Origin of the sequence: Teichococcus vastitatis (genome assembly GCF_003604215.1) — a bacterium.
Classification (GTDB): Bacteria; Pseudomonadota; Alphaproteobacteria; order Acetobacterales; family Acetobacteraceae; genus Pseudoroseomonas; species Pseudoroseomonas vastitatis.
The window spans coordinates 1-56,755 of the sequence record NZ_QXGS01000005.1 but is presented as its reverse complement, the minus strand read 5'-3'; the positions used below and the strand labels follow the sequence as shown (position 1 = coordinate 56,755).

The following is a 56,755-nucleotide window of genomic DNA, read 5'->3' as shown; positions in this document are numbered from 1 at the left end:
TGGAGCAGATCAGCTGGATGCCGGAGTTCGGCCTCGGCTACCACATGGGCGTGGATGGCATCTCGGTGCTGTTCGTGCTGCTCTCGACCCTGCTGACACCGATCTGCATCCTGTCGTCCTGGGAAGCGGTGCAGAGTCGCGTGCGCGAATACATGATCTCCTTCCTCGTCCTGGAGACGATGATGGTGGGCATGTTCGCCTCGCTCGACGTGGTGATGTTCTACATCTTCTTCGAAGGCGTGCTGATCCCGATGTTCCTGATCATCGGGATCTGGGGCGGCACACGGCGCGTCTACGCCGCTTACAAGCTGTTCCTCTATACCCTGCTCGGCTCGCTGCTGATGCTGCTGGCCATGCTGCTGCTGTGGTTCGAGGCCGGCACCACCTCCGTTCCGGCGATCCTGAACCTGCAGATCGCGCCCTCGGTCCAGGTCTGGCTGTTCCTGGCCTTCTTCGCTTCCTTCGCCGTGAAGGTGCCGATGTGGCCGGTGCACACTTGGCTGCCGGACGCCCATGTCGAGGCGCCGACGGCAGGCTCGGTGATCCTGGCCGGCGTGCTGCTGAAGATGGGCGCCTACGGCTTTCTGCGCTTCTCCATCCCGCTGCTGCCGCAGGCCACAGAATGGTTCGCGCCGCTGATCTTCGCGCTGTCCGTTATCGCGGTGGTCTACACCTCCCTGGTGGCCCTGGCGCAGGAGGACATGAAGAAGCTGATTGCTTATTCCTCGGTGGCGCATATGGGCATCGTGACCATGGGCATCTTCACCCTGAACCATCAGGGCCTATCAGGCGCCATCTTCCAGATGCTGAGCCACGGCGTGGTGTCCGGCGCGCTGTTTCTCTGCGTCGGCGTGTTGTACGACCGGGTGCACAGCCGCGAGATCGCGCGCTACGGCGGTGTGGCCAAGATCATGCCGTCCTACGCCATGGTGTTCATGCTGTTCACCATGGGCTCTGTCGCGCTGCCCGGCACCGCGGGCTTCCCGGGCGAGTTCCTGGTGATCGTCGGCGCATGGCAGGCAAATCCCTGGGTCGCCTTCGGCGGGGCGCTGGGCATGATCCTGGGTGCGGGCTACATGCTGTACCTGTACCGGCGGGTGGTCTTCAGCCGCATCAGCCGCGAGGACCTGAAGGCCCTGCTGGATCTCAGCCCGCGCGAATACGTCACCTTCGCGCCGCTGATCCTGCTGACCTTGTGGATGGGCATCTACCCATCGTCTTTCCTTTCCTTCTTTGAGGTCAGCGTGGCGGCGCTCGTCACCCGGCATGAGGCCGCGATGGCCCTGCCGCGCCTGGCCGGGATGTGAGTGGCATGAACTGGACCCTCATCCTTCCCGAGCTGGTTCTGGCGATGGCCGGGCTGGTGATCCTGGCGGTGGGCGTGCTGCCGAAGCGCGACACCGATTTCGCCACCGGCATGGCCGTGCTGGGTGCGCTGCTGCTGGCCGGGGTGCTGGTGGTGGCGCAACCCGAGGGCGAGGCCTTCCTCGGCCAATACGTGTCCAACGCCTTCACCAAGTTCATGAAGATCCTGGTGCTGGCAGGCGGCGCGCTGGGCCTCGTGCTGGCCATGGACTGGAACCGCAAGGAAGGGCTGGCGCGCTTCGAATTCGCCATCCTGATACTGTTCAGCACGGTCGGCATGATGATCATGGTCTCTGCCAACGACCTGATCGCGCTCTATCTGGGGCTCGAACTGCTGTCGCTGTCGCTCTATGTCATCGCCGCCTTCAATCGTGACAGCGCGCGCTCCGCGGAAGCCGGGTTGAAGTACTTCGTGCTGGGCGCGCTCGCTTCCGGCCTGCTGCTCTACGGTTCGTCGCTGGTGTATGGCTTCTCCGGCTCCACCAACTTCGACGGCATTGCGGACGCCATTGCCGGCAGCGAGGGGGCGCCCTTCGGCTTGGTGATCGGCCTGGTCTTCGTGCTGGCGGCGCTTGCCTTCAAGATCTCGGCCGTGCCGTTCCACATGTGGACGCCGGACGTGTATGAAGGCGCGCCAACCCCGGTGACGGCCTTCTTCGCCACCGCGCCGAAGGTGGCCGCCATCGCCCTGCTGACCCGCGTCGTCGCCGGCCCGTTCGCCGAGCTGGCGGTGGAATGGCAGCAGGTGCTGCTGATCGCCTCCCTCTGTTCCATGGTGCTGGGCTCCCTGGCCGCCATCGGACAGCGCAACATCAAGCGGCTGATGGCCTATTCCTCGATCGGCCATGTCGGCTATGCGCTGATCGGCCTCGCCGTCGGCAGCGAGATGGGCATCCGCGGCCTGCTCCTCTACATGGCGATCTACCTGTTCACTAATGTCGGCGCCTTCGCCGTGCTGGTGGCGATGCGTCGTGATGGCCGGGCCCTGGAAGGCGTGGATGACCTTGCGGGGCTCGGCAGGACGGACCCGGCCATGGCCCTGGCCATGACGGTGTTCATGCTGTCGATGGCCGGCATCCCGCCGCTGGCCGGATTCTTCGGCAAGCTCTACGTGTTCCTGGCGGCGGTGCAGGGGGGCTACTGGACCCTGGCCGTGGTCGGCGTGCTGTCCTCGGCCGTGTCGGCCTATTACTACCTGCGCGTCATCAAGGTGATGTATTTCGACAGCGGCGAGGCGCTGGACCCCCGTCCACCCAGCTTGTCCGTGGTGCTGGCGGGAACCGGGCTGTTCACCGTGTTCTTCTTCCTGTTCCCGACGCCCTTCCTGGCCGCCGCCCAGGCCGCCGTCGCTGCGCTGGTGGGGTGAGCGGCGCCGGCGCCCCCTGGCGCCTCAGCGTCCATGATGAGCTGGCCAGCACCCAGGACCTGGTGCTGGCCGCTGCCGCAGCCGGCGAGCCGGAAGGGCTGGCCGTTCTGGCCCGCCGGCAGGTTGCCGGACGTGGCACGCAGGACCGCCTCTGGCGCTCGGGAGCCGGCAATCTGGCCCTTTCTCTGCTCTGGCGTCCCGGCGGTTCGGCGCAGGCTCTGCCGCGATGGTCCCTGCTAGCGGCCGTCGCATTGGCCGATGCCGTTGCGGCCGAGTTGCCGCCCGGGACCCCGCTGACCCTGAAGTGGCCAAACGATCTTCTGCTGGATGGCGCCAAATGCGCCGGCATCCTGACCGATGCGGCGAGCGACGGCGACGGCACCCTGGAGTGGCTCGTCCTCGGAATCGGCGTCAACCTGGCTCATGCGCCGGAACTGCCGGACCGCCGGACCGCCAGCCTGGCCGCTTTCATCGCGCACCCCCCCGAAGCGGCCTTGTTCGCCCAGGCATTGCTGCGACGGCTCTCTGCGTGGCGCGGGCGCCTGGAACGGGAGGGCTTTGCCTGCGTCCATGAAGCTTGGCTGGCGCGCGGCCCAAAGGTTGGAACGGAGTTGAGCCTGTTCCAGGGCGGCACCCCGTGGCACGGCATCTTCATGGGCTTGGCCGAGGATGGCCGCCTGTTGCTGCGGATCGGTGACCGGGATCGTGCTTTCATGTCCGGTGAAGTCGCCGGCTGACACCTGCCCGAAGCGCAGGATTGCAAACAGCGCCTGCCGCCCCTGTTGGCGCAGCCGCTTCACCATCCTATTTGTTATCGTGACAGTTTGCCTGACGCGCCGGCGCCTCCGATGGGCACGAGGCACGAGGGCCGCAGAGTTTCGCCCCGAGGGGCCTCATCCGTTCCACATACGCTGCAACAAAAACAACATCCGTGAGACAGAATGAACTTGATCCAGAATGACAACGATCTCGCCTTTATTCCATTGGGCGGGACGGGCGAGATCGGCCTGAACCTGAACGTCTACCGTTGCGACGGCCAACTCCTGGCCGTGGATTGCGGCCTGGGCTTCGGCGGCGCCGACAATCCCGAAGCCGAGGTGATGGTGCCTGATCCGGGCTGGCTGGCCGATCGTCGGGACCGACTGGTCGGGCTGGTGATCACCCATGCCCACGAGGATCATATCGGGGCCGTGGCGCCGCTCTGGCCGCAGCTGCGTTGCCCGATCTACGCCAGCCCGTTCACCATGGCGGTGCTGAAGCGCAAGCTGGGCGAAGCCGGGCTGATGGGCCAGGTCAAGCTCGTGACGGTTCCGCTGGGCGGTTCGCTGGAACTCGGTCCGTTCGGCATCCGCTTCATCCGCGTTACCCATTCGGTGCCCGAGCCGCAATCCATCGCCATCACCACGCGCTACGGAACGGTGCTGCACACCGGTGACTGGAAGCTGGACCCGGATCCGTTGATCGGCCAGCCGGCAGATGAGGCGGCGTTCGAGCAACTCGGGCGGGACGGGGTGCTGGCCATGGTGTGCGACAGCACCAATGCGCTGGTGGAAGGCCATTCCGGCTCGGAATCCGATGTCCGGCAGTCGATGAAGGCCTTGATCCGCCAACTCAAGGGCCGGGTCGCGATCACCTGCTTCGCCACCAATGTGGCACGGGTGGAAACCATCGCCCTGGCCGCTCAGGCCGCGGGGCGGCGGGTGGCATTGTTCGGCCGTTCGTTGCGCAACGCCGAGGCCGCGGCGCGCGAATGCGGCTACCTGCAGAACGTGCCGCCATTCCTGTCGGAAGATGAGGCGGATGACGTTCCCGATGACCAGCTGCTGATCATCTGCACCGGCAGCCAAGGCGAGGAACGCTCGGCCATGGCGAAGATCGCCGCCGACACCCACCCGCGCATCTCGCTCGGGGAAGGTGATACGGTGATCTTCTCCTCGCGCATGATCCCCGGCAACGAGAAGGCGATCCTGCGCATGCAGGACGAACTGGCCCGCGGCGGTTGCCGAGTGATGACGGCCGACGACCACATGGTGCACGTGTCCGGCCATCCGGCGCGCGACGAGCTGAAGCGGCTGTATTCCCTGGTGAAGCCGCGCTACGCCGTGCCGGTGCATGGCGAATGGCGCCACCTGCAGGAACACGCGGCGCTGGCCAAGGAGATGGGGTCCACCCCGGTTCTGGTCGAGGATGGCGACGTGCTGCGGCTGGCGCCCTTGTCAGGCAATGCCGCGCCGGATGTAGTGGAAGGCGTGCCGACCGGCCAGTTGGTGGTGGATGGCGACCGACTTCTGCCGCTGGAAGGGGCGGTGCTCGGGGCCCGGCGGAAGATGCTGTTCAACGGCGTGGTGGTGGCATCGCTGGCCGTCGACCAGGACGGCCGGGTGCTGGGTACGCCGCAGGTCTCAGCGCCGGGCTTGTTCGAGATGGGCGATGTGGAGCCTGGACAGCTGGCCGACGAGCTGGCGCGCGTGGTCACTGACTTGCCGCGGCCATTGAAGGAAACCGACGACCTGTTGCGGGATGCGGCCCGGACGGCGCTGCGCAAGGCCGTCGGGCGCCGTTTGCGCAAGCGTCCCAGCGTCGAGGTCCACATCCTGCGGGTCTGAGTTCCGCCATCCGGAGCCGGGACACGATGCCCCGGTGTCGTCCGGCCCGGGCAGGCGGATCAGCCGGCTGATCCGCCTGTTGCTTCATCGCTTCGCTCGACCGGACCGGGCGCCGCACCCTGGTCATGCGCCGGGACGGCAGGGTGCCGGGAAGCAGGGAGCCGACCTTGCTGGATCGGCAGGTCGGGCCCGGTGCAGTCCAGCTCGTATAACCCGGCCGGCCGCCGCGGGTCATGGCACGATGCGGCTCGCAGCCATCCGGGTGGTGCGCGATATCTGGTCGGCATCGCCCGTGCCATGGCTGAGCCGGATGAACGACCACCGAGCGACCCAGGCCAATGGCCCAGGGGATGTACGGATCTTTGTTAGGCCGCAGAGGAAGGGGGATGAGGTGAACTGGTTCACCGGTGTGATGGTGTACGTAATGGTCTGGTGGGTGGTGCTGTTCGCCGTGCTGCCGATTGGTGTGCGCCCTGACCATGATGGCGACGCCGCGGCGGGTGGTTGGCGCGGCGCCCCGGAGGCCCCCCAGATCGGCCGGAAATTGCTGTGGACGACATTGGCGGCCAGCCTGATCTTCGCTGGCCTCTTCGCGGTGATCCAGAGCGATTGGCTTAGCTTCCGTCCAGGCGGCAGTTTGTCACTAACATTGGATGAGAAGAAATAGGGCAGATCTTGCGGCATCTGCCAATTTTTTGATCTTCTGAAGAACGAAGGCCCAAATTAGCGGCGATTTTGGCTGGTTTTTGCATTGCGGCAGAAAACGTCTGACGACAGGATCAAGGACAGGAAGAGAGCTGGTTCTCTTCCTGCCGTGTGACTGGCGTTTCCTCCCTAAACTCGGGCCGCACCTCAGGGTGTGGCCCTTTTTTTGCTCAACATGCCGGGCGGTAACACCCCTGGCGCATTGTCAGCGACGCCCTTACCCTCCGCGCGCCTGTTACACCGGAGCCCGAGCCTTGCGCCTCTCCCGCGCCTTCCTGCCTACCCTGAAAGAAGTCCCTGCCGAGGCAGCCATCGCCTCGCACAAGCTGATGCTGCGCGCGGGCATGATCCGGCAGACCTCGGCCGGCATCTATGCCTGGCTGCCGTTGGGCCTGCGCGTGCTGCAGAAGGTCAGCCAGATCGTGCGGGAGGAGCAGGACGCCGCCGGCGCGCAGGAGATCCTGATGCCGACGATCCAGAGCGCCGAACTGTGGCGCCAGTCCGGCCGCTACGATGATTACGGCAAGGAGATGCTGCGCATCACCGACCGGCATGAGCGCGAGATGCTCTTCGGCCCGACCAACGAGGAGATGGTGACGGACATCTTCAAGTCCTATGCCAAATCCTATCGCGACCTGCCGCGCAACCTGTACCACATCCAGTGGAAGTTCCGGGACGAGATCCGCCCACGCTTCGGGGTCATGCGTGGCCGCGAGTTCCTGATGAAGGACGCCTATTCCTTCGACCTGGACGCGGACGCTGCTCGACTGTCCTACAAGAAGATGTTCGTGGCCTATCTGCGCACCTTCGCGCGGATGGGGCTGAAGGCCATCCCGATGCGGGCCGACACCGGGCCGATCGGCGGCGACCTCAGCCATGAGTTCATCATCCTGGCCGAGACAGGCGAGAGCCAGGTCTACCTGCACAAGGACCTGCTGGAATTCGACGTGCTGGCGCAGAAGCCGGACTACGAAGGCGACCTCGATCCCACCGTGAATTTCTGGACCAGCCGCTACGCCGCCACCGACGAGATGCATGACGAGGCGGCCTGGAATGCTCTCGGCGCCGAGAACCAGGTCTCGGCCCGCGGCATCGAGGTCGGCCACATCTTCTTCTTCGGCGACAAGTATTCCAAGGCGATGGGCCTTAGCGTGGCCGGAACGGACGGCAATCCGCTGGTGCCGCAGATGGGCTCCTACGGCATCGGCGTGTCCCGCCTGCTCGGCGCCATCATCGAAGCCAATCACGACGAGGCCGGCATCAAATGGCCGGAGGCCGTGGCGCCGTTTCGCTGCGCCATCCTCAACCTGAAGCCGGGCGACCTCGGCTGCGACATGCTGTGCGAGAAGCTCTACGCCTCGCTGCCGGGGGAGGCGGTGCTGGACGACCGCGGTGAGCGGGCTGGCGTCAAGTTCAACGACGCCGACCTCGCAGGCTACCCGTGGCAGGCGATCATCGGGCCGCGCGGCGCGGCCAACGAGAAGATCGAGCTGAAGCGGCGCGCCACCGGCGAGCGCGAGGAAGTGTCCCTGGAAGAAGCGCTGCGGCGAATGCATCCGGTCCCGTCGGGCCACTGAGCATGTTCGGAGCCTTCGAGCGAAAAGTCGCATTCCGCTACCTGCGGGCGCGCAAGGGCGAGCGCTTCGTTTCGGTGATCGCCACCTTTTCGCTGGTGGGCATCGCGCTGGGCGTCGCCACGCTGATCATCGTGATGAGCGTGATGAACGGGTTCCGGCAGGAATTGCTGGGCCGCATTCTTGGGCTGAACGGCCATCTCGGGATCTATGCCGCCGACTCCAATGGTTTGCGCAATTACGACGACATTGCCGAGCGGGTGCGCAAGCTGGCCGGGGTGTTGTCCGCGACGCCGATCGTGGAAGGGCAGGTGTTGCTGACCAGCGAGGCCGGCGGCGCCACGGGCGGGTTGGCGCGCGGCATCAAGCCAGAAGATCTGCGGGAGCGGCCATTGCTGGCGGGGAACATCCGTGCCGGTAGCCTCGACGAGTTTCAGGGCGAGGATGCCATCCTGATCGGCACCCGGCTGGCACAGAAACTCGGCGTGCACATCGGCGACAAGGTGACGCTCGTATCGCCGCAGGGCCGCGCCACGGTGATCGGCACCGTGCCGCGGCTGCGCGCCTACACGGTGGTGGCGATGTTCGAGGCGGGGATGAACGAGTATGATTCGTCCTACGTCTTCCTGCCCCTCCCGGCGGCTCAGATCTATTTCCAGCTGCGCAACGCCGCCTCCCAGATCGAGGTGTTCGTCGACAACCCCGATCAAGTGCGCCCGGTGACGCAGGAGATCGTGCGCGCGCTGCAGCCGATGCCGTTCCGGGTGCTGGACTGGCAGGCCAGCAACTCCTCCTTCTTCGCCGCGGTCCAGGTGGAGCGGAACGTGATGTTCCTGATCCTGACGCTGATCATCATCGTCGCCGCCTTCAACATCGTGTCGTCGCTGATCATGCTGGTGAAGGACAAGGGGCGCGACATCGCCATCCTGCGCACCATGGGCGCGACCTCCGGCGCGATCATGCGCATCTTCCTGTTGTGCGGCACCTCGATCGGCGTGCTGGGCACGCTGATCGGCTTCATCCTCGGCCTGGTGTTCTGCCTCAACATCGAGAGCATCCGGCAGTTTCTGCAATCCCTCACCGGCACCCAGCTGTTCAGCCCGGAGGTTTACTTCCTGACCCGCCTCCCGGCAGTGGTAAACCCGGACGAGGTGGTCCAGGTCGTGCTGATGGGCCTTGGCCTGTCCCTGCTCGCGACGCTGTATCCCTCCTGGCGTGCCGCCAGGACCGATCCGGTGGAGGCGCTGCGCAATGAGTGAGCCACGCCTGCGCCTCGACAAGGTGGAGCGCCTGTTCCGCACGGAGGCGGGCGAGCTTCCGGTGCTGCGCGGGGCCGAGCTGGCACTGCATCCAGGCGAGATCGTTGCCCTGGTGGCGCCGTCCGGCACCGGCAAATCCACCCTGCTGCACCTCGCGGGACTGCTGGAGCGACCAGATGCGGGGGAGGTGTTCATCGACGGCCGGCCCGCCGGCACGCTGGGCGACGAGGCGCGCAGTGCGTTGCGGGGCCGGTCGATCGGCTTCGTCTACCAGTTCCACCACCTGCTGCCGGAATTCACGGCGCTGGAGAACGTGGTGCTGCCGCAGATGGCGAACGGCGCCGCAGAGAAGCCGGCGACCGCCCGCGCGCGCGACCTGCTGGGCAGCTTCGGCCTGCAGGGTCGTGAAGATCACCGCCCCGGCCGGCTGTCGGGCGGCGAGCAGCAGCGCGTCGCGATCGCCCGCGCCCTGGCGAATCGGCCGGGACTGCTGCTGGCGGATGAGCCGACCGGCAACCTCGACGTGGCGACCTCCGACCGGGTGTTCGCGCAGCTGCTGGAAGCGGTGCGTGGCGCCGGCGTGGCGGCGTTGATCGCCACCCATAACCCGGAGTTGGCGGCCCGGATGGACCGGGTGGTGACCTTGCGCGAGGGGCGCATCGTTCCAGCCTGAGAGGGCCTCCTCAGGGCGGCGGAGCAGTGCCGCCGCTCGGATCGCGGCAGCGGCGGGCCGGGATCCGGGCCCGCAAGCGATGCACGCGGTGTCGCGGAACGGCTGCGGCGCGGCCGATGGCATGCTAGAAGCCGGACCATGACCGGCAGCTTCGTCCATCTCCATGTTCATTCCGCCTATTCCCTGGCCGAAGGGGCGATCAAGGCGGAGAAACTGGCCGATCTGGCCAGGGCCGAGGGCATGCCGGCCCTGGCATTGACCGATACGGCCAACATGTTCGGCGCGCTGGAATTCGCCAAGGCGTGCTCCGGCAAGGGCGTGCAGCCGATCATGGGCTGCCAGCTCTGGCTCAGCCGGGCCGCCACCGATCCGCGGCCGGAGGTGGCGCGACTCGCCCCCGATGCCGTGGTCGCACTGGCCACCAATGCTCAGGGGCTGGAGAACGTGCAGCGCCTGTCCTCGCACGGCTTCCTGCGCGACGATCCCAGCGGCAAGCCCACCGTGACGCTGGAGCTGCTGCAGCAGCATGCCGAGGGGGTGTTCCTGCTCACCGGCGGCGGTTGCGGCCCGTTGGCACGGCTGTTGGTGGAAGGGCGGCGCGACGCGGCCATGCAACTGCTCGACGCGCTCAAGGAAAGCTTCGGCGACCGGCTGGCGGTGGAACTGACGCGGCACGGCGCCGAGATCGAGCGCAGCCTCGACCCCGCCCTGGTGGCCCTGGCGGACAAGGCCGGGCTGCCCCTGGTCGCCACCAACGACATCTATTTCGCCAAGGCCGCGATGTACGAGGCGCATGACGCGCTGCTCTGCATCGCCGAAGGGCGCACCCTGGCCGAGCCGGACCGCCGTCGCCTGACGCCGGAGCATTATTTCAAGTCGGCGCAGGCCATGCGCGCGCTGTTCGCGGACCTGCCGGAAGCCTGCGACAACACCCTGGCGATCGCCCGCCGCTGCGCCGTTATGGCGGAAACCCGCAAGCCCGAGCTGCCGATCTGCCCCAAGGTGCAGCCCGGCATGACCGAGGCCGAGACGGTGCGCGACATGGCGGCGCGCGGCTTGGAGGCACGGCTCGATGCGCAGGGCACGCCCAATTCGCCCGAGGCGCGTGCCGTGTACCGCGAGCGGCTGGCCTTCGAACTCGATGTTATCGAGAAGATGGGCTTCTCGGGCTATTTCCTGATCGTCGCCGACTTCATCCAATGGGCCAAACAGCAGGGCATCCCGGTGGGGCCGGGCCGTGGATCGGGCGCCGGCTCGGTGGCCGCCTGGGCGCTGCTGATCACCGATCTCGACCCGCTGCGCTTCGGCCTGCTGTTCGAACGCTTCCTCAACCCCGAGCGCGTCTCGATGCCGGATTTCGACATCGATTTCTGCCAGGACCGGCGGGACGAGGTGATCCAGTATGTGCGGCGCGAATATGGCGAGGATCGCGTCGCGCAGATCATCACCTTCGGCCGGTTGCAGGCCAAGGCCGTGGTACGCGACGTCGGCCGGGTCATGGGCATGCCCTACGGCCAGGTCAACAAGATCGCCGAGTTGATCCCGTTCAACCCGGCCAAGCCGGTGACGCTGCAACAGGCGATCGACGGCGAGCCGCGGCTGCAGGAGATGCGCGACGCCGACGAAACGGTGCACCGGCTGATGGAAACCGCGCTGGTGCTGGAAGGGTTGTACCGCAACGCCTCCACCCATGCGGCCGGCGTGGTGATCGGCCGCAAGCCGCTGATCGACACCGTGGCGCTGTACCGCGATCCGCGTTCCGAGATGCTGGTGACGCAATACTCGATGAAATATGTCGAGAACGCCTCGCTGGTGAAGTTCGACTTCCTGGGCCTGAAGACGCTGACGGTGCTGGAGCGCGCCGTGGAGATCCTGCGCGGGCAGGGGGTGGAGATCGACCTCGCCTGCATTCCGCTGGATGATGCCAGAAGCTACGAGATGCTGGCGCGCGGCGACTCCGCCGGGGTGTTCCAGTTCGAAGGGCAGGGCATGCGCGAATGCCTGCGCATGATGCGCCCTGACCGCTTCGAGGACCTGATCGCCGCTGTTTCGCTCTACCGTCCCGGCCCGATGGCCAATATTCCCGCTTATTGCGCCCGCAAACATGGCGAGCCGTGGGAGCCGGTGCATCCCTCGATGCGCCACCTGGTCGAGGAAACCTACGGCATCCTGGTCTACCAGGAGCAGGTGATGCAGATCAGCCAGGACGTGGCGGGCTATTCGCTCGGCGGCGCCGACCTGCTGCGCCGTGCCATGGGCAAGAAGATCCGCTCCGAGATGGAAGCGCAGCGCAAGATCTTCGTCGATGGCGCGGTGAAGAACGGCGTGCCGGAAGGCAAGGCCGGCGAGATCTTCGACCTGATGGAGAAGTTCGCCGAATACGGCTTCAACAAATCGCACGCCGCCGCCTACGCGCTGGTCGCCTATCAGACCGCCTACCTGAAGGCCAATCACCCCGTGGCCTTCCTGGCGGCGTCCATGACGCTGGACATGGACAAGACGGAAAAGCTGGCCAACCACATGCAGGAGGCGTCGCGCCTCGGCATCGCGGTGCTGCCGCCGGACGTGAACCGCTCGGCGGCGGATTTCCGGGTGGAAGCGGCGCCGGACGGCAAGCAGGCCATCCGCTTCGCGCTGGCCGCGGTGAAGCGCGTCGGGCAGCAGGCGATGAAGGATCTGGTGGCGGCGCGGGACATCAGGGGACCGTTCGAATCCGTTGCCGATTTCGCCGGGCGGGTCGATCCGAAGCTGCTGAACAAGATGCAGCTGGAGAACCTGGCGCGCGCCGGTGCCTTCGACAGCCTGGAAAAGAACCGCGCCCGCATGACCATGGCGGCCGAGGTGATCCTGCGCCGCGCCCAGGCCAGTGCCGAGGAACGCACCTCCAGCCAGATCGGCCTGTTCGGCGGCGGCGATTCGCGTCCCGAGCCGCTGCGCATGCCGAACACGCCGGACTGGCCGGAGCTGGAGCGGCTGAGCCAGGAAGCCGAGGCCATCGGCTTCCACCTCTCGGCCCACCCGCTCGACACCTACAGGGACGTACTGGCCAAGCTGCGGGTGACGCCGATCGCCCAGCTGCAGGTCCGGGCCGAGGCGGGTGTCGGCGTGCTGAAGATCGCCGGCACCGTGGTGAACAGCAAGGAGCGCACCACCCGCACCGGCAGCCGCATGGCCTGGGTGCGGCTGTCCGACGCCAGCGGCAGCACCGAGGTGACGCTGTTCTCCGAGGTGCTGCTGAAGAACCGTCCGCTGCTGGTGGAGGGCAGCGCCATCCTGATCACCGCCGAGGCCAAAATGGAGGGCGAAACCCTGCGGCTGACCGCGCAGGGGCTGGAGCCGCTCGACAAGGCGGCCGCCGGGGTCGGCCAGACGCTGCGCCTGTTCATCGAGGATGAGGGCGCCATCGGCCCGATCCGCGACCTGCTGCGGCGCGAGGCGGGGGGCGGCGGTCCGGCCCGCGGCCGCGTGTCGCTGATCCCGCGCCTGGGATCGGGGCAGGAGCTGGAGATGCTGTTGCCCGGCGCCTACAACGTATCGCCGCGGCTGGCGCAGGTGATGAAGGTGCTGCCGGGCGTCGCCCATGTGGAGGCCGGCTGAGGTCGGCTTTCCCGCCGCTCATCCCGTTCCGACGCGCCGCCGGGATGCCGGCAGGCCTTGCTTCGTCCCCGTGCGCTGTGGCATAGCACCGCCGCCCGTCGCGGGGTGGTCCCGCGCCGAGGCAAATCCGCACGCGGTGCGCCCTTCCACCCTCATGGTGCCAGGGTCCGGTCCCGGGGGTCTTCCCGGGTACAGCGCCGCGGAGGCTCAACCGGGCTACCATCGAAGGAAGGACCGCCACCATGGCGATGCCAGAGGTTTCCCTGCGCCAGCTGCTTGAGGCCGGTGTCCATTTCGGCCACCACACTCGCCGCTGGAACCCGCGCATGGCGCCGTACATCTTCGGCGTGCGCAACCAGGTCCACATCCTCGACCTGCAGCAGACCGTGCCGATGCTGGACCGCGCGCTGCGCACCATCCGCGACGTGGTCGCCGGTGGCGGACGCGTGCTGTTCGTGGGCACCAAGAAGTCGGCCGCCGAGTATGTCGCCGACGCCGCGACCCGTTGCGGCCAGTATTACGTGAACCACCGTTGGCTCGGCGGCATGCTGACCAACTGGAAGACTATCACGGGCTCCATCAAGCGCCTGAAGCAGATGGACGAGCAGCTCGGCGGCAATACCCAGGGCCTCACCAAGAAGGAAGTCCTGATGCTGACGCGCGAGCGCGAGAAGCTCGACCGCGCGCTGGGCGGCATCCGTGAGATGGGCGGCCTGCCGGACATCATCTTCGTCATCGACGTAGTGAAGGAGAAGCTGGCGATCGAGGAAGCCAACAAGCTGGGCATCCCGGTGGTGGCCGTGGTTGACTCCAACGCCGATCCCGAGGGCGTGGCCTTCCCGATCCCGGGCAATGACGACGCCATCCGCGCCATCAACCTGTATTGCGACATGGTCGCCGCCGCCGTGTTCGACGGCATCTCCGCCGAGCTGCAGGCCTCCGGCGTCGATGTCGGCGCGGGCGAGGAGCTGCCGGCCGAGGATCTGCCTGTCGAGGTCGCCGAGGGCGTCGAGGGCGGAGCCTTGGCCGAGGCCGATGCGCTGCTGGGCGAGAACACCTCCGTCACTGCCAGCCAGTCCTGAACCAGACCGTCAGACAGGAGAAGCTCATGGTTGACGTGACCGCCGCGATGGTGCGTGACCTGCGCGAGAAGACCGGCGCGGGCATGATGGATTGCAAGAAGGCGCTGGTGGAAAACAACGGCGACGCCGAAGCCGCCATCGACTGGCTGCGCAAGAAGGGCCTGGCCGCCGCGGCCAAGAAGTCCGGCCGCGTGGCCGCCGAGGGGCTGATCGGCACCGCCACTGGCCCGCAGGTGGCGGCCATGGTCGAGGTGAATGCCGAGACCGACTTCGTGGCGCGCAACGAGCTGTTCCAGAACTTCGTGGCCGAGGTGGCGGGGCTGGCCCTGTCCGTCGGCGACGATGTGGAGCAGCTGAAGGCCGCCACCTTCCCCGGGACCACCCATTCGGTGCAGGACGAGCTGACCCGGCTGATCGCCACGATTGGCGAGAACATGACGATCCGCCGCGCCAAGCGGCTGACCGTGCCGTCCGGCAGCGTCGCCACCTATGTCCACTCGGCGGTGAAGCCGGGCCTGGGCAAGATCGGCGTGGTGGTGGCCCTGGAGGCCGCTTCCGAGCTGGAGGCGCTGGAATCGCTGGGTCGCCAGATCGGCATGCACGTCGCCGCCACCCGCCCCGAGGCGCTGGAGGTCGGCGCCGTCGATCCTTCCGCGCTGGAGCGGGAGAAGGCCGTGCTGACCGAGCAGGCACGTGCTTCCGGCAAGCCCGATAACATCATCGAGAAGATGGTGGAGGGCCGCGTTCGCAAGTACTACGAGGAAGTGGTGCTGCTGGAGCAGGTCTGGGTGCATGACGGCGAGAGCCGCGTGCGCTCGATCGTCCAGAAGGCCGGCGCCAAGCTGACGGGCTTCGCCCGCTTCCAGCTCGGCGAGGGCATCGAGAAGGAGACGAGCGACTTCGCCGCCGAGGTCGCCGCCGCCGCCGGCACTCCCTGATAACTGGCCGGCCCGCTTCCTGGGCCGGAAAATCGGAGCCGGCGCTGCGTTGAACCGCAGCGCCGGCTCTGCTGTTGACCAGGACGTGTGCTTGCCGGGGCGGGGTGCCGTCCCTATCGTGCGGCACGTTCCACCGACGCCCCTAGCTGCCGGAATCCGCTCATGACCGCCCCGATCTACAAGCGTGCCCTGCTGAAGCTATCCGGCGAGGCCCTGATGGGAGGACGGGATTACGGTCTGGACACCGCCACCGTTCGTGCCATCGCCGAGGACATCAAGGGCGTCGTGAACCTCGGCGTCGAAGTCTGCGTGGTGGTGGGCGGCGGCAACATCTTCCGCGGCGTCGCCGGCGCCTCGTCCGGCATGGACCGTGCCCAGGCCGACAGCATGGGCATGCTGGCCACCGTGATGAACGCCCTGGCAATGCAGAACGCGCTGGAGAAGGCGGGCGTGGACACCCGCGTGCAGTCCGCCATCCCGATGAGCAGCGTATGCGAGCCGTTCATCCGCCGCCGCGCCCAGCGCCATATGGAAAAGGGCCGCTGCGTCGTGTTCGCCGCCGGCTCCGGCAATCCGTTCTTCACCACCGACACCGCCGCCGCACTGCGCGCCGCCGAGATGAATTGCGACGTGCTGCTGAAGGGCACGCAGGTGGATGGCGTGTATTCCGCCGATCCGCGCAAGAACCCGAACGCCGAGCGCTACACCACGCTCACCTATCTCGACATGCTGGCGCGCGACCTGGCGGTGATGGACGCCGCCGCCATCTCCCTGGCACGCGAGAACAAGCTGCCGATCATTGTGTTCAATATCCACGAGCCGGGCGCCTTCACCGCCGTCATGCAGGGCGAGGGCCGCTTCACCACGGTCGTGGATCAATAAGAAGGAAGCCAGGCTCATGGCAGCCCCCGCGGATCTCAGCACGCTGAAGCAGGATCTGTCGCGCCGCATGGATGGCGCGATGGATTCGCTGAAGAAGGAATTCTCCGGCCTGCGCACCGGCCGCGCCTCCCCGGCGCTGCTGGAGCCGATCCGGGTCGAGGTGTATGGCGCCAATCAGCCGCTGTCGCAGGTGGCCAACGTGTCGGTGTCCGGCCCGTCGATGCTGTCGGTGCAGGTCTGGGACCGGCAGGCGGCGAAGGCCGTGGAGGTGGCGATCCGTGATTCCGGCCTTGGCCTGAATCCGCAATCCGAAGGGCAGGTCATCCGCGTGCCGCTGCCGCCGCTGACGCAGGAGCGCCGCAACGAGCTGGCCAAGCAGGCCGCGAAGTATGCCGAGGCCGCCAAGGTGGCCGCCCGCGGGGTGCGCCGCGACGGCATGGAGCAGATCAAGGGTTGGGAAAAGAAATCCGAGATCGGCAAGGACGATGCGAAGAGCTGGTCGGACGAGGTGCAGAAGCTGACCGACGCCACGATCAAGAAGATCGATGAGCTGCTGGCGGAGAAGGAAAAGGACATCAAGGCCGTCTGAGCGTCCGCGCCCGTACATTCCGATGACTGCAGCACCCCTGAACCAGCCGCTCGCGGCGTTGCCGGATGCGGCCGGGCCGCAGGGCGGCCCCCTGCATGTCGGCCTGATCATGGACGGCAATCGCCGCTGGGCGAAGGCGCGCGGCTTGCCGCGTGCGCTCGGCCACAAGGCGGGGGTGGACGCGGTCCGCCGCACCGTACAGGCCGCCGCCGATGCCGGCATTGGCTGGCTGACGCTGTTCGCGTTTTCCTCCGAGAACTGGCAGCGCTCCGCCGATGAGGTGCGCGACCTGACCGGGCTACTCCGTATCTATCTGCGGCGTGAGGTGAACACTCTGGCCAAGAACGGCGTGCGCCTGCGCGTCATCGGCGAGCGTGACCGATTCGGCTCGGAAACCGTGTCCGCGATCGCGGCGGCGGAAGAGGCGACGGCCGGCAACACCCGGCTCAACCTGACTGTGGCCTTGTCTTATGGCGCGCGGGCCGAGATCGCTGCCGCGGCGCGCGCCCTGGCTGCGCAGGTGGCCGCCGGGACGCTGGCGCCTGGCGCTGTGGACGAGGCCATGCTCACCCGCCACCTCGCCACGCGCGACATGCCGGACCCGGACCTGATCATCCGCACCTCCGGCGAGCAGCGCCTGTCGAACTTCCTGCTCTGGCAGGCGGCCTATGCCGAGTTCGTCTTTCTCGACGTGCTGTGGCCGGATTTCGAGGCTGCCCATCTGGATCAGGCCCTGGCCGAGTATCGGCGCCGCGTGCGCCGCTTCGGCGTCGGCAGCGGCTGAGATGACCATCCCCGCCGCTCCGGCACCGGAGCCCGGCAAGCGTTGGCGCGACCTCAAGAAGCGCGCCATCTCCGCCGCGGTGTTGGGACCCGGGGCGTTGCTGTGCGCCTGGCTCGGCGCCGAGGCCTGGACGGCCCTGATGGCCGTGGCGGTGGCCGTGCTGTGCTGGGAATGGGTGCGGCTTTGCGGCTTGCGCAGCCACCTTTGGCCCGGCATGGCATTGCCGGCCACGGTGTTCCTGGCGTGCTTCTGCGCGGTGATCGGACAGCCGCTGATCGGCCTTGGCGTGCTGCTCGCCGGTTCCATTGCGACCTGGGTCGCGCCGCCACGGCTCCGCCGCCGTGCCGGGCCGCCGCCGCCCGCCTCGTGGCTGGCGCTCGGCGTGCTCTATATCGGCGTCGCCGGCATCGCGCTGATCGGCCTCAGGCATGACAACGATGCCGGGCGCGGCAATATCCTGTTCCTGTTCTTCGTGGTGTGGGCCAGCGACATCGGCGCCTACATTGCCGGACGCATCGTCGGCGGGCCGAAGCTCGCGCCGTCGATCTCGCCGGGCAAGACTTGGTCGGGCGCGGCGGGCGGGCTGGTTTCCTCGATGGTGATCGGCTGGTTCGCCGCCGATTGGCTGGTCTGGGGCAATCCGCCGGCGCTCAAAGTGCTCTGGGTGGCGGCCGTGCTCGGCATCGCCACACAGCTAGGTGACCTGCTGGAAAGCTGGGTCAAGCGGCACTTCAAGGTGAAGGACAGTTCCATGCTGATCCCCGGTCATGGCGGGCTGCTGGACCGGCTGGACGGGCTGATGGCGGCGGCGCCCGTGGCGGCGCTGCTGGCCTTCGGTGTCGGCTACGGGGTTCCGTTGTGGCGGTGACGCCGCGTCGCGTCAGCATCCTCGGCTGCACCGGATCGGTGGGCCGCAGCACCGTGGCGCTGCTGGATGCCGCGCCTCCTGGGCGGTTTGCGGTGGTGGCTTTGGTGGCCGGCCGGGACGCCGCCGCCCTGGCCGAGCAGGCGCTGCGGCTGCGCCCTGAGATCGCCGTGCTGGCCGATCCGGAGGCCGGGCCGGCCCTGGCCGAGCGGCTCGCCGGTTCCGGCATCGCCTGGGCGTGCGGTTCGGAGGCGGTGCTGGACGCCGCCGCCCGATCGGCCGACTGGACCATGGCGGCGATCGTCGGCGCCGCGGGACTGCGCCCGACCCTGGCGGCGCTGCGCCGCGGCGGCACCCTCGCCCTGGCCAACAAGGAAGCCCTGGTCTGCGCGGGCGAGGTGGTACTGGCCGCCGCGCGACAGGCCGGTGCGACCCTCCTGCCGGTCGATTCCGAGCACAACGCGATTTTTCAGGTGTTGGAAACGCGCGATCCGGCGGCGGTGGAGAAGATCATCCTCACCGCATCCGGCGGACCGTTCCGCACCGCGAGCCGTGAGACGATGGCCCGCGCCACCCCGTGCGAGGCCGTGCGGCACCCGGTCTGGTCGATGGGAGCCAAGATCAGCGTCGACTCCGCCACCATGATGAACAAGGGGCTGGAGCTGATCGAGGCGGCCCGGCTGTTCCCGGTGCCGGAATCCCGCATCGAAGTGCTGGTGCATCCGCAATCCGCGGTGCATGGCCTGGTGCAGTACGCCGATGGCTCGCTGCTGGCGCAGCTCGGCTCGCCGGACATGCGCACCCCCATCGCCCATGCCCTGGCCTGGCCGGACCGCATGGCCGTGGATGTGCCGAGGCTGGACCTGGCCGCCATGTCCAGGCTGGAATTCTTCCAGCCCGAGCCCGGCCGGTTTCCGGCGCTGCGGCTGGCACGGCAGGCCTTGCAGGCGGGGCAGGGGGCCACCACCATCCTGAATGCCGCGAACGAGGTTGGCGTCGGACTGTTTCTGCAGGAGCGGCTCGGCTTTCTCGACATCGCCGCCGTGGTGGAGGAATGCCTGGACGCTCTGGGCGCGCCATTGGCGGGAGATCTGGAGGCCGTGCTGGCGCTGGATGCGGAAGCCCGCCGCGAAGCGAGGCGGCGAGCCACCCGCCGCGCCACCTGAGCGGCGATGGGATGACGCTCCGGCCCGCACGGCCGGAGGGCGGTTGAACACGCCCGGCCCTGCATGGCCGGGCAGGAGAAACGACCTTGGACCTGCTGCCCGAGCCCCTGCGCTCCATCTTCGCCTTCGTGATCGTGCTGGGCGTGCTCGTCTTCATCCACGAGCTGGGGCATTACCTCGCGGCGCGCTGGCGCGGCGTGCATGTGGAAGTGTTTTCCATCGGATTTGGCAAGCGCATTCACGCCTGGACCGACCGGCGCGGCACCGAATGGCGCCTCGCATGGCTGCCGCTCGGCGGCTTCGTGAAGCTGCACGGGCAGGAAGGGCCGGACGATGCCTCGCCCGAAGCCCGCGCCGCGTGGCGCCCGGGGCAGACGTTCCACAACAAGCCGGTGCGTGACCGCGCCATCGTGGTGGCGGCCGGCCCGGTCGCCAACTTCCTGCTGGCGGCCGTGCTGTTCGGCCTGCTGTACATGACGGTGGGCCAGCCACAGCCCAACACCAGCATCGGCACGGTGGTTGAGGGCAGTGCTGCGCAGCGCGCCGGGCTGCTGCCGGGTGACCGGATCCTCAGCCTGGACAGCACGCCGATCAGCCGGTTCGAGGAGGTGCAGCGCCATATCCAGCCGCGCGCCGGCCAGCCGGTGACGATCCAAGTGCTGCGCGACGGCGTGGAGCAGGAGCTGACCGCCACGCCGGAGCCGCGCGAGGCCAATGGCGCCACCAGCGGCATTCTCGGCATCTCCGGAGGCGCGCCGGAATTCCGCCGGCTGAATCCGCTGAGCGCCCTCGCCGCCGGGGTCAGCCAGACCTGGGACGTCACCGTGCAGACGCTGGGCGGCCTGTGGCAGATGATTGCCGGCCAGCGCGGGACCGAGGAACTGGGCGGGCCGCTGCGGATCGCGCAGATCTCGGGGCAGGTGGCGCAGCTCGGCGTTGCCAGCCTGGTGTCGTTCATGGCGATCCTGTCGGTGAACCTCGCCTTGATCAATCTGTTTCCGATTCCGGTGCTGGATGGCGGCCACCTGCTGTTCTACGCCGCCGAGGCGATCCGCGGCCGCCCCCTGCCGCCCCGCGCCATCGAGTATGGCTTCCGCGCCGGCTTCGCCCTGCTGATCGCCTTGTTCGTGTTCGCCACCTGGAATGATCTGTCCAGCCTGGGCGTGGTGCGCTGGGTCAGCGGGCTGGCAGGCTGAGGGAGCCAGTTCGCAGGGCGACGATGCTTCGCCCTGCAACGTCCTGAAACATCTAGAGATCGGCTGGAAGCGGGGCTTAAGCGCTGAGGGGTGGCGGGGTCTGCGGTTCCCCGCTAGTCTCCCGCCGCCCCAGACGCCGCGGTTTCGGGGTCGCTGCCGGCCCGCTTCAGGCCTGCATCACTGAACCGTCCACTGGCACCGGATCCGAACCTTGCACGCCACACGCGCCCTTTTGCTTGCCGCCACCTGCCTCGTGCCCGTGCTGCTGCCGCCTGACGCTTCCGCCCAGCCGCGGCGTGCCGCGCCGGCCCAGCGCGGGCCGGAGGCCACTGCGGGCGGCGTGATCACCGGGATCGACGTGGCGGGCAACCAGCGCATCGAGGCGGACACCATCCGCTCCTACATGCTGCTCCAGCCGGGCGACCCCTATACGGGGGATGCGGTGGACCGCAGCCTCCGCACCCTGTTCGCCACCGGGCTGTTCCGTGACGTCCGCATCACCCGTCAGGGTGACCGGCTGGCGGTGCAAGTGCAGGAGAACCCGATCGTCAACCAGGTGGCGTTCGAGGGAAACAGCGCGCTGTCCGACGACACGCTGCGCCCCATCCTGACCCTGCGTGAGCGCGCCGTGTTCACCGCCGCCACCGCCCGCGCCGACCGGCAGCGCATCCTCGAACTTTATGCCCGCCGCGGCCGCTTCGCGGCGCGGGTCGAGCCCAAGGTCATCGAGCGCGACCAGAACCGGGTCGATGTGGTGTTCGAGATCACCGAGGGCGAGTCGGCGCTGATCAGCCGCATCAACTTCGTCGGCAACGAGAACTTCTCCGACAGCCGGCTGAAGGAAGTCGTCGCGTCCCGCGAATCCGCCTGGTACCGGCTCTTCTCCAGCGCCGACACCTATGACCCCGAGCGGCTGAACTTCGACCGCGAGCTGCTGCGCCGCTACTACCAGCGCGAAGGCTACGCCGATGTCGAGATCACCGATGCCACGGCCGAGCTGGCGCCCGACCGCTCCGGCTTCTTCCTGACCTACACGGTCCAGGAAGGCCCGCGCTACCGGGTGGGCAAGGTCGAGATCAATTCCAGCCTGCGCAACGTCACCGGAGCGCAGTTGCAGCCGGTGATGACCATCCAGCCCGGCGACTGGTTCGACGGCGACGCCGTGGAGACCATGGAGCAGACGCTGGTCGACCAGGCGAACCTGAGCGGCGCTCCCTTTGTCGAGGTTGAGCCGCGGATCACCCGCAACACGGCCGAACAGCGCGTCGACATCGCCTTCGACGTCACGGAAGGCAACCGCGCCTATGTCGAGCGCATCGACATCATCGGCAACACCCGCACCCAGGATCGCGTGATCCGCCGTGAACTGCGGCTGGCGGAGGGCGATGCCTTCAACAATGCGGCGGTGCAGCGCTCCCGCCAGCGCATCCGCGACCTCGGCTATTTCGGCGACGTGCAGATCACGCCTGCGCCCGGCAGCGCATCGGACCGGGTGATCCTGAACACCAGCGTCAGCGAGCGCGCCACGGGCGAGATCTCGATCGGCGGCGGCTACTCGACCGACGCCGGCGCCCTGGCCGATCTCGGCTTGCGCGAGCGCAACCTGCTCGGCACCGGCGTGGACGCGCGCATCAACACCACCATCGCGCAGCGCCGCTCGCAGGTGGACCTTTCGGTGACTGATCCGTCCTTCCTCGACCGCAACCTCGCGATTGGTGCGGACGTGTTCTACATCGTGCGCGACCTGACGGATTACTCGGGCTATGAGGAGCGCCGCGCCGGCTTCAGCCTGCGCGCCGGCTACGAGTTCAATGAGCGGCTGCGGCAGAGCTGGGCCTATACCCTGTCCCGCCGCAACATCTTCAACATCAACGAGACCGCCAGCCGCTATATCCGCGAGCAGACCGGCGTCACCGTGTTGTCGCAGATCGGCCAGACGCTGACCTATGACACGCGCGATTCCCGCCTCGACCCGCGCCGCGGCTATGTGCTGCGGCTCGGCACCGACCTGGCCGGTCTCGGCGGCGACGTGAACTACCTGCGCACCCGCCTCGACGCGACCTACTTCGTGCCCTTCGAGCGGCTGCTGGGGGACCCGGAATACGTGCTGGCGATCTCGGCCGGCGTCGGTCACCTGGTCAGCTATGGCGACGAGGACAAGCAGGAGCGCATCCTCGACCGCTTCTTCCTGGGCGGCGAGAACCTGCGCGGCTTCGCCGTGGCCGGTGCCGGCCCGCGCGACCGCAGCACCACCGACGCGCTCGGCGGCCGCACCATCTGGACCCAGAGCACCGAGATGCGCTTCCCCCTGCCGGTACCTGCGGAGCTGGGCCTGATCGGCCGTGCCTTCGTGGATGTCGGCTCGCTGTCCAACATCGACAGCGGCCCCGACATCGTCGACGAGGCCGATCCGCGGGTCGGCGCCGGCATCGGCATCTCCTGGCGCAGTCCCTTCGGCCTCATCAACATCGACCTGGCGCAGGCCGTGGTGAAGAAGTCCTACGACGAGACGCAGGTCTTCCGTTTCGGCTTCGGCACGCGCTTCTGATCTACGGAGTTTGATCCCCATGGCCCGACGCGCCGCCCCGACCGCGCTTGCGGCGACCCTGCTGACTGCTTCCCTGCTGGCGGCCCATCCCGCCCTGGCGCAGCAGCAGCAGCAGGAATGGTTTGTTCCGAACCAGCAGCGGCAGCAGGCCCCGGCCGCGCAGCAGCGCCCGGCCCAGGCGCCGCAGCAGCGCCCTGCCCAGCGCGCCGTGCAGCCCAATCCTTCGCCGCTGCCGCCCGGCGAGCCGCCGCCGGCCGCGGTGATCGGCATCGTCGACGTGCCCGCTGTGCAGCGCGACTCCACCGCCTTCAACACGGTGCGGGAGGAGATCGAGAAGCGTCGGCAGAAGCTGAACGACGACCTGCAGCGCGAGCAGGCGCGCTGGCGTGAGGAGCAACAGCAGCTGGCCAATCAGCGCAGCACCGCCTCGCCTGAGGAGCTACGCAACAAGGAACGAGACCTGCAGGAACGTGTCCAGGATGCGCAGCGGGTGTTCCGCGACCGCTCGCGCGACATCGAGCAGGCAGCCCAGCAGGGACTCCAGGAGATCGAGCAGGCCTTGGCCACGGTGATCCGGCAGGTGGCGGCCAGCCGCAAGGTGAACCTGGTGCTGCCGCGCCCGATGGTGATCTACAACGAGCCGCCCTTCGACCTGTCGCCCGAGGTCAGCACCCAGCTGAACAAGATCCTCAAATCCGTGACGCTGCCGGCGGAAGGTGCGGCGCCAGCTGCTGCTTCGCCCGCGTCCAACCGCCCGGGCCAGGCGCCGGCCCAGGCGCCGCGGCGGAACTGACCGCTTGTCCGCCGATCCGCGCTTCCACCCGGCTGCCGGGCCGTACCCGCTCAGCCGGCTGGCCGAAGCCGCCGGGGCGGAGTTGGCCGGCGATGCCGCCCGGATGCTGAACGGCGTCGCACCGCTGGACAGCGCGGGAGCGGGCGAGGTGGCTTTTCTGGACGGGCGCAAGCACCTCGCGAGCCTGAAGGCGAGCCGGGCGGGCGCGGTGGTGTTGCCGCCCGATCTCGCCGCCTCGGTTCCCGAAGGCTGCGCCGCGATGCTCAGCCGGACGCCGCACCTGGCCTTCGCCCGCATCGCCGCCCTGTTCCACCCGCCTCGCGCGCCCGTGCCGGGTATTCATCCCACCGCCACCGTGGCCGCCGATGCCGTGCTGGGGGAGGGGTGCGACATCGGTCCCCATGCGGTGATCGGGGCCGGCGCCGTGCTCGGCGCGCGCTGCCTCGTGGGGCCGCATGCGGTGATCGGGCCAGGCTGCGTGTTCGGCGATGATTGCCGCATCCTGGCGCATGCCGCCGCCTCGTTCTGCCTGGCCGGCCACCGCGTCACGCTGCACCAGGGTGCCAGGGTCGGGCAGGAAGGCTTCGGCTTCACTCCGACGCCCGAGGGCCGCTTCGTCACGATTCCGCAGCTTGGCCGGGTGCGGCTTGGGGATGAGGTGGAGATCGGCGCCAATAGCTGCGTCGACCGGGGAGCGCTGGACGACACGGTTCTCGGGCCGGGAACCCGCCTCGACAACCTCGTGCAGATCGGTCACAACGTTGTAACAGGCCGTGGCTGCGTGATCGTTGCGCAGGTGGGCATTTCCGGCTCCACCCGACTTGGCGATTTTGTCACCATCGCCGGGCAGGCCGGGCTGACCGGCCACCTCAATATCGGCTCCAAGGCACGGATCGGCGCCCAGGCCGGGGTGCAAAGCGATGTCCCGGCGGGGCAGGACGTGACGGGCTCGCCCGCCATGCCGGTCAAGGATGCGCTCCGCGCGGCGATTTATTTGCGGCAACTGGGCGCGCGGAAGGCGCGTTCCGCGGCGGGGCCGGCGCGAGAAGAACAGAAGGAGCCGCCTTCCGGGCGGTCGGAACAGACGGACTAATGGGAATGGATCAGCAGGAACAGGCCGCCTCCGGGGCGGTGGACGCACCGCGGACAATGGAGGTCTGCGATATCGCCCGGATCATGCAGGCGATTCCGCACCGCTATCCGTTCCTGCTGCTGGACCGCATGGTGGATGTTGTGCTGGGCGAGAGCGCCATTGGCATCAAGAACGTCACCATCAACGAACCTTTCTTTCAGGGCCATTTTCCGAACCACCCGGTGATGCCGGGCGTGCTGATCATCGAGGCGATGGCGCAGACCGCCGCGGTGCTGGTGGTCGAGACGCTGGGGGCCGATGCCCGCGGCAAGGTGGTGTATTTCATGAGCGTCGAGCACGCCAAGTTCCGCCGCCCGGTGGGCCCCGGAGACCAGCTGCGGATCCACATCAAGAAAGAGCAGGCCCGCCGCAACGTCTGGAAGTTCAATGCCAATGTCCGGGTCGATGGCGTGACGGTGGCCGAGGCCACCTATTCCGCCATGATCATGGGCCACTGATCGGATGACCGTGCCTGATACCAGCCTGCCGCCCGGCGATGGCCGCATCCACGCCTCCGCCCAGCTTCACCCGACCGCCATCGTGAGCGCGGGGGCCACGATCGGCCCCGACTGCCGGATCGGCCCGTTTTCCATGATCGGCGTCCATGCCGTGCTGGAGGCCGGTGTTACCATCGGCTCCAACGTGGCCGTCGAGGGCCATACCTGGATCGGCGAGGGCGTGCAGGTCAGCCATGGCGCCTCGATCGGGCTGGCGCCACAGGATCTGAAATACAAGAACGAGCCGACCCGCACCGTGGTGGGCGCCCGCACCATCGTGCGGGAGCACGCGACCATCCATCGCGGCAGCGTCGGCGGACACGGCCTGACCACGGTGGGCGCCGACTGCCTGATCATGGTGAATGCCCATATCGGGCATGATTGCACCCTGGATCACCACGTGATCCTGGCCAACAACGTCATGCTGGGCGGCCATGTGCAGATCGCCGACACCGTGTTCGTAGGTGGCGGGGCCGCCTTGCACCAGTTTGTTCGCATCGGCCGGCAATCGGTGATCGGCGGCATGAGCGGCGTTGAGGCCGACGTGATCCCCTTTGGCGCCGTGCTCGGCAACCGCGCCCGGCTGACTGGGCTGAACCTGATCGGACTGCGGCGGCGCGGCTTCTCGCGCGCCGAGATCCACCAGCTCCGCGCCGTGTACCGGTTGCTGTTCCGCAGCCACGGCGTGTTCCAGGATCGCCTGGCGCAGGCCGAGGCGGATCATGGCGACCATCCGGCCGTGGCGGAGATCCTGAGCTTCATCCGCAGCGACAGCAAGCGCGGCCTGTGCCGGGCCCGCCGTGTCGCGCCGCTGGAGGAGGATGACGCCGAGGCGCAGGCCTGAGCGTCATGGGCGCCCCGCTCGGTATGATCGTGGGCGCCGGCGACATGCCGCAGCGTGCCGCCGCCGCCGCCGCCGCCGCCGGCCGCACCCCGCATGTGGTGGTGCTGGAAGGCTTCGGGAATCCGGCGGATTACGCGGCCTATCCCTGTGTCACCTGTCGCCTCGGCGCCGCCGGCCGCATGTTGGAATGGCTGCGCGCCGCGGGCGTGCGGGAATTGGTGCTGGCGGGGCGTGTGTCCCGTCCGAGCTTCCTGTCGTTGCGCCCGGACGCCGGCGCCGCCCGGCTGCTGCCGCGCATCGGCATGCGGGCCTTCGGCGGTGATGATTCGCTGCTCCAGGCCGTGCTGCGGGTGCTGCGCGAGGAAGGATTCGAGCCTCTGCCCGCGCAATCCGTGCTGGCGGACCTGCTGGTGGAGACGCCGTCGCAGCTGAGCAGCCTGGCGCCGGATGATGCCGCACGGCGGGACATCGCCCGCGGCATTGCCGTGGTGCGGGCGCTGGGTGCCGTGGATGTCGGCCAGGGCTGCGTGGTGCAGCAGGGGCTGGTGCTGGCCGTGGAAGCCATCGAGGGCACCGATGCGATGATCGCGCGAGCCGGAACCCAGCGGCGGGAAGGTCCGGGTGGCGTGCTGGTCAAGATCCTGAAACCCGGGCAGGATCGTCGCGTTGACCTGCCCACCATCGGCCCGGTCACGGTGGCGGCCGCGGTCGAGGCCGGCCTGCGCGGCATCGCGATCGAGGCCAGGGGCACCATCGTCGTGGACCGGCCTGCCACGGTCGCAGCCGTGGAGGCGGCGGGGCTGTTCCTGATCGCTATCGACCCGTACGACCCGGCTTGGCTGGCCGCATCCTGAACCACTGCCGCAACAAGGAGACAGCGCGCATGAGCAGCTTTCTGCACACCATGATCCGTGTCGGCGACCTGGAGCGTAGCGTCGATTTCTACACCCGGCTTCTCGGCATGAAGGAACTGCGCCGCAACGACGTTCCGGACGGCAAGTACACCCTGGCTTTTGTCGGCTACGCGCCGGAAAGCAGCGGGGCCGGCGTGATCGAGCTGACCTACAATTACGGTACCGAGAAATACGAGATGGGCAACGCTTTCGGCCATCTGGCGATCGGCGTGCCCGACATCTACGGCACCTGCGAGAAGCTGCGGGCCGAGGGTGCCAAAATCACCCGCGAGCCTGGCCCGGTGAAGTTCGGCACGACGGTGATCGCCTTTGTCGAGGATCCGGACGGCTACAAGATCGAGCTGATCGAGCGGAAGTCGGCCGAGGCCGGCACCCGCGGCTGAATGAGGCGGGGAGGGTGCTCAGCCCTCCTCGATCAAGGCCCGGGCGGTGTGGCAGAGCAGCCCGTCCGGTGCTTCGAGCAGGTCGGGCAGCGTCATGGCATCCGCGCCCGGCACCACCAGCAGGGGATCGTTCGCCCCGTTCTGCGAGCGCAGGGCGTGGAAGGCGCGGGAATAGCGCTGCCGCTCAGTGCCCTCCGCCCCGCCGAATGCCAGCGCGAAGGGCTTGCGCACCACCGGCAGGCGCTGCGGTGACAAGGCTTCTACCTCCAGCGGAGTGAGGTCGAGTCCTTCCTCGAAAGGGCCGAGATCATAGACGCCGGATAGGCCAAGCCCGGCCCTGACCCTGGGATGGTCCAGCAGCAGCGCCGCCAGGTGAGCCCCGGAGCCCCATCCGCACAGCAGAACCGGACCGGCCACGCCGTGCAGCGGCCCCTGGGCCGTCAGCCAGCCCATGGCACGGTGCAGGTCCCGCGTGATGCGCGTCAGGCTGGCGCCGGGCCGCAGGCCGTGGCTTGGCAATGCCGCCGACCAGCCATGGGCCAGGAGACCGCGCGCCACGGCGCCGAAGGCGGCGGGCCCGCCATCGGACCACTCGCTGCCATGCAGCAGCACGATGCAGGGCGCCGCCGGATCAAGGGCCGGATACAAATCCCAGCGGCAGGCTTCGCCGCCGCCATAGCAGAGGCCGAGCTTGCCGGGCCGGGCCGACCGCAGCGCCGCCGTGTCCTCGGCCCGGCGCAGTGCGATGCGCGCGTTGTCGGCCGCAGTGTCTGCGATGGGCCGGATGACCGGCGACCGGCCATGATGCGCAGGGCGCGGCGTCGGATTCACGAAGCCTCCGGGCGGCGTGGCCGAAAGGCGGAACCGAATGGCGGGCAGTGCGGCATGAGTGGGGAAACTCCCGGTCGATGCAACGAAACCTCTGCAACCGTTGATCCCAAGCAACTGCCGTGCCGCCCATCTCAGCGATCCACCTTCTCCGTCAGCAGCGGCAACAGCGCCTGATGCAGGCGCTCCGGAAGGAGTCGGGTCCGGTGCTGATTCGCGAGTTCCACCTGCACGTGAATGAAGTGCCCCTCGGCGCAGGCAGTGTCCTCGCCGGCCCGGAACAGCCCGATCTCGTAGCGCACCGAGCTGCTGCCGATGCGCCCGACGCGAAGCCCCGCGCTGAGCACGTCCGGGAAATAGGCGGGACTATGGTGGCGGCACAGGGTTTCAACCACCACGCCGATGCCGTCCTGCTGGGCGTTCAGCCCGACGCCGCCCAGGAAAGAGGCGACCAGCGTGTCGTAGTAGGTGTAGTAAACCGCATTGTTGACATGGCCGAAGGCGTCTTGGTCCGCCCAGCGCGTCGGGATCTCGATGAAGAAGCGGTACTCGGCGCGACGGGGAATGGTTTTGCCCATGAACGGCGAACTCCGGCGGTGGCAGGTGGTTTGCGCAAAGGCACGGCTTCTGTAACCGGTCCGGCTTCTGTATATGGTGAGAATCGCTGGCGGACAGGGTGTTTGCCGCGGGCGGCTTCGCCCCGGCGCCACCCCGCCCCGCGAGCCGTTGACCGACCGACCAACCGGCCCCGCTGCCGCCAGCCAGGATCGCTCCCGCACCCGATGCCAGCTCCCGCCGCCTCACCCCGCCTTGAACCGTTCCGGCTGCGCGGTGCCAATTTCAATCTGCTGGTGCTGCGGCTGCTGGATCCGAGAATCGAGGTGATCGTTCCCGCGATCGCCGACCAGTTCCGCCGCGCGCCCGGCTTTCTGCGCTTCGCGCCGCTGGTGATCGGACTCGACGACCTGCAGGCCGCGCCGCAGGACATCGATTTCGCCGGTCTCGCCGCCGAGCTGCGGCGCATCGAGATCACGCCGATCGGCACGGTGGGCGGCACGCCCGAGCTGCGCGCGGCGGCGCAGGGAGCGGGCCTGCCGCCACTGCGCGCCGCTGGCGGCAAGGACGAGGAGGTGCCGATGGCGCCGCCGCCCGCCGCCACGGCGCCCGCCGGGCCACCGCCTGCACCGCCGCTGCCGCCAGGCACCGCGCGGCCCACCATGGTGATCGACCACCCCGTACGGGCCGGCCAGCGCATCTGGGCGCAGGGTGCCGACCTGATCATCAACAGCACGGTGAACCCGGGCGCCGAGGTGATCGCCGACGGCAACCTGCACGTCTACGGCAATCTGCGCGGCCGGGCGATCGCCGGCGGCGCGGACAACACCGAGGCGCGCGTCTTCGCGCTGAATTTCGATCCGGAGCTGGTTTCCATCGCGGGCTACTACGCGGTACGGGAAGGGCTGACGGATGCCCCGATCGGCAAGACCGTGCAGGTCCGGCTGATCGGCGAGAACATGCGGTTTGACCGGTTGGGCTGAGTAAGCGCCCGAGCGGCGGAGAGGAGAGTTTCAATGGCGCAAGTGATCGTGGTGACGTCGGGCAAGGGAGGGGTCGGGAAGACCACGAGCTCGGCGGCCTTCGCCACGGGCCTGGCGCAGGCCGGCAAGAAGACCGTCGTGATCGATTTCGACGTCGGCCTGCGCAATCTCGATCTGATCATGGGAGTCGAGCGGCGTGTGGTGTTCGACATCGTCAACGTCATCACCGGAGAGGCCAAGCTCAACCAGGCGCTGATCCGCGACAAGCGGGTGGACACGCTCTCGATCCTGCCGGCCAGCCAGACGCGCGACAAGGATGCGCTGACCAAGGAAGGCGTGGCCAACATCATCGAGGAGCTGTCCAAGGATTTCGACTACATCCTGTGCGACAGCCCCGCCGGAATCGAGAAGGGCGCGCTGCTGGCCTTGTACTTCGCCGATCAGGCCATCGTCGTCACCAATCCGGAAGTGTCCTCCGTCCGCGACAGCGACCGCATCCTGGGCGTGCTGCAATCGAAGTCGAAGCGGGCCGAGGAGAAGCGCGATCCGGTGAAGGAGCACCTCATCGTCACCCGCTACGCCCCGAACCGGGTGGAGAAGGGTGAGATGCTGAAGCTCGAGGACATCCGCGAGATCCTGGCCATCCCGCTGCTCGGCGTCATCCCCGAGAGCGAGAGCGTCCTGAAGGCGTCCAACACCGGCAACCCGGTGATCCTGGACGATGGCTCCACCGCGGGCCAGGCCTACAAAGACGCGGTGGCGCGATTCCTGGGCGAGGACCGGCCGCACCGCTTCATCGATCCCGAGAAGCGCGGTTTCCTGTCCCGCCTGTTCGGAGGGAGGGCCGCATGAGCTGGCTCGACGTCTTTCGCGGAAAGACCAAGCCACCGCCAACCAGCGCCGGCGCCGCCAAGGAGCGGTTGCAGATCGTGCTGGCGCATGAGCGAATCAGTCGCGCCGGAGACGACTTCCTGCCGCGGCTGCAGCGCGAGCTGATCCAGGTGGTGGCGCGATACGTCGCCATCGATCCCAAGGCGGTGAACGTCTCGCTCGACCGCGGTGGCGACATGAGCACCCTGGCCATCGAGGTGGAGCTGCCGCCGCCGTCCAAGGATGACACCGGCACCACCAATCCGGCCGATCTCAAGCCGGAGGCTCGCGCCTCCTGAACGCCGGCGGCGCGCCGCCTTTCGCGGACGCGCCGCTGCATCAGTTGAACCGTGCCTGGCAGCGTTCGCGGGCCTTGCAGCGGCCGGCCCTCCCTGTTGAAGCGGCCGCGCCGATTCATCGATCAACCCGATGCCGCCGACCGGGACTGGCGTCTGTACTTCCATCCTCGAAAGACGGTGCGGACCACGCGGTGCTGTCGCGGCGCCATAGGGTCCACGCTGATCCTGATCAGCGCGGAACAGCCCCGCGTCGTGTGATCATGCCCGTGCCGCTGCGGTCATGCCGCAGCGGCACGGGCAGGACACGGCCTCACCGGGCACGGGGCGCCAGTTCGGTTTCCAGCGCCTTGATCTTGGCAGTCAGGGACTGCCGAAGCGAAGCCGCCGCATGCGGCTTCAGCGCCGCCAGGGCATCCTTAAGGTCACGCAACTGCCGCTTTTTCTCCTCGGCCGAGCGGGAGATGGGGCGGTTGCCGGAAAGCTGGCCGTCGAACGCACGCATAGGGTCTGGGTTCTCCTCAACGGGCGTTGCTGTGACACAAGCAGAGGGGCGAGGGAAAGAGCAGATCTTCGCTCAATACTCGAACTCGTACGACAAGCCGATCCGCTCGCCGCTTTCGCCGCCGGTGCTGCTCTCCAGCTTCAGCCGTGGCGTCAGCTCCAGCTCGACCCCGACCCGTGGGCCACCCTCCGTACCCTGCTCCACGCCCACATAGACGCCCTGGCCGATATAGCCGCCAGCCTGGACGGAAGGACCGGTTTCCTCGGTGTTGCTGCCACTGGTGTTGCCGGAACCACCGCCGACCCCGAGCCGGTCCAGGCCGAGCCGGTCGGCCAGGCCGCCCAGCAATCCGCGCGAACCACCTGGTCCGGCGCCCGCCAGCGCCGCTGCGCCGCTCGCCAGCTGCGCGATCTCGAAGGGGGAAAGCTGGTCGAGGGGACGGTTGAACAGCAGGCGGGCCAGCACCTCGTCCTGGGGCAGTTCGGGCACCGAGGTGAAGCTGATCTTGGGGTCGTTGGGCGGTCCGTCGATGTTGATGGTGATGGCGAGGTTCTGGGCCCGGGTGGTGGCGGTGAAATCCAGCGTCGGCATCATCTCGCCATCGAAGGCGAGGCTGCTGGAGCGATCGAACTCGATGCGGCGATCGATCAGCTGAAAGGTGCCGCGCCGCAGGGTGAAGGCGCCCTCCGGCTGCGGGTCCGCCGCCGTGCCGCCGATCCGGAGGGAGCCGCCGAGCTCGGTATCCAGGCCGCGGCCGCGGACCAGGATCGATTGCGGCGCCTGGATGTTGACGTTCAGCGCGATCGGCGGTGCCGCCGGGCCGGCCTGGGCCGGCTCCGGCGCGTCGGCGCCGCGCTCCCGCACATCGCCCAGCGTCGCCACGCCGCCTCCCGGCAGGCTCCGCGGGATGTTCACCGCCACGCGCTTCAGCTGAACGGTGCCATTCAGCGCCGGGCTGGTCTGCAGCGGCCCCGTGAAGCGGAGATCGGCGTCCAGCAGGGCCGTGACCAGTTCGCTCTGCACAGGCGTGGCATCCCGCGCGGTGATGTCGAGCTGCATCGGGATGCCGGCGGCGAAGGGCTGCGCGTTGCCGTTGACGCTGATGCGGCCATTGCCCGCCTGCGCCACGATGTTCTCGAACAGGATCTGCTCACCCGCGGCACGAAGTTGGCCGCGGATGTTGCGCAGCCGCAGACCGTAGAGCGGGTTGCGGACCTCGCCGCCCGACAAGGTCGCCGTGCCGTTCAGCACCGGCTGCGCCAGCGTGCCGGACGCGCCGCCATCCAGGACGATGCGCCCCGCTACGGTGTTCGCGCTGCCACCCAGGCTCGGCGTCAGCAGTGGCTGCAGATTGGTGCTGCCCGACAGCCGCGCCTGCACCGGGGCGGCTGCTCCGGGACCTTGCGGCAGGCTGGCCTCTGCATCCAGCGTGACGACATTGCCCATGCGCAGCGCCGCGTTCGCGCGCACGGCGCCGCTGCCGGCGCGGCTTGCCTCGACCCGCAGAGTCGCGGCCGGCCAGCCACGCGACCAGGGGGCGTCAACGCGCAGGCCCGTACCGTTCACGGTGGCATTCACCTCGGGCGCGGTGGTCGGGCCGGTGATGCGGGCCTCGCCCACCACCGTGCCGGCCAGCTTCGGCTCCGGCGCGAACATGTTCACCAGGGAGGCCGGAAGCGCGGCCAGCGCCACCCGAATATCGGCGCGTTCCGGACCCCAGACGCCGCTGATGGTGAAATTGCCGGCCGGACGCGCGGCGATGCGCAGCCCGGGGATCTCGATGGCGCCGGAGGGCGGCATCAGGATCGCTGCCGGGGCTGCCAGCCGCACGCCCAGATTGCCGGGCGCATCGGCGCTGAATGCCGCGATGTCCAGCCGCATCCCCGCGTCGCCCTGGGTGAGGCGGCCCCGACCTGCCACCTTGGCCTGCGGCAGGGTGGCATCGACCCGCCAGTTCGCATCCGCGTCGGTGCCGGTGACACTGGCATCCAGCGCATAGGGCTGCCCGGCATATTCGATGCGCCGGGTCCGTGCGCTCGCGTCGATGACCTGCCGTCCATCGGGACCGGTGTGGCCTTTGGCCTCGATGTGCAGCGCGCCCGCGATGGGCTGGCCGACCAGCGGTGCCAACGGTGCCAGATTGTCGGCGTCCACCACGGCCTGGCCGTCGAAGCGCAGCGTGGCGGTGTTCACCACGCCATCGGCATTGGCGGTGACCGGGCCGAACACCGCCTGCGCTTCCGCCAGCCGGATCAGGTCACCCTCCCGTGCAGCGCGCAGGTTCACCGAGATCGGCTGGTTCTCGGCCCGCCCGGTCAGCCGCAGCGTGCCGGCCATGCCGTTGATGGAGGGGACCTCGGCGGCGAGGTCCAGCGCCTCGATCCGGCGGCCGGCGGCGGTCAGGCCGGGGCTTTGCACGGTGAGCGCGATGGCGGGGTCGGCCATCGGCCCGGACACACGGGCCTGGGCGGTGAGCGGCCCGGTGACCTCCGGCCGCACCGCCTTCAGATCCGGCACGGTGAGATCGACCAGCAGGCCGAGCCGGTCGCCCACGTCGCCGCTGGCGCGCAGCGTGGCGCCGGCACCTTCCACCAGCAACTCGTCGATGTGGCTGGCGGTGCCGCGGAACGTGACCACGGGTTCGCTGCCGAGCACGCCCCCCAGCGGGTCGGGACCGGTCAGGCCGCGTGGGCGCAGCACCGCCTCGAAGCGTTCGGCATCAAAAGCGGTCGCTGAAAGCTCCAGCGCCTCCCACCCGACGGTGTCGGGCACCAGCGGCGCCAGGGCCGCGGATCCGGCGATGCGCGCGTCCACCTGCAGCCGTTCCAGCGAGCCGCTGGCCCGCACCGTGCCCGCCTTGGCGTCGAGGTTCAGCCGCCGGATCTGCGGCTGGCCGCCGGCCGGTACGGCGGCATCCACGTCGAAGTCGATCGCCCGCACCGGTTCCGGCGCCAGCGCGGCGGGGGCGTCCAGATGACCCTTCAGCGCCAAAGCGGAAGCACCGTCGGCGGTCAGCGCCACGCGACCATCGGCACGGATGCCGGCCTGGCCGCCGAAATCGCCCCGCAGGGTCAGGTCGGCCCCGTCCGCCGGGCCATCCAGCGTCAGCGCCAGCTGCGCCGGGGCATCAGGGATGCCGAGGCTGGTGGCCAGCAGCCCTCCGGGCGGCTCCTGCGCCGTCAGGCTGGCCGCCAGGCGACTGTGCGGATCGAGGCCGAGGTCCAGGTTGAACTGCCCCGGCGCGTCCAGCCGCTGCACCCCGAGCTTCGCCTGCAGCGCGGCCGCCACCAGGCTGGCGCTTCCATCCAGCGACAACGCCAAGCCATCGGCTCCGCCGGAGGGCAGGGTGATGATCTGCTGGCCGATTTCCAGCCGCTGCACCGCCAGCCGGTCCAGATGGACCTCCACCGGCAGGTCCGGCAGCCCCGGCACCACGGAGGCGTCGGGATCGGTGGGGGGCTGTTCCTCCGGCGGCGCTTCGCCGCCAGGGGGAAGGCGCAACAGGGCCACCCGCCGGGCTGATAATTCCTCGATGCGGAGGTCGCGGTTCAGCAGCGCCATGAAATCGAAGCCGAGCCGCGCATCCTCAACTTCCAGCCACGGGCCGTCGGCATCGGCCATGGTCAGCTTGGCGAAGCCCGGGCCACCGGGAATCGGGCCGTGCAGGCCTTCCAGCGTCAGACCGGGAACGAAGCGCTCGGCGGTAGAGGCCAGCAGGCGCTGGCCCGGCCCGGTGTTCACGCCGATCAGCACGGCCGTCACCAGCAGAACAGGAAGCAGGATCAGGACGGCCAGCGTGATGCCGGCCCATTTCAGGACGCGGCGCATCAGAAAGCCTGCCCGATCCCGATGTAGAAGCCGAAGGCGGCGTCGTCGCGCTCCTTGTTCAGGGGAATGGCGACGTCGGCGCGGATCGGGCCGATCGCCGTCTGGTAGCGGACGCCGAGGCCGGCGCCGACCTTGAGGTTGTCTAGGGTAGGGGCCGGGTCCTCGGTGACCGCACCCGCATCCACGAAGGCCGCCATGCCCCAGGGGCCGCTGACCCGCTGGCGCAGCTCCACGCTGCCTTCCACCAGGGACAGGCCGCCCGCGGGTTCGTTGTTCGCCGTGCGCGGGCCGATCGACTGATAATCATAGCCGCGCACCGAGCCGCCGCCGCCGGAATAGAAGCGCTTGTCCGGCGGCACCCCGCCAAAGGAGGCGCCCACGATAGAGCCGACCACGCCCCGCAGGGCCAGGATGCTGCCCTTGTCGCCCGAGATGTCGAGATAGGTGCTGCCCTGCACCCGCAGCCGGGTGAAGGCATTGCTCTCCCCCAGGCTGTAGATCGGGTTCACCAGCACCGAGGCGCGGGTGCCGCGCGACGGGTTGAGCGGGCTGTCCGTGTCGTTCCAGCGCAGCTGCCCCAGCAGGCCGATCAGCTGGTAGTCGGTGGTGACGTCATCCTGGGTCACCCGGCTGAACTCCAGCTGCGGGCCGAAGCCCACGGTCAGCCGCTTGGAGATGGTGCGCTCCAGGATGGCATCCGCCGTGAAGGCGTCGCGGTCATAGGCGTCGAGCCGCTCGCGCACCGCGGCGATGCTGAAGGTCAGCGTCTGGTTGCGGCCGGCGAACCACGGCGTGGCGAGGCTGGCGCCGATCCTGCCGCCGGTCTCGCTGCTGTCGCCGCTGACGCCGAGGCGATTAACCTCCGCCTCCAGCCGCAGCCTTTCGGCGCCGCCGAACAGGTTGCGGTGCTCCCAATAGGTGCTGAAGGTGGGGCCGTAGCGCGTCTCATAGGCGGCACCGAAGCCGATGGCGTGCAGCGGCCGCTCGATCACCGTGAAGGTCACCGGCAGGCGGCCTTCCTCGTTCAGCCGTTCCCCGGCGCGGGCCCGCACGGTGGAGAACACGCCGAGGCCGAGCAGATCCTGCCGGGTTTCCTCCAGGGTCTTGGGATCGTAGGGCTCCCCCGCCAGCGGCCGCACCACGGAGGCCACGAGGCTGCTGTTGGTGCGCTGCTCGCCCGTCACGTTGGGCGTGGCGAAATCGGCGCGAGGGCCCGGGGCGACCACGAAGGTCACCTCCATCAGCTTGGTGTCGTGATCCACCGTGACCCGGCGGCGGATGCTGGCGAAGGGGTGGCTGGAATCGCGCAGGGCGGTGGCCAGCCGACCCTCGGCATCCAGCACGGGCTGGGCGCGGGCGGGGCTGCCGGCTTCCAACCCGGTGGAGCCCGCCGCGTCGATGGGAGTGCCGGCCGGCTCGGCCTGCAGCCGCACCGGCGCCAGCCTGTATTGCGGCCCCGGATCCACGGTCACCACCACGGACACAGGTTCCGCCGTCGGCCGGCCTTCCTCTGCCGGGGCATTGCGCGGCCGGGCACGGGCCTGCAGCCGGTCGGCCAGGCCTGGCGTATCCGGCGCCTCGCCCGCCACGGTGATCCGCCAGGAACCGGCGTAATAGCCCTCCGAGCGCAGGGCGCTGCGGATGTTGTCGGTCTCGGCCAGCGCGCGGGACACCAGGCCGAAGGCGTCGGTGGGGGCGGTTTCCCGCAGCTGCTCCAGCGCCGAGGCGCGGCGCAAGGCATCGTCCAGCGCGTCATCGGCGGTGTCGGGCAGCGTCACGGAATAGGAGACGGTCGGCTCGTACTGTTCCGGTGCCGCGGCGGGATCGGCGGAGGGGGCATCCTGGGCAGCGGCCGGCAGCAGCAGGGCATGCGGGACCCCGGCCAACAGGGTGGCGGCGAGCGTCAGGCCGCGCAGCGGCGGAAGGTGTTTGAGACGCATCGTTTACGCGCTAAGCCCTGACAAATGGATACGACCCTCGCTGAAACCCTGACCCGTTGGCGCAGGCATCTCCACGCCAATCCCGGTCTCACACTGAATGAAGGCACGACAGCCGAGTTCGTTGTCGAGAAGCTGAAGGAAATCGGCGTCACGGATATCGCCGAACATGTTGGTGGGCACGGCGTTGTGGCAACCCTGCACCGTCCGGGCAGCAACCGCAGCGTCGGCCTGCGCGGCGACATGGACGCGCTGCCCATCGAGGAAGCCTCGCAGGAGCTGCCCTATCGCAGCACCGTCCCGGGGGTGATGCATGCCTGCGGGCATGACGGCCATACCACGGCCCTGCTGGGCGCGGCGGCGCTGCTTCTGCAGGATCAAAGCTGGTCCGGCACGGTGCGCCTGGTGTTCCAGCCGGCGGAGGAGGGCGGCGGCGGCGCGGCCTCCATGATCAGGGACGGTCTGTTTCGCCGCTTTCCGATGGACCAGATCTATGGCTGGCACAACTGGCCTGGCCTGCCGGCGGGCACCGTGGCGGTGCATGACGGCGCGGTGATGGCGGCCGGCAACCGCTTCGAGATCATCATCGAGGGCCATGCCGGCCATGCTGCGCTGCCGCACCTGACGCGCGACCCCATTGTCGCGGCGGGCCACGCCATCGTCGCCTGCCAGTCGATCGTGGCCCGCGTCCTGGACCCGATGGACACCGGCGTGGTCAGCCTCACCACCGTGCATGGCGGCGAGGCGCAGAACCAGATCGCGGCCCGCGTGGTGATCCAGGGCAGCATGCGCTATCTGCGCGACGAGGTGGGGGAGCAGATTCGCGACGGCTTGCGCCGCGTCGCAGCCGGCGTCTCGGCCACCTTCGGCGTTCAGGCGGAGACGCATGTGCGCGAGGGCGTGCCGGTGACCCGCAATCATCCCGAGCCGCGCGAGCTGGCGGCCGGGGCCGCCGCCGCCATTACCGCGCTGCGGCGCGACGTTCCGCCGGCCATGACAGGCGAGGATTTCTCGCGCTTCCTGCACGAGGTCCCGGGCGCCTTTGTCTGGATCGGCAACGGTGCCTCCGACAATGGGCGCGAATTGCACAACCCGAACTACGACTTCAACGACGCGGTGCTGCCCGTCGCCAGCGCCTTCCTGGCTGAGACGGCGAGACGCTCCCTGGCACGCACCGGGGAGTGAGGGCCGCCCGGCGGGGTTGCCGATCCGACCCCGTCATCCGATCCTGGGCCGGACCCGCACCGGCCGAAGGATGTATCGCATGATGATTCCCCTGATCGAGACCCACCGCATCGCCATCCCCAAGCTCGGCCTCGGCACTTGGCAGCTGACCGGGGCGGCCGGCCAGGCCGCGGTGGAAAGCGCGCTGGCGCTGGGCTACCGCCACATCGATACCGCGGCCCGCTACGAGAACGAGCAGGCCGTCGGCGCCGCGCTGGCCGCGTCCGGCGTGGCGCGTGAGCAGATCTTCCTGACCAGCAAGGTGTGGTGGGAAAATCTGGCCCCCGAGGCGCTGCGCCGTTCGCTCGACGACTCGCTGCGCCGGCTCGCGACGCCGTATCTGGACCTGTTCCTGGTGCATTGGCCCACGCCCGGCATGGACCTTCCAGGCATCGTGGCGGCCTTGCATACGGCGCGGGAGGCCGGGCTGATCCGGCGCTGGGGCGTTTCCAACTTCACGCCCGGCCTGATGCGGCAGCTGGAGGAACTGGGTGCCGAGCCGGCCTGCCTGCAGGTCGAGTATCACGCGCTGCTGTCGCAGCAGACGCTGCTGGATTGGTGCCGGCCGCGCGGCATCGGCCTGACCGCCTATTCGCCGCTGGCGCAGGGGCGGCTGGGCGAGCATCCGGAGTTGGCCGCCATCGGCGCGCGACATGGGGCGAGCGGCGCGCAGGTGGCGCTGGCCTGGCTGCTGCGGCAGGACGGGGTGGCGGCGATCCCCAAGGCGTCCCGCCGTGAAAGCCAGCAGGCCAATCTCGACGCCGTGCCGCTGGCGGCCGCGCTGTCGCAGCAGGACATCGCCACCATTGACGCGCTGCCCAAGACTCAGCGCCAGGTGAACCCCGCCTTCGCGCCCGACTGGAACAGCTGACGGCGTCCCGGCTGCGACGCTCAGCCGACGACGCCGGGCGCCTAACCCCTGGCGGCAGCCTCTGGCGCCGGGGAGTCGAAGGCGGCCCAGATCGGTTCCTTGAGCTTGGCCAGGAAGCCGCGATGAGCCTCCAGCTCGGCCTCGGTCGGCAGGATGGGGCGGGGAATGCGGGCCACCGGCACGGCATCCACCGCCACCACCACCGGGCTGGCCAGCACCGGCGCGGTGGCGAGTGCCAGCCCCGGCTGCTTGCCGCCCATCAGCTCCAGATAGACCTGCGCCAGCAGTTCCACGTCGAGCAGCGCGTTGTGCGAAGTGCGCATGGAGTTGTCGATGCCGTAGCGCCGGCACAGCGCATCCAGGCTGTTGGGCAGGCCGGGGAAGCGCTTCTTGGCAATAGCCAGGCTGTCCACCATGCGCGAGCGGTCGATCACCGGATATCCGGCCTTCTTCAGTTCGAAGTCCAGAAAGGCGAAGTCGAAGTTGGCGTTGTGCGCCACCACCGGGTCGTCACCCAGGAACTCCAGCATGGCGGCGGCGATCTCGGCGAATTTCGGCTTGCCGCGCAGCATGTCCCAGGTGAAGCCGTGCACCTTGGCGGCTTCCTCCGGCACTTCGCGCTCCGGGTCGATCAGCACATGGAAGTGCCGGCCGGTGGGAACGAGGTTCAGCAGCTCCACCGCCGCCACCTCCAGGACGCGGTCTCCGGTCAGCGGGTCGAATCCGGTGGTTTCGGTGTCAAGCACCAAGGTACGGCTCATCGGAACCTCTGCAGCAATCGGCGGATGGCACGGCGGGCATGGCCGCGCGACAATCCGGTGCGGATCACGAAGTCGGCGCGGCGCCGCTTCTCAGAATCGGGCATCTGGCGGGACAGGATGGCGGATAAACGCTCCGGCGTCATTCCGCCGCGCGCCAGCACGCGGGCACGCTGCACCGCGGCCGGGGCGGATACCACCACTACGGCGTCGCAGCGCTGCTCGCCGCCGGTTTCGAACAGGAGCGGGACATCCAGCACGGCCAGCCGCGCGCCGCGGCGCCGGCACCGCGCCAGGAAGCGACGCTCCTCGGCCCGGACCAGCGGGTGGACGATGCCTTCCAGCCGCTTCAGCGCCGGCGGGTCGCCCAGCACGGCGCGGCGCAGCGCCTCGCGATCCACGGCCCCGTCGCGGATGGTGCCGGGAAATGCTGCCCGGATCGGCGCCACGGCCCGGCCGCCGCACGCCTGCAGGGCATGCACCGCGGCATCGGCATCGAACACCGGCACGCCGAGGCGGCGGAAGGTGCCGGCCGCGGTGGACTTGCCCATGCCGATGCCGCCGGTGAGGCCGAGGATCTTCACGTCCGGCGCGGAAGGTCGGCGGCCACGAACTCGCGCAGCCCGCGATCGACCCCGGGCGCCACGCCGAACCATTGCTCGAAGCCCGGGCGTGCCTGGTGCAGCAGCATCCCAAGCCCGTCCACGCCCCGCAGGCCCCTGGCGCGGGCGGCGGCCAGCAGAGAGGTTTCCAGCGGCACGTAGACGGCGTCCACCACCACGGCGCGCGGCGGCAACAGGGCGAGGTCGATCTCCAGCGGTGGCTGTCCGGCCATGCCAAGGCTGGTGGAGTTCACCAGCAGCGCCGCGCCCTCCAGCGGCGGGGCGTCCGCCACCGCCACAGGGCCCCCGATCTGGCGCGCCAGCATCTCCGCCCGTTCACGGTTGCGGTTGACGATCGTCAGCAGCGGGCAGCCGGCATCCAGCAGCGCCGCGGCGATGGCGCGGGCGGCGCCGCCCGCGCCCAGCAGCACGGCCGGTCCGTCCGCCGCCTGCCAGCCTAGCGCCTGCTCTCGCACGCTCTCCAGGAAGCCGAAGCCATCGGTGTTGCTGCCGTGGATCTGCCCGTCGCGGAATACCAGCGTGTTGACCGCCCCGGCGCGGCGGGCGCTGCCATCCACCATGTCGCAGACGGCAAAGGCGGTTTCCTTGTGCGGCAGGGTGACGTTGGCACCGCGGAAGCCCATCGTCACCAGCGCGCGCACCGCGGCAGCAAAATCCTCCGGCCGGACCTCCAGCGGAACATAGGCGCCATCGATGCCATGCTGCCGCAGCCAGTAGCCGTGCAGCCTTGGGGAACGGGAGTGGGAGGCTGGCCAGCCGAACACGCCTGCCAGCCTCGCCTTGCCGGAGATGATCGTCATGCCGGCATCAATCCAGCGCAGGAATGGCGTGGTCAATGCCCCCAAGGGGGGAGACCGCCATGACGGCTTCCGCCGCCCGGCCGCTCTGGCACAATCCGGCCCGGGCAGGAATCAAGGCATCATGTCGAGGATCGTGACCATGGACCCCGCGGCGCTGCGCCGACAGCTGCGTCTCAATGTCTGGCAGTCGAGGCTTTTGCTGTTGGGGCTTTCCGGCCTGGCCGCCTTGTGCGGCCTCGTGCTGGCCGGCGTGCCTGGCCTGGTGATGGCGGGGGCCGCGGCGCTGGCGGTCATGCTGCTGGATCCCGCGCCTGGCGGAGCGATGTTCCGGCACGTCTTTGGCGGGGTTCCGCTGCTGCCGCAGGCGGCGCCGGGCCTGCATGCGCTCAGCGGCCTGCTCGCCGGGCGGGCCGGGCTAGGCCGGCCGCCGGAGCTTTACCTGCTTCCCGGCCGCATGCTGCAGGCCATGGCATCCGGTTCCGGCGAGCGGTCCTCAGTGGCACTGACCGCCGGCCTCCTGCGGAGCCTGCCGCCGCGCGAGATCGCCGCGGTGCTGGCGCATGAGATCGCCCATATCCGCCATGGCGACACGGGGGTGATGCGGGTGGCCGCCGCCGCCGCCGCCCTGACGCGGGCGATGAGCCTGACCGGGCTCCTGTTGCTGGCCTTCTGGTATCCCATCCTGCTCGGCACCGGGGTGTCGGTCTCCCCGGGCGCGATCCTGCTGCTGATGGCCGCGCCGACCCTGGGGGATCTGCTGGCCCTGTCGCTGTCCCGGCGGCGCGAGTTCCTGGCCGATGCCGGCGCCGTCGAACTGACCGGCGACCCCGCGGCGCTGGCCGCGGCCCTTGACCGGCTGGGCCGCCTCCAGGGCGACGATTGGGAAGGGCTGGCGCGTCGGGGTGGCCCGGGTTGGCTCAGGTGGTTCCGCACTCATCCCACCCTTCGCGAACGCATGAGGCGTCTGGCGGAGATGGCCACCATCCGCGACCCTCTGCCCGCGGCGGTACTCGCCCTGCCGACGGGCTGGGCGGTGCCGGAGCGCGGCTCGCTCGGGCAGCGCCTCGCCCGTCACTGGTGGTTCTAGCCGCCACCGCCACGCAGGCGGGCTCTGTGTCGCCCGTTTCTCCTGGCGTGTGCCCCCTGGCGCTTCGGCGGCGGTGATGCCACCACTTGCGGCAACCGGCCGCCATTCCCCGGCGGCCTTCGCAGGAGCAAGGCAAGCCCATGGCCAAGTCTTTGAAGGTGGCGGTCCAGATGGATCCGATCGCCGGCATCAACATCGATGGCGACAGCACCTTCGCGCTGATGCTGGAAGCGCAGGCGCGCGGCCACCAGCTCTGGCATTACCACGTGAAGGAGCTGACGCTGCGCTCCGGCCAGGTGCTGGCACGCATGCAGCCAGTCGAGGTGCGGCGGGAGAAGAACAACCACTTCACGCTGGGCGAGGCGGCGGAGCATGATCTCTCCGCCATGGATGTGGTGCTGATGCGCCAGGACCCGCCTTTCGACATGGCCTACATCACCGCCACCCACATCCTGGAGATGATCCACCCGAAGACGCTGGTGGTGAACGATCCGGCCTCGGTCCGCAACGCGCCGGAGAAGCTGTTCGTGATGCAGTTCCCGGATCTGATGCCGGACACCATGATCACGCATGACCCGCTGGAGGTGCGCAAGTTCCGCGAGAAGCACGGCGACATCATCGTCAAGCCGCTGTTCGGCAATGGCGGCGCGGGCGTGTTCCACCTGCGCCCCGAGGACAGCAACATGAACGCCCTGCTGGAGCTTTTCGCCGAGCGCTCGCGCGAGCCGCTGATGATCCAGCAATACGTGCCGGCCGTGCGCTTCGGCGACAAGCGCATCATCCTGGTGGATGGCGTGCCGATGGGCGCCATCAACCGGGTGCCGGCCACGGGCGAAAGCCGCTCCAACATGCATGTCGGCGGCCGGCCGGAACAGGTGGCGCTGACGGAGCGGGACCGCGAGATCTGCGCCCGCATCGGGCCGGAGCTGAAAAAGCGCGGCCTGATCTTCGTCGGCATCGACGTGATCGGCGATTACCTGACCGAAATCAACGTCACCTCGCCGACCGGCCTGCAGGAGGTGGCGCGGTTCGATGGCGTGCATCTGGAGAAGGCCATCTGGGACGCCATCGAAGCGCAGCGCTGAGGCTTCGGCGCCGCCTGGCCGGCCCTGCCATGGCCGGGCGGCCCACCCGGCCGGCGACGTTCAGTGGAGGCCGATCAGTTCCACCAGCCCCAGGCTGGCGACCAGCAACAGCAGCAGCGACAGCACCACCGTGGCGCTGACGGGCACGCCGGCCCTCGCCACCACCCGCACATCGACCCCGAGACCCAGCGCCGCCATCGCCAGCAGGGTCAGTGCTTCCGCCACGCCGGCGATCGGGGGCAGCAGGGCAGCAGGAATCAGCCCGAAGGCGCGCAGCGCCGCCATCGCCAGGAAGCCGAGGATGAACCACGGCACCAGCTTGCCGATTCCCGGCCGGCCAACGCCGGCAGCGGCATCGCGCCGTGCCGCGAGCACGGACAGGCCCAGCACCACCGGCCCCAGCATCAGCACCCGCACCAGCTTCACCAGCGTACCCATCTGCACCGCCAGGGAACCGGCCGGGGCGGCGGCGGCCAGCACCTGCGGCACCGCATACACTGTCAGCCCGGCCACCACGCCGTATTGCAGGGGATCGAGCCCCAGCAGGGGCACCAGCAGCGGCAGCGCCAGCACCACGCCGACGCCCAGCACAGCGGTGAAGGCAATCGCGGCGGCGACATCCCTGGCCTGGGCGCCGATCACCGGGGCCACGGCGGCGATCGCGGAGTTTCCGCAGATCGAGTTGCCGCAGGCCACCAGCACCGCCATCTTGCGCGGTAGCCCGAAGCCGCGGCCGATCACATAGGCCGCAGCGATGGACAGGGCCACCACTGCGGCGATGCCGGCGATCAGCCCCGGGCCGGCCGCCAGCAGGGCGGTGACGCTGAGCGAGGCGCCCAGCAGCATCACCGCCACCTCCAGCAGCATCTTGGCACTGAAGGCGATACCGGGTGCCGCCGCGGCCGGCAGCGGCCGCAGCGTGCGCAGGGCGGTGCCCAACAGGATGGCCAGCACCAGCGCGTCCAGCCAGGCGCGTCCCCACAGCGCCGTCTCCACCCAGGCCAGAATTCCGGCGAAAAGGGCGACCGCGCCGCACAGGGCGATACCGGGCAACAGGGTGACGACGCGCGCAACAGCTGTGGTACGCGGGGAGGCGAGGGTGGTGGGGCTGGGCATGGCTTCACCATGACAGCAGCGTTTCAATCGCTCCAACAGGTTGTTTTGATCGATCCGATCATTAAAATCGAACGATGACGCTGGAACAGCTGCGCATCTTCCTGGCCGTGGCGGAGCGCGAGCACGTGACCCGTGCCGCCAGTGTCCTGCATCTCACGCAATCCGCCGTGAGCGCCGCCATTCGGGCGCTGGAGGAGCGGCATGGCATCACTCTGTTTCATCGGGTCGGCCGCCGCATCGAGCTGACCGAAGATGGGCGCGTCTTCCGGACGGAGGCCGCCGCCGTGTTGGCCCGCGCCGAAGCGGCGGAGCTGGTGTTGTCGGAACTGGGTGGAGCCTTGCGCGGCACGCTGCGCATCCAGGCCAGCCAGACCGTGGCCAGCTACTGGCTGCCGCCGCTGCTGGTGCGGTTCCGCGCCGCCTGCCCGGGTGTGTCGGTGGAGGTCGGCGCCGGCAACACCACCAGCGTCGCCCAGGCGGTCCTCAGCGGTGTGGCCGAGCTCGGGTTGGTGGAAGGGGAGGTGTGCGAGCCGGCCTTGTCGCAGGTCTTCCTGGCCCGCGACCAGCTGGTGGTGGTGGTCGGCCCGCACCACCCCTGGGCCGGGACCGGTCTGATCCCGGCGTGCCGTCTGCCGGAATCGCCCTGGATCATGCGCGAGCCCGGCTCAGGCACTCGTGCTGCCTTCGAAGCGCTGCTGCGCGACTGGGGATTGCCAGCTGGTGCGCTGAACGTTGCGCTGGAACTTCCCTCCAACGAGGCCGTGTTGGCGGCAGTGGAAGCGGATGGCGGCGCCACCGTGGTTTCGGAACGGGCCGCCGGGCCGCACCTCGCGGCCGGGCTGCTGGTGCGCGCGGAGGTGGAACTGCCGCCACGTTCCTTTAAAGCCTTGCGGCACCGGGAACGTTATGCCAGCCAGGCCTCCAGGGCGCTGCTGGCTTTGGCAACCGCTCAGTAGAGGCGGCTGTTGCTGCCATAGGGAACGACCAACTCGTCCTTGCCGACCATGTTGAGCAGGGCGCGGGCCCGCTCATCCAGCACGTCGCGGTCGATGCGGTCGCCGCGCAGCCCGGCGACCTTGCGTTCCATGGTGTCGCGCTCCGCCTCGACCCTGGCCAGAACCAGGCGGGCGGCGGCAATCTCGGTGGCCTTGGCCTCTCTCGCCAGAGAGCCGACACGGGGACCGTGCACCGCATACCAGGAGAAGTGCCAGATCAGGCCTGTGAAGACCAGCGGTAGCCAAAGAATGCCGAACATCCGCTTGATCGCCCGCATCGCCGAATCCCTGTCCCGAATCAGAGGCTTACCAGCCCCAATACAGGCGGAAGGTTAACGACGTGTGACCAAGGCGGCGCAAGCAGATACCGCGGTGCGAAAGCGTATTCCTGCGCGGGGTGGTGCGCCGGCCACGAAACTTGGCCGGCGCACCGCTTCGATGGCCGCGTTTCAGCGCTTCAGGATGGTCCGGCCGGCATAGCGTGCGGCCGGCCCGAGGCCTTGCTCGATGCGGATCAGCTGGTTGTACTTCGCCAGGCGGTCGGAGCGGGACAGCGAGCCGGTCTTGATCTGGCCGCAATTGGTGGCGACGGCGAGGTCGGCGATGGTGCTGTCCTCAGTTTCGCCCGAGCGGTGCGACATCACCGCAGTGTAGCCGGCGCGGTGCGCCATCTCCACCGCTTCCAGCGTCTCGGTCAGGGAGCCGATCTGGTTCACCTTCACCAGGATCGAGTTGGCCGTCCGCGTCTCGATCCCCTGGCGGAGCCGCTCGGGATTGGTGACGAACAGATCGTCCCCCACCAGCTGCACGGTGCCGCCCAGCCGCTCGGTCAGCAGCTTCCAGCCGGCCCAGTCATCCTCGGCGCAGCCATCCTCGATCGAGATGATCGGGAATTTGGCGCAGAGGCCAGCCAGATAATCCACCATGCCGCCGGCATCGAGCTTCTTGCCTTCGCCCTCCATGTCGTAGACGCCGCCCTTGAAGAACTCGGTGGAGGCGCAGTCGAGGGCGAACATGACATCCTCGCCGACGCGGTGGCCGGCGGCCTCGCAGGCCTTGGCGATAAAGCCCAGCGCCTCGTCGGCCGATTTCAGATCCGGCGCGAAGCCGCCCTCATCGCCCACATTGGTGTTGTGGCCGGCGTCATGCAGCGCCTTCTTCAGGCTCATGAACACCTCGGAGCCGATGCGCGCCGCCTCGGCGGCGGAGCCGGCGGCCACCGGCATGATCATGAATTCCTGGATGTCGATCGGATTGTCCGCGTGCTGGCCGCCATTGATGATGTTCATCATCGGCACCGGCAGGGTGCGGGCGAAGACGCCGCCGACATAACGGTACAGCGGAACGCCGTAATGCTCGGCCGCCGCCTTGGCGGTGGCCAGGCTGACCGCCAGGATGGCGTTGGCGCCGAGGCGCGACTTGTTCGGCGTGCCGTCGAGCGAGACCATTACCTCGTCGATCTTCACCTGCTCCGTGGCGTCCATGCCGGACAGGGCGTCGAAGATCTCGCCCTCCACATTCGCCACGGCCTTCTGCACGCCCTTGCCGTGGTAGCGCGCCTTGTCCCCGTCGCGCAGCTCGACGGCCTCATGCGCACCGGTCGAGGCGCCTGACGGCACGGCGGCGCGGCCGATGGCCCCGCTGTCCAGCACGACATCGACCTCGACGGTGGGATTACCGCGCGAATCGAGAACCTCGCGCGCGATGATGTCGGCAATGGCAGTCATTCCGGGTTCCCCTCGGGTGGTGGCAGTCGGTCCTACGCCCTGCGCGGATAAAACGCGGGCGCGGGCAGGGCAAGGGGTGGGGGTGCCCAACGGAGCAACGTTGTCGTGTGCCGCCAAGCTTCAGGCGACCGGCGCGTGCTCCATCGCGCGGCGGGATCGCTTGGCATTGTACATCGCCTCGTCAGCGTGACGCAGCAGGCTTTCCGCGTCGGTGCCGTGTTGCGGATAGAGCGCGACGCCGAGGCTGGCGCCGACCGAGACCCGCTGGCCGCCATAGCTCATAGGCTGATCGAGGCTGCGGCCGATCCGGTCGGCGACGCTGCGCCACAAATCCGGCTGCGGCAGCCGGCACAGCAGCACCACGAACTCGTCGCCGCCAAGCCGCGCCACGGTGTCGCTGGGCCGGACAACGCCCGACAATCGCAGCGCCACCTGCCGCAACACCATGTCGCCCGCCTCGTGGCCCAGCGTGTCGTTGATCGGCTTGAAGCGGTCGAGGTCGATGAAGATCAGCGCCATGCCACCCTTGTGCCGCTCCGCCGCGGTGATCGCCTCCTCCAGCCGCTGGCCGAGCAGGCGGCGGTTCGGCAGGCCGGTGAGCCCGTCATGCTGGGCCGCGTGCGCCAGGCGGCCGGCGATCGAGCTCGCGCTCTCATAATGCCGGGCCAAGCCATGCAGCAGCCACCACAGCGTCGCGGTAACGGCGCAGCCGCACAGCAGCGCAGCCAGCGGCGCCGGAGCGAAGGCCAGGCTGGCGGGCGGCCGCACCAGCACCACCGCCCAGATCCGGCCGGCGACGGGGATCACCTGTTCCAGCCGGTCGGCCGGCGCCGCCGCATCGGGCATGGCGTTGAAGCCGCCGCTGGCGGCGAGGACCGGGCGAGGCTGCGACGTATCACCGTCGATGGCGCCGCGGTCCTCGATCAGGAGCTGGTAAGCATTGCGGGTTTCCGGCAGCAGGGTTCCCAGCATGTCCCGCGTGCGCAGCACGGCGCCGACCACGCCCGCGAAGGCCACCCGCCGCTGTGCGACAGTCCACCGAGGCGTGTCGCCGTGATACAGCGCCTGCCGGATGACGATGCCGGTTTCGCCCTGCAGCAATGGCAGCGGCGCGCTGGCCGCCGCCTCGCCGCTGTCCCGGGCCTGTTCCACGCTGCGCCAGCGGGAAGGTTCGGCCGCCATGTCGTGGCCGAAAGCGGCCTCGTTGCCGGCCATGGGCTCATTGTAGAGCACCGGCAGGTAGAAGGCCCGCGATCCCGACGGGCGGAAGGCGAAATCCGGGTAGCCACCGGGGTCCAGGCTGCGGTCATCCCGCACCGACGCCTCGAAGGTTCCCCGCGCGGCGTGAAGAACCAGGGGGCAATACTGCACCACCTGCAGGCCGGGAACACGGTCCGGCAGCCGCAGCGCGGTGGCCTGCGCATGGAATTGTTGCCGGGTGACCGTGTTGTTGACACTGAAAAGGCCGCGGAACCCCGCCACCAGCTCGACCACACGCATCATCCGCTCCTCGACAAGCCGGGTGACGTGTTGGCTGCTGTCGCGGAACCGGGCATCTGCCTCGGCAATGCTGGACCGCCAGGTGATGTGCCACAGCATCAGGGAGGCCAGCAGGCCCAGAAGCCCCATCACCGCGGCGGCGCGGTGCAGCAGCCATACCCTGCGGTCCAGGGCCTCCGATGCTATGGTCATGGCCTTGGCCGTCAGGCTCCGCGCGGGTGGATCGGGTCCCGGGCGCGGTGACGGGCCGTGGCGGCCACGGCCGCCACGTGCCGGACCGACATCATCGCCGGTCCGGATTGAGGAAGCATGAAGTGGCGGCCATGGCGGGCCGCCTTGTTCCTCAGACCAGCCGCGCCTGTTTCACCGCCGCGCCGACGAAGCCGGCGAAGAGCGGATGCGGGTCGAAGGGCTTCGACTTCAGCTCGGGATGGTATTGCACGCCGATGAACCAGGGGTGATCCGAATATTCGACGATCTCCGGCAGCAGCCCGTCCGGCGACAGGCCGGAGAAATGCAGCCCCGCCGCCTCCAGCCGCTCGCGATAGCCGATGTTCACCTCATACCGGTGGCGGTGCCGCTCCTCGATCTCCGCCTGGCCGTACACCCGGCGCACCAGCGAGCCCTCGGCCAGCCGCGCCGGATAGGCACCGAGCCGCATGGTGCCGCCCAGATCGCCCTCGGCCGAGCGGGTCTCCCGCTCATTGCCGCGCAGCCAGTCGGTCATCAGCCCGACCACCGGCTCCTCCGTAGGGCCGAATTCGGTGGAGGAGGCGCCCTCGATACCGACCAGGTTCCGCGCCGCCTCGATCACCGCCATCTGCATGCCGAAGCAGATGCCGAGGAACGGGATCTTCCTTTCGCGGGCGAAGCGCACCGCCTCGATCTTGCCCTCGGCGCCGCGCTCGCCGAAGCCGCCGGGCACCAGGATGCCATGCACGCCTTCCAGCCGCTCCAGCGCGTTCGGCGTCTCGAACACCTGGCTGTCGACCCAGTCGAGCTTGACCTTTACGCCGTGGCGAATGCCGCCATGGGCCAGCGCCTCGGCCAGGGATTTGTAGGCATCGAGCAGCGAGATGTACTTGCCGACCACGGCAATGCGCACGTCGCCTTCCGGGTTGTCCAGCCGGTGGACGATGCGCTGCCAGCCGGACATGTCGGGCTGGCCGTAGATCGACAGGCCGAAATGCCGCAGCACCTCGCGGTCCAGACCTTCCGCCTGGTATTGCAGCGGCACGGCGTAGATCGAGGACGCGTCGAGCGCCGGAATCACGCTTTCGGGCCGGACGTTGCAGAACAGCGCGATCTTGCGGCGCTCGTTCTCGGGGATCGGCCGGTCGCAGCGGCACAGCAGGATCTGCGGCTGGATGCCCAGGCCGAGCAGCTCCTTCACGCTGTGCTGGGTCGGCTTGGTCTTCAGCTCGCCGGCGGAGGGGATATAGGGCACCAAAGTCAGGTGCATGAACAGGCTGCGCTGCGGGCCCAGCTCGTTGTGCAGCTGGCGCAGGGCTTCCAGGAAGGGCAGGCTCTCGATGTCGCCCACCGTGCCGCCCACCTCGACCAGCAGGAAATCGAGCCCGTCCGTATCGGCCGTGGCGGCTTCCTTGATGGCGTCGGTGATGTGCGGGATCACCTGCACGGTGCCGCCGAGATAGTCGCCGCGGCGTTCCTTGGCGATCACCTCGGCGTAGATGCGCCCGGAGGTGTAGCTGTCGCCGCGCGTGGCGTGCACGCCGGTGAACCGCTCATAATGGCCGAGGTCGAGGTCGGCCTCGGCGCCGTCGTCGGTGACGAAGACCTCGCCGTGCTGATACGGGCTCATGGTGCCCGGATCAACGTTCAGGTAGGGGTCGAGCTTGCGAATGCGGACCTTGTAGCCCCGTGCCTGCAGGAGCGCGCCGAGGCTGGCCGCCGCGATGCCCTTGCCGAGGGAGGAAACCACGCCGCCGGTGATGAATACGAACCGCGTCATGGGCCACCTTTCTAACGCTCCGCCACGCCGCCGGAAAGCGGCGGGAATGGCAAGGCTGCTGCATGCGGAAAGCGGGGCCGAAACTCACCCCGCCGATTCAACGGGATCGCCCCTGAACAGGGCTCCCATAAATGGCTCGGGCGCCTGAGGGGACCCCGGCGCCCGATTCGCAGCCCCGGGGCTGGCGATCAGTTGGTCGGCACGCTGGCTGGTGGCGGCGTCGCCGGCTGAGCCGGCGCCCCCCCGGTGCCGGGCGAGGTGCCCGTGCCGGTGGTGCTGCCCGGCTGCCCCACGGGCGCGGTGGGCTGCATCGGCTGCTCGCCGCTTACGGCGGGCGGCGGCGGCGCATCCAGGATCGAGCCGCGCCCGGACTGGCCGCGCCCCATCAGCGCCATGGTCAGGGCCAGCACCATGAACAGCGTGGCCAGCACCGCCGTGGTGCGGGTCAGCAGGTTGGCGGTGCCGCGCCCGGTCATGAAGTTGCCCATGCCCTGCGAGGAGCCGATGCCGAGCCCGCCCCCTTCGGAGCGCTGCAGCAGCACGACGCCGATCAGCGCGAGGGTGACGAAAAGATGCAGGACGAGCAGGACGTTCATCATGGCGGAGCGCTCTTAGCGGCGTTTGCGCCGCCGCGCCAGCGGCAACGCGGTGCGGCGGCAACGGGGCAGGGGCGCGGAGCCGCGCTCATGACGTGACCTCGCCCGCTTCGGCCAGCAGCCTCAGCGCTTCCGCCAAGCTGGCGCCGCGCACCGCGTCGCGATCACCCGGAAACACATGATGCCGCGCCAGGGTCGGCCCGCCCCGCCGGGCGGCGGCGAAATGCACGAGGCCCACAGGCTTGTCCGCGGTGGCGCCGCCCGGCCCGGCGATGCCGGTGATGCTGACCGAGAGGCCCGCCCCCGAATCCGCCAGCGCGCCGTCCGCCATGGCACGGGCCACCGGCTCGCTCACCGCCCCATGCGTGGCAATCAGGCTGGCGGGAACGCCGAGCATGCGCTGCTTGGCGTCGTTCGAGTAGACGACGTATCCGGCCAGCACGGTGGCGGAGGAGCCGGGGATCGCTGTCAGCGCCGCGCTGACCAGCCCGCCGGTGCAGCTTTCGGCAGTGGCCAGGGTCAGGCCGCGCGCCTGCAACGCGGCCAGCAGCGCCGCCGCCTCCTCGAGCAGATTCCGCTCCGGCCAGTTCGTCACAGCGCGACCCCCATCACCGACACCGCCAGGATGACGGCCGCCGCCATGCCGCCGGCGAACAGATCGTCCAGCATCACGCCCGCCGTGCCTTTGCGGCGGTCGGCCCAGCCCACAGGGCCCGGCTTGGTGATGTCGAACAGGCGGAACAGCAGAAAGGCCAGCGCTAATCCGGCCGGGCCGGCGCCGAGCGGCAGGGCGGCCAGGGCCAGGCTCTGCCCGGCACCCTCGTCGATCACCACCCAGGATGGATCGGCATGGCGGTCCGGCAGCCGCTCCAGCGCCCACCATCCCAGCAGCGTCAGCACGGCCGACAGCATCAGACAGGCCTCGGGGCCGGCCACCGCCACCGGAAGCACCAGGGCGCTGCCCCAGGTGCCGGGAGCAGGGCGGACAAAGCCGATGCCGCCCATGCTGGCGAGCAGTCGCGGCAGAAGGGCGGCCGGGGCCACCGGCGGCGCGGCGAACGGGGCGGACATCAGCGGGCCGCCAGTGCGGGATTGGCCGGCGCCAGCCAGGCCTGCAACGGGTGCTCCGAAGCGTCTTGGCCCTGAAGGGCGCGGTAGATCACGGCGTTCTCCACCACGCGCTGGGCGTAGTTGCGGGTTTCGGCGAACGGAATCTGCTCCATCCAGTCGATCAGGTCGATGCTGCCGGGCAGCCGCGGATCGCCATAGGTGCCGATCCATTCCTCCACCCGGCGGGGTCCGGCATTGTAGGCCGCGGCGGCCAGGGCCAGGTTGCCGAACCGCGCCAGCTGGTCGGCCAGGTAGCGGGAGCCGAGACGCATGTTGTGCTCCGGCTGGGTGGTCAGCCACGCCGCCTGATGCGGGATGCCGAGCTGCCTCGCCACCAGCGCGGCGGTGCCGGGCAGCAGCTGCATCAGCCCGCGCGCATTGGCGCTCGACACCGCCGCAGGGTCGAAATTGCTTTCCTGCCGTGCGACGGCATAGGCGAAGGCGGGCTCCACCTCGGCATCGGCAGACAGGGCGTAGGGCGCCGGAAAGCCCTCCGGCAGCAGCATCACGCCATCGATCCCGGCGCGACGAGCCACCCAGACGGCGTGATCCTGCCGGCCGATGCTGCCGGCCAGCCGCGCCACCAGCACCTGCTCCGCCGGATCGGGGGCGATGTCCTCCAGCCGCAGCAGAAAGGTGCGGGCGCGGCCGGTATCGCCCAGATCGGCGAGCGTCAGCACCGCCTGCACCAGTTCCTTGTTCAGAAAGGCGCTAGCGGCCTCGGCGGTGGGCTGCGGTGGGCGCACCGCGCGGATGCGGGCGGCGAGCTGGGGAGTGCTCTCGCCGAGCGCCAGCGCTGCCAGCTGACCATAGAAGCCGGTGGGAAGTGCGGCGGCGGCGGCGTACTCACCCTGCGCCTTGTCGAGGCGGCCGCGCGCCGCCGCGGCCCGCCCGCGCCAATAGGCGGCACGGGACCGGGTGATGACGCTGCTGCTGCCCTCCCCGAGTTTGGCGAAGTGCCGGGCGGCCAGCGCCGGATCGTTCAGGCGGCGCAGGGCGATGAAGCCGGCCAGGAACTCGGCCTCGTGCAGCGGCTCGCCTTCCAGCGCGCCATGCTGTGCGGCGACACGGTGGGCGGCGGCGGCATCGCCCAGGCGCAGCAGCTTGCGCGACAGCACCTGCCGCTCGGCCCAGATGGCGCGCCCCACCTCGGGCGGCATGCGGCGCTGCAGGGACTCGACTTGCTGCCAGACCGCGGCAGCCTCGGTGTCGCGGTCGCCGCGGCGCAGGTACCGCGCCAGTTCCGCCGCCAGCCCGAGATCCTCGCCGGCCCGCGGTGCCGCCTGCGCCTCGGCGCCGGGCTGGTCGGCGGCCAGTGCCAGGCGCAGCTCGGCCGGAAGCCGTGCCCCGGCGGGCAGCAGCGGCAGCAGCCGGCCAGCAGCGGTGATCTGCCGGGACCAGGCCAGACGCTCGAAGCGGGCGCGGTGGTCGTCCGGCGTCAGCACTGAGCCGAATACTGCCAGAAAGGCGGCTTCGTCTCCCGGGTCGGCATTGCCCTCGCGCCAGCCGCGGCGGACCGCCTCGCGCGCCGCGGCCTCCCCTTGCTGGCGCTGCAGCGCTTCGGCCCATTGGCGGGTGGCGTTGAGGCCGCGCGGTGGCGTCGTGGCGAACAACCGCAGCACCGTGGCGTCATCGGCCAAGATCGGCAGGGCTTCCTCGCCACGCAGCGTCAGGGTGGCCAGCATCGGCCAGGACGGGTTGGCGGCGGTGAAGGCGGCTACCTCCTCGGCGCTGGCCTGGCCGCGCACTTGCAGCCGCATCCAGGCCACCAGCTTGCCGGCAATCGGGTCGGCGCTGCTATCGGCGATCGCCTGCGCCTCGCTCCAGCGGCCGGCATTGGCGGCGATGATGGCGGTGCGGCCGGCGCCGCGCTGCGCCTCGGAGGCCCAGGGCTGCGCCAGCGCCGGGGCGGCGCGGAAGCCGGTTGCCGGCAGCACCGCCAGCCCTACCAGCAGCAGCACGCGCCGAAGCGTTGCGGAGGAAGCACTGGGCGCGGAGGTTAGCAGGGTCATGCGGCGGGGATGGAGCGGAGCGGGAACAACATGGCGCCAGGGTAGAGCAGAACGGCGCCCGAGTGTATCAGATGGTTGCGTGACGAAATGTGCCGGAAACGGTTTGATCCTCCGCCGCTTGTGCGGCGCGGGCGGGGCGCCTAGCTTCCCGCCCTCCGCCGCCAGACCCTGCCACCCGGGAAGGAAAGTGTTCAACCGATGTTCAAGGGATCGCTTGTCGCGCTGATCACGCCGATGGCCGCCGATGGCAGGCTGGACGAGAAGAACTTCAGCGAACTGGTGTCCTGGCAGATCGCCGAGGGCACCCAGGGCCTGATCCCGGTCGGCACCACCGGCGAAAGCCCGACCCTGTCGCATGCCGAGCATCACCGGGTCGTTGAACTCTGCGTCGACGCGGCAGGTGGCCGCGTGCCGGTGATCGCCGGCACCGGCTCCAACAGCACCGCCGAGGCGATCGAGCTGACCCGCCACGCCAAGGAAGCCGGCGCCGATGCCGCACTGGTGGTGACGCCGTACTACAACAAGCCGACGCAGGAAGGGCTGTTTCTGCACTTCACCGCCATTGCCGATGCCGTGGACCTGCCACTCATCATCTACAACATCCCGCCGCGCTCGGTGATCGACATGAGCGTTGAGACCATGGCGCGGCTGGCGAAGCACCCGAACATCGTCGGGGTAAAGGATGCCACGGCCAACCTGACCCGGCCGCTGCACACCCGCGCCGCCTGCGGCACCGATTTCTGTCAGCTGTCCGGCGAGGACCACACGGCACTGGCCTTCCGCGCCGCGGGCGGGGTGGGCTGCATCAGCGTCACCGCCAATGTCGCGCCGCGGCTCTGCGCCGAGATGCATGCCGCCTGGGAAGCCGGCCGCATCGAGGAGGCCCTGGAGATCCAGGACCGGCTGACGCCGCTGCACGACGCCCTGTTCTGCGAAACCTCGCCAGGGCCGGTGAAATATGCGGCCAGCCTGCTCGGCAAGTCGTCGGCCTTCTGCCGCCTGCCCATGGCGCCGGTCGCGGATGCGACCCGGGCGCGGGTCAAGGCGGCCATGGTGACCGCAGGCTTGCTCAACTGAGACCTTGAAACCGGAAGGCGGCGCGCCACGTTGCGCCACCCCGCCTTCCGCCGGATGAAAGAGTGATGGCCGAGCCCCGCAAGAAAGCGATGATTTCGCACGGCACCGCCGCGCAGAACCGTAAGGCACGCTTCGACTACAAGATCGGCGACACCTATGAAGCCGGGCTGGTGCTGCTGGGGCCAGAGGTGAAGTCGCTGCGCGCCGGCCGCGCCGCCATCGCCGATGCCTGGGCCGGCGAGCGCGACGGCGAGCTCTGGCTGTTCAACTGCTACATCCCTGAATGGCAGGCCGGCTCCTTTGTGTCGCAGTTCGAGCCGCGCCGGCCGCGCAAGCTGCTGCTGAAGAAGAAGCAGGTGGAAAGCCTGACCGGCGCCGTGGCGCGGGAGGGCGTGACGCTGGTGCCGCTGGAGATCCTGTTCAACGAGCGCGGCATCGCCAAGGTGATGCTCGGCCTGGGTGAGGGCAAGAACAAGGCCGACAAGCGCCACGCCATCGCCGCCCGTGACTGGCAGCGGGACAAGGCGCGGCTGATGCGCGACAAGGGCTGAGCGCCCCCAGCCGGACCGGCCTGCCAGCCGGGCCAGGGGCGGCGGATCCGCGGCTGCGATCCGCTATGCCGAAGGTCCCTGCAGGCCAGGC

General features: G+C 69.3%; 51 protein-coding genes (1 of these 51 cut by a window edge). 34 read left to right on the top strand and 17 right to left on the bottom strand.

Annotated features, from left to right (window positions below; all coding sequences use genetic code 11):
• From D2K64_RS09820 to gloA, 24 genes are all read left to right on the top strand, one after another.
• Positions 1-1,307 carry the 3' portion of an NADH-quinone oxidoreductase subunit M gene (locus D2K64_RS09820; protein WP_120008182.1) on the top strand. The gene continues 205 nt to the left of window position 1, outside the view, so 1,307 of the gene's 1,512 nt are visible here — the last part of the coding sequence; the start codon falls outside the window, past its left edge; it ends in the stop codon at positions 1,305-1,307.
• Between the two features lie 5 nt (positions 1,308-1,312).
• On the top strand, positions 1,313-2,731 hold the full coding sequence (gene nuoN, locus D2K64_RS09815; protein ID WP_120008181.1) for an NADH-quinone oxidoreductase subunit NuoN: 1,419 nt from the start codon (positions 1,313-1,315) through the stop codon (positions 2,729-2,731).
• The gene (locus tag D2K64_RS09810; RefSeq protein WP_120008180.1) at positions 2,728-3,468 is read left to right on the top strand and encodes a biotin--[acetyl-CoA-carboxylase] ligase; all 741 of its coding nucleotides are present in this window, start codon (positions 2,728-2,730) and stop codon (positions 3,466-3,468) included. Before nuoN ends, D2K64_RS09810 begins: the two co-directional genes overlap by 4 nt.
• A 204-nt stretch (positions 3,469-3,672) precedes the next feature.
• On the top strand, positions 3,673-5,337 hold the full coding sequence (locus D2K64_RS09805) for a ribonuclease J (protein WP_120008179.1): 1,665 nt from the start codon (positions 3,673-3,675) through the stop codon (positions 5,335-5,337).
• A gap of 391 nt (positions 5,338-5,728) precedes the next feature.
• Entirely contained in the window at positions 5,729-6,004 is a 276-nt protein-coding gene (locus D2K64_RS09800) for a DUF1467 family protein (protein WP_120008178.1), read from the top strand.
• Between the two features lie 292 nt (positions 6,005-6,296).
• The gene (gene proS / locus D2K64_RS09795; protein WP_120008177.1) at positions 6,297-7,619 is read left to right on the top strand and encodes a proline--tRNA ligase; all 1,323 of its coding nucleotides are present in this window, start codon (positions 6,297-6,299) and stop codon (positions 7,617-7,619) included.
• 2 nt (positions 7,620-7,621) lie between these two features.
• Positions 7,622-8,875, top strand: coding sequence for a lipoprotein-releasing ABC transporter permease subunit (locus tag D2K64_RS09790; protein ID WP_120008176.1), 1,254 nt, complete (start codon positions 7,622-7,624; stop codon positions 8,873-8,875).
• Positions 8,868-9,548 (top strand): ABC transporter ATP-binding protein, encoded by a 681-nt coding sequence (locus D2K64_RS09785; RefSeq protein ID WP_120008175.1) that lies wholly within the window; start codon positions 8,868-8,870, stop codon positions 9,546-9,548. Before D2K64_RS09790 ends, D2K64_RS09785 begins: the two co-directional genes overlap by 8 nt.
• Positions 9,549-9,686: 138 nt before the next feature.
• Positions 9,687-13,145 (top strand): DNA polymerase III subunit alpha, encoded by a 3,459-nt coding sequence (gene dnaE / locus D2K64_RS09780; protein WP_120008174.1) that lies wholly within the window; start codon positions 9,687-9,689, stop codon positions 13,143-13,145.
• A gap of 242 nt (positions 13,146-13,387) precedes the next feature.
• A complete protein-coding gene (gene rpsB / locus D2K64_RS09775) occupies positions 13,388-14,227 on the top strand; it encodes a 30S ribosomal protein S2 (protein ID WP_238384111.1) in 840 nt (279 codons plus the stop codon).
• A 26-nt stretch (positions 14,228-14,253) separates the two neighbouring features.
• Positions 14,254-15,165, top strand: a complete 912-nt coding sequence (gene tsf, locus D2K64_RS09770; RefSeq protein WP_120008173.1) for a translation elongation factor Ts — start codon at positions 14,254-14,256, stop codon at positions 15,163-15,165.
• Positions 15,166-15,327: 162 nt separating this feature from the next.
• Positions 15,328-16,047, top strand: a complete 720-nt coding sequence (gene pyrH, locus D2K64_RS09765) for a UMP kinase (RefSeq protein WP_120008172.1) — start codon at positions 15,328-15,330, stop codon at positions 16,045-16,047.
• A gap of 16 nt (positions 16,048-16,063) precedes the next feature.
• Positions 16,064-16,636 carry a ribosome recycling factor gene (gene frr, locus D2K64_RS09760; RefSeq protein WP_120008171.1) on the top strand — a complete coding sequence of 191 codons (573 nt, stop codon included), beginning with the start codon at positions 16,064-16,066 and terminating at the stop codon, positions 16,634-16,636.
• A gap of 22 nt (positions 16,637-16,658) precedes the next feature.
• Positions 16,659-17,420, top strand: coding sequence for a polyprenyl diphosphate synthase (gene uppS, locus D2K64_RS09755; RefSeq protein ID WP_120008170.1), 762 nt, complete (start codon positions 16,659-16,661; stop codon positions 17,418-17,420).
• Position 17,421: 1 nt separating this feature from the next.
• Positions 17,422-18,288, top strand: coding sequence for a phosphatidate cytidylyltransferase (locus D2K64_RS09750; protein ID WP_120008169.1), 867 nt, complete (start codon positions 17,422-17,424; stop codon positions 18,286-18,288).
• Positions 18,285-19,451, top strand: coding sequence for a 1-deoxy-D-xylulose-5-phosphate reductoisomerase (gene dxr / locus D2K64_RS09745; RefSeq protein WP_120008327.1), 1,167 nt, complete (start codon positions 18,285-18,287; stop codon positions 19,449-19,451). The genes D2K64_RS09750 and dxr overlap by 4 nt, the downstream gene beginning before the upstream one ends.
• Positions 19,452-19,537: 86 nt before the next feature.
• Positions 19,538-20,647 (top strand): RIP metalloprotease RseP, encoded by a 1,110-nt coding sequence (gene rseP / locus D2K64_RS09740; protein WP_370764657.1) that lies wholly within the window; start codon positions 19,538-19,540, stop codon positions 20,645-20,647.
• Positions 20,648-20,858: 211 nt separating this feature from the next.
• Positions 20,859-23,195, top strand: a complete 2,337-nt coding sequence (gene bamA, locus D2K64_RS09735) for an outer membrane protein assembly factor BamA (RefSeq protein WP_120008168.1) — start codon at positions 20,859-20,861, stop codon at positions 23,193-23,195.
• A gap of 19 nt (positions 23,196-23,214) precedes the next feature.
• Positions 23,215-23,988 (top strand): OmpH family outer membrane protein, encoded by a 774-nt coding sequence (locus D2K64_RS09730; RefSeq protein ID WP_120008167.1) that lies wholly within the window; start codon positions 23,215-23,217, stop codon positions 23,986-23,988.
• A gap of 4 nt (positions 23,989-23,992) precedes the next feature.
• Positions 23,993-25,081 carry a UDP-3-O-(3-hydroxymyristoyl)glucosamine N-acyltransferase gene (gene lpxD / locus D2K64_RS09725; protein WP_120008166.1) on the top strand — a complete coding sequence of 363 codons (1,089 nt, stop codon included), beginning with the start codon at positions 23,993-23,995 and terminating at the stop codon, positions 25,079-25,081.
• 5 nt (positions 25,082-25,086) lie between these two features.
• Positions 25,087-25,578, top strand: coding sequence for a 3-hydroxyacyl-ACP dehydratase FabZ (gene fabZ, locus D2K64_RS09720; protein WP_120008325.1), 492 nt, complete (start codon positions 25,087-25,089; stop codon positions 25,576-25,578).
• Between the two features lie 4 nt (positions 25,579-25,582).
• Positions 25,583-26,461: an acyl-ACP--UDP-N-acetylglucosamine O-acyltransferase gene (gene lpxA / locus D2K64_RS09715; protein ID WP_120008165.1), complete on the top strand. Its 879-nt coding sequence runs from the start codon at positions 25,583-25,585 to the stop codon at positions 26,459-26,461.
• A gap of 5 nt (positions 26,462-26,466) precedes the next feature.
• The gene (locus D2K64_RS09710) at positions 26,467-27,315 is read left to right on the top strand and encodes an LpxI family protein (RefSeq protein ID WP_202910613.1); all 849 of its coding nucleotides are present in this window, start codon (positions 26,467-26,469) and stop codon (positions 27,313-27,315) included.
• A 29-nt stretch (positions 27,316-27,344) separates the two neighbouring features.
• Positions 27,345-27,758, top strand: coding sequence for a lactoylglutathione lyase (gene gloA / locus D2K64_RS09705; RefSeq protein WP_120008163.1), 414 nt, complete (start codon positions 27,345-27,347; stop codon positions 27,756-27,758).
• Between the two features lie 18 nt (positions 27,759-27,776).
• On the opposite strand, the gene D2K64_RS24345 is transcribed toward gloA, so the two are convergent.
• Both D2K64_RS24345 and D2K64_RS09690 read right to left on the bottom strand, forming a co-directional pair.
• The gene (locus tag D2K64_RS24345) at positions 27,777-28,589 is read right to left on the bottom strand and encodes an alpha/beta hydrolase (RefSeq protein ID WP_157985794.1); all 813 of its coding nucleotides are present in this window, start codon (positions 28,587-28,589) and stop codon (positions 27,777-27,779) included.
• Positions 28,590-28,720: 131 nt separating this feature from the next.
• Positions 28,721-29,164: an acyl-CoA thioesterase gene (locus tag D2K64_RS09690; protein ID WP_120008161.1), complete on the bottom strand. Its 444-nt coding sequence runs from the start codon at positions 29,162-29,164 to the stop codon at positions 28,721-28,723.
• 204 nt (positions 29,165-29,368) lie between these two features.
• Here D2K64_RS09690 and minC point away from each other — a divergent pair, with 204 nt between their 5' ends.
• From minC to minE, 3 genes are read left to right on the top strand one after another with little or no spacing between them, the layout of a single operon-like run.
• Complete coding sequence (gene minC, locus D2K64_RS09685; protein ID WP_120008160.1) at positions 29,369-30,124, top strand: septum site-determining protein MinC; 756 nt, start codon at positions 29,369-29,371, stop codon at positions 30,122-30,124.
• A gap of 33 nt (positions 30,125-30,157) precedes the next feature.
• Positions 30,158-30,976, top strand: coding sequence for a septum site-determining protein MinD (gene minD, locus D2K64_RS09680; RefSeq protein WP_120008159.1), 819 nt, complete (start codon positions 30,158-30,160; stop codon positions 30,974-30,976).
• Positions 30,973-31,293 carry a cell division topological specificity factor MinE gene (gene minE / locus D2K64_RS09675; RefSeq protein WP_120008158.1) on the top strand — a complete coding sequence of 107 codons (321 nt, stop codon included), beginning with the start codon at positions 30,973-30,975 and terminating at the stop codon, positions 31,291-31,293. The genes minD and minE overlap by 4 nt, the downstream gene beginning before the upstream one ends.
• A 310-nt stretch (positions 31,294-31,603) precedes the next feature.
• On the opposite strand, the gene D2K64_RS09670 is transcribed toward minE, so the two are convergent.
• The 3 genes from D2K64_RS09670 to D2K64_RS09660 form a co-directional block, all read right to left on the bottom strand.
• On the bottom strand, positions 31,604-31,795 hold the full coding sequence (locus D2K64_RS09670; RefSeq protein WP_120008157.1) for a hypothetical protein: 192 nt from the start codon (positions 31,793-31,795) through the stop codon (positions 31,604-31,606).
• 72 nt (positions 31,796-31,867) lie between these two features.
• On the bottom strand, positions 31,868-35,623 hold the full coding sequence (locus D2K64_RS09665) for a translocation/assembly module TamB domain-containing protein (RefSeq protein WP_120008156.1): 3,756 nt from the start codon (positions 35,621-35,623) through the stop codon (positions 31,868-31,870).
• Positions 35,623-37,563: an autotransporter assembly complex protein TamA gene (locus tag D2K64_RS09660; protein ID WP_120008155.1), complete on the bottom strand. Its 1,941-nt coding sequence runs from the start codon at positions 37,561-37,563 to the stop codon at positions 35,623-35,625. The genes D2K64_RS09665 and D2K64_RS09660 overlap by 1 nt, the downstream gene beginning before the upstream one ends.
• A gap of 24 nt (positions 37,564-37,587) precedes the next feature.
• Here D2K64_RS09660 and D2K64_RS09655 point away from each other — a divergent pair, with 24 nt between their 5' ends.
• Both D2K64_RS09655 and D2K64_RS09650 read left to right on the top strand, forming a co-directional pair.
• A complete protein-coding gene (locus D2K64_RS09655; RefSeq protein ID WP_120008154.1) occupies positions 37,588-38,745 on the top strand; it encodes an amidohydrolase in 1,158 nt (385 codons plus the stop codon).
• A 79-nt stretch (positions 38,746-38,824) separates the two neighbouring features.
• On the top strand, positions 38,825-39,655 hold the full coding sequence (locus D2K64_RS09650; protein WP_238384109.1) for an aldo/keto reductase: 831 nt from the start codon (positions 38,825-38,827) through the stop codon (positions 39,653-39,655).
• Positions 39,656-39,696: 41 nt separating this feature from the next.
• Here the strand turns inward: D2K64_RS09650 and dnaQ are convergent, their stop codons facing one another.
• Genes dnaQ through D2K64_RS09635 form a run of 3 tightly spaced genes read right to left on the bottom strand, consistent with a single transcriptional unit; the run spans position 39,697 to position 41,836 of the window.
• Complete coding sequence (gene dnaQ, locus D2K64_RS09645; RefSeq protein ID WP_120008153.1) at positions 39,697-40,416, bottom strand: DNA polymerase III subunit epsilon; 720 nt, start codon at positions 40,414-40,416, stop codon at positions 39,697-39,699.
• On the bottom strand, positions 40,413-40,997 hold the full coding sequence (gene coaE, locus D2K64_RS09640; RefSeq protein ID WP_120008152.1) for a dephospho-CoA kinase: 585 nt from the start codon (positions 40,995-40,997) through the stop codon (positions 40,413-40,415). Before coaE ends, dnaQ begins: the two co-directional genes overlap by 4 nt.
• Entirely contained in the window at positions 40,994-41,836 is an 843-nt protein-coding gene (locus D2K64_RS09635) for a shikimate dehydrogenase (RefSeq protein WP_120008151.1), read from the bottom strand. The genes coaE and D2K64_RS09635 overlap by 4 nt, the downstream gene beginning before the upstream one ends.
• Before the next feature lie 121 nt (positions 41,837-41,957).
• On the opposite strand from D2K64_RS09635, the gene D2K64_RS09630 reads away from it, so the two are divergent.
• Both D2K64_RS09630 and gshB read left to right on the top strand, forming a co-directional pair.
• Positions 41,958-42,923, top strand: a complete 966-nt coding sequence (locus D2K64_RS09630; RefSeq protein ID WP_157985793.1) for a zinc metalloprotease HtpX — start codon at positions 41,958-41,960, stop codon at positions 42,921-42,923.
• A 140-nt stretch (positions 42,924-43,063) separates the two neighbouring features.
• Positions 43,064-44,008, top strand: coding sequence for a glutathione synthase (gene gshB, locus D2K64_RS09625; protein ID WP_120008149.1), 945 nt, complete (start codon positions 43,064-43,066; stop codon positions 44,006-44,008).
• A 60-nt stretch (positions 44,009-44,068) separates the two neighbouring features.
• On the opposite strand, the gene D2K64_RS09620 is transcribed toward gshB, so the two are convergent.
• Positions 44,069-45,124 (bottom strand): YeiH family protein, encoded by a 1,056-nt coding sequence (locus D2K64_RS09620; RefSeq protein WP_120008148.1) that lies wholly within the window; start codon positions 45,122-45,124, stop codon positions 44,069-44,071.
• Between the two features lie 74 nt (positions 45,125-45,198).
• Here D2K64_RS09620 and D2K64_RS09615 point away from each other — a divergent pair, with 74 nt between their 5' ends.
• Positions 45,199-46,080, top strand: coding sequence for a LysR family transcriptional regulator (locus D2K64_RS09615; RefSeq protein ID WP_120008147.1), 882 nt, complete (start codon positions 45,199-45,201; stop codon positions 46,078-46,080).
• Here D2K64_RS09615 and D2K64_RS09610 read toward each other — a convergent pair.
• The 8 genes from D2K64_RS09610 to D2K64_RS09575 form a co-directional block, all read right to left on the bottom strand.
• Positions 46,074-46,397, bottom strand: coding sequence for an FtsB family cell division protein (locus D2K64_RS09610; RefSeq protein WP_120008146.1), 324 nt, complete (start codon positions 46,395-46,397; stop codon positions 46,074-46,076). The two genes, D2K64_RS09615 and D2K64_RS09610, sit on opposite strands and share 7 nt — an antisense overlap.
• Positions 46,398-46,568: 171 nt before the next feature.
• Positions 46,569-47,846, bottom strand: a complete 1,278-nt coding sequence (gene eno / locus D2K64_RS09605; protein ID WP_120008145.1) for a phosphopyruvate hydratase — start codon at positions 47,844-47,846, stop codon at positions 46,569-46,571.
• 120 nt (positions 47,847-47,966) lie between these two features.
• Positions 47,967-49,538 carry a diguanylate cyclase domain-containing protein gene (locus D2K64_RS09600; RefSeq protein ID WP_120008144.1) on the bottom strand — a complete coding sequence of 524 codons (1,572 nt, stop codon included), beginning with the start codon at positions 49,536-49,538 and terminating at the stop codon, positions 47,967-47,969.
• Between the two features lie 151 nt (positions 49,539-49,689).
• The gene (locus D2K64_RS09595) at positions 49,690-51,318 is read right to left on the bottom strand and encodes a CTP synthase (protein ID WP_120008143.1); all 1,629 of its coding nucleotides are present in this window, start codon (positions 51,316-51,318) and stop codon (positions 49,690-49,692) included.
• A gap of 188 nt (positions 51,319-51,506) precedes the next feature.
• Positions 51,507-51,917, bottom strand: coding sequence for a preprotein translocase subunit SecG (gene secG / locus D2K64_RS09590; RefSeq protein ID WP_120008142.1), 411 nt, complete (start codon positions 51,915-51,917; stop codon positions 51,507-51,509).
• Positions 51,918-52,002: 85 nt separating this feature from the next.
• Complete coding sequence (locus D2K64_RS09585; RefSeq protein ID WP_202910612.1) at positions 52,003-52,509, bottom strand: CinA family protein; 507 nt, start codon at positions 52,507-52,509, stop codon at positions 52,003-52,005.
• The gene (locus D2K64_RS09580) at positions 52,506-52,985 is read right to left on the bottom strand and encodes a phosphatidylglycerophosphatase A family protein (protein WP_120008141.1); all 480 of its coding nucleotides are present in this window, start codon (positions 52,983-52,985) and stop codon (positions 52,506-52,508) included. Before D2K64_RS09580 ends, D2K64_RS09585 begins: the two co-directional genes overlap by 4 nt.
• Entirely contained in the window at positions 52,985-55,036 is a 2,052-nt protein-coding gene (locus D2K64_RS09575; protein WP_120008140.1) for a lytic transglycosylase domain-containing protein, read from the bottom strand. The genes D2K64_RS09580 and D2K64_RS09575 overlap by 1 nt, the downstream gene beginning before the upstream one ends.
• Positions 55,037-55,234: 198 nt before the next feature.
• Here D2K64_RS09575 and dapA point away from each other — a divergent pair, with 198 nt between their 5' ends.
• Both dapA and smpB read left to right on the top strand, forming a co-directional pair.
• A complete protein-coding gene (gene dapA / locus D2K64_RS09570; RefSeq protein ID WP_120008139.1) occupies positions 55,235-56,113 on the top strand; it encodes a 4-hydroxy-tetrahydrodipicolinate synthase in 879 nt (292 codons plus the stop codon).
• A gap of 65 nt (positions 56,114-56,178) precedes the next feature.
• A complete protein-coding gene (gene smpB, locus D2K64_RS09565; RefSeq protein WP_120008138.1) occupies positions 56,179-56,664 on the top strand; it encodes an SsrA-binding protein SmpB in 486 nt (161 codons plus the stop codon).
• Positions 56,665-56,755 lie beyond the last annotated feature (91 nt).

Excerpts from the sequence above, each read along its gene's own strand:
- nuoN (WP_120008181.1), top strand. The coding sequence starts at position 1,313 with ATGAACTGGACCCTCATCCTTCCCGAGCTGGTTCTGGCGATGGCCGGG.
- D2K64_RS09805 (WP_120008179.1), top strand. The coding sequence starts at position 3,673 with ATGAACTTGATCCAGAATGACAACGATCTCGCCTTTATTCCATTGGGC.
- D2K64_RS09790 (WP_120008176.1), top strand. The coding sequence starts at position 7,622 with ATGTTCGGAGCCTTCGAGCGAAAAGTCGCATTCCGCTACCTGCGGGCG.
- D2K64_RS09785 (WP_120008175.1), top strand. The coding sequence starts at position 8,868 with ATGAGTGAGCCACGCCTGCGCCTCGACAAGGTGGAGCGCCTGTTCCGC.
- dnaE (WP_120008174.1), top strand. The coding sequence starts at position 9,687 with ATGACCGGCAGCTTCGTCCATCTCCATGTTCATTCCGCCTATTCCCTG.
- rpsB (WP_238384111.1), top strand. The coding sequence starts at position 13,388 with ATGGCGATGCCAGAGGTTTCCCTGCGCCAGCTGCTTGAGGCCGGTGTC.
- tsf (WP_120008173.1), top strand. The coding sequence starts at position 14,254 with ATGGTTGACGTGACCGCCGCGATGGTGCGTGACCTGCGCGAGAAGACC.
- pyrH (WP_120008172.1), top strand. The coding sequence starts at position 15,328 with ATGACCGCCCCGATCTACAAGCGTGCCCTGCTGAAGCTATCCGGCGAG.
- frr (WP_120008171.1), top strand. The coding sequence starts at position 16,064 with ATGGCAGCCCCCGCGGATCTCAGCACGCTGAAGCAGGATCTGTCGCGC.
- uppS (WP_120008170.1), top strand. The coding sequence starts at position 16,659 with ATGACTGCAGCACCCCTGAACCAGCCGCTCGCGGCGTTGCCGGATGCG.
- D2K64_RS09750 (WP_120008169.1), top strand. The coding sequence starts at position 17,422 with ATGACCATCCCCGCCGCTCCGGCACCGGAGCCCGGCAAGCGTTGGCGC.
- D2K64_RS09730 (WP_120008167.1), top strand. The coding sequence starts at position 23,215 with ATGGCCCGACGCGCCGCCCCGACCGCGCTTGCGGCGACCCTGCTGACT.
- fabZ (WP_120008325.1), top strand. The coding sequence starts at position 25,087 with ATGGATCAGCAGGAACAGGCCGCCTCCGGGGCGGTGGACGCACCGCGG.
- lpxA (WP_120008165.1), top strand. The coding sequence starts at position 25,583 with ATGACCGTGCCTGATACCAGCCTGCCGCCCGGCGATGGCCGCATCCAC.
- D2K64_RS09710 (WP_202910613.1), top strand. The coding sequence starts at position 26,467 with ATGGGCGCCCCGCTCGGTATGATCGTGGGCGCCGGCGACATGCCGCAG.
- gloA (WP_120008163.1), top strand. The coding sequence starts at position 27,345 with ATGAGCAGCTTTCTGCACACCATGATCCGTGTCGGCGACCTGGAGCGT.
- D2K64_RS09690 (WP_120008161.1), bottom strand. The coding sequence starts at position 29,164 with ATGGGCAAAACCATTCCCCGTCGCGCCGAGTACCGCTTCTTCATCGAG.
- minC (WP_120008160.1), top strand. The coding sequence starts at position 29,369 with ATGCCAGCTCCCGCCGCCTCACCCCGCCTTGAACCGTTCCGGCTGCGC.
- minD (WP_120008159.1), top strand. The coding sequence starts at position 30,158 with ATGGCGCAAGTGATCGTGGTGACGTCGGGCAAGGGAGGGGTCGGGAAG.
- minE (WP_120008158.1), top strand. The coding sequence starts at position 30,973 with ATGAGCTGGCTCGACGTCTTTCGCGGAAAGACCAAGCCACCGCCAACC.
- D2K64_RS09670 (WP_120008157.1), bottom strand. The coding sequence starts at position 31,795 with ATGCGTGCGTTCGACGGCCAGCTTTCCGGCAACCGCCCCATCTCCCGC.
- D2K64_RS09665 (WP_120008156.1), bottom strand. The coding sequence starts at position 35,623 with ATGCGCCGCGTCCTGAAATGGGCCGGCATCACGCTGGCCGTCCTGATC.
- D2K64_RS09660 (WP_120008155.1), bottom strand. The coding sequence starts at position 37,563 with ATGCGTCTCAAACACCTTCCGCCGCTGCGCGGCCTGACGCTCGCCGCC.
- D2K64_RS09655 (WP_120008154.1), top strand. The coding sequence starts at position 37,588 with ATGGATACGACCCTCGCTGAAACCCTGACCCGTTGGCGCAGGCATCTC.
- D2K64_RS09650 (WP_238384109.1), top strand. The coding sequence starts at position 38,825 with ATGATGATTCCCCTGATCGAGACCCACCGCATCGCCATCCCCAAGCTC.
- dnaQ (WP_120008153.1), bottom strand. The coding sequence starts at position 40,416 with ATGAGCCGTACCTTGGTGCTTGACACCGAAACCACCGGATTCGACCCG.
- D2K64_RS09635 (WP_120008151.1), bottom strand. The coding sequence starts at position 41,836 with ATGACGATCATCTCCGGCAAGGCGAGGCTGGCAGGCGTGTTCGGCTGG.
- D2K64_RS09630 (WP_157985793.1), top strand. The coding sequence starts at position 41,958 with ATGTCGAGGATCGTGACCATGGACCCCGCGGCGCTGCGCCGACAGCTG.
- gshB (WP_120008149.1), top strand. The coding sequence starts at position 43,064 with ATGGCCAAGTCTTTGAAGGTGGCGGTCCAGATGGATCCGATCGCCGGC.
- D2K64_RS09620 (WP_120008148.1), bottom strand. The coding sequence starts at position 45,124 with ATGCCCAGCCCCACCACCCTCGCCTCCCCGCGTACCACAGCTGTTGCG.
- D2K64_RS09615 (WP_120008147.1), top strand. The coding sequence starts at position 45,199 with ATGACGCTGGAACAGCTGCGCATCTTCCTGGCCGTGGCGGAGCGCGAG.
- D2K64_RS09610 (WP_120008146.1), bottom strand. The coding sequence starts at position 46,397 with ATGCGGGCGATCAAGCGGATGTTCGGCATTCTTTGGCTACCGCTGGTC.
- eno (WP_120008145.1), bottom strand. The coding sequence starts at position 47,846 with ATGACTGCCATTGCCGACATCATCGCGCGCGAGGTTCTCGATTCGCGC.
- D2K64_RS09600 (WP_120008144.1), bottom strand. The coding sequence starts at position 49,538 with ATGACCATAGCATCGGAGGCCCTGGACCGCAGGGTATGGCTGCTGCAC.
- D2K64_RS09595 (WP_120008143.1), bottom strand. The coding sequence starts at position 51,318 with ATGACGCGGTTCGTATTCATCACCGGCGGCGTGGTTTCCTCCCTCGGC.
- secG (WP_120008142.1), bottom strand. The coding sequence starts at position 51,917 with ATGATGAACGTCCTGCTCGTCCTGCATCTTTTCGTCACCCTCGCGCTG.
- D2K64_RS09580 (WP_120008141.1), bottom strand. The coding sequence starts at position 52,985 with ATGTCCGCCCCGTTCGCCGCGCCGCCGGTGGCCCCGGCCGCCCTTCTG.
- D2K64_RS09575 (WP_120008140.1), bottom strand. The coding sequence starts at position 55,036 with ATGACCCTGCTAACCTCCGCGCCCAGTGCTTCCTCCGCAACGCTTCGG.
- dapA (WP_120008139.1), top strand. The coding sequence starts at position 55,235 with ATGTTCAAGGGATCGCTTGTCGCGCTGATCACGCCGATGGCCGCCGAT.
- smpB (WP_120008138.1), top strand. The coding sequence starts at position 56,179 with ATGGCCGAGCCCCGCAAGAAAGCGATGATTTCGCACGGCACCGCCGCG.